This is a genomic window from Bacillus cereus group sp. BfR-BA-01316, assembly GCF_022664195.1.
Taxonomy (GTDB): Bacteria; Bacillota; Bacilli; order Bacillales; family Bacillaceae_G; genus Bacillus_A.
Genome location: NZ_JAKUGX010000012.1, coordinates 1 through 57,671, shown reverse-complemented (window position 1 = coordinate 57,671; position 57,671 = coordinate 1). Strand labels below are relative to the sequence as shown.

Below are 57,671 nucleotides of genomic sequence, written 5' to 3'. Positions count from 1 at the left end.
TCGATGATTGTTACATCTGCACCTAAACCTACTGCAATTTTCGCTGCGTTTGTACCAGCTTGACCACCGCCGATAATTGTTACTTTGCCGCGTTTAACCCCTGGAACACCTGCAAGTAAAATACCTTTTCCACCTTTGTTTTTCTCAAGGAATTGTGCACCGATTTGTGCAGCCATACGACCTGCAACTTCACTCATTGGTGCAAGTAATGGTAAAGAACGATTTTCTAACTGTACTGTTTCGTATGCAATTGATACCACTTTGTTATCAATTAATGCTTTTGTTAATTCTGGCTCTGGAGCTAAGTGTAAATATGTGAATAAAATTAAACCTTCGCGGAAATAACCGTATTCACTTTCAACTGGCTCTTTTACCTTCATAACCATATCCTGATTCCATGCTTCTTCAGCAGTTTCAACAAGTTTCGCACCAGCTTGTACGTATTCTTCATCTGTAAAGCCTGATCCTACACCCGATCCTTTTTGAACAAAAACTTCATGACCATTGTGTACTAAATGTACAGCTCCCGCTGGCGTCATTGCCACACGGTTTTCATTGTTTTTAATTTCTGTTGGAATACCGATACGCATTATTAGTTCCCCCTTGAGTTATGAAATGACCCCTGAATCATTTTTTAAAGCGCTTTCTACACTCTTATATTCTAACATAATATCTCAATATTTGACAAAAAATAATACAAGTTTTCCGATAGATTTAACCTTACATTAAAGGACAGTATTATCCGTACCTCTCAGTATAAAGGATAAACTGTCCAATTATTCGAAACTTCACTTTATTTAATTCTATCGATGTCTATGAATAACATCAACAGCGCCTGTTACTTCAATAATCGTACCAGTAATCATATCAGAATCGTCCTCACATAAAAACGAAATGGTTCTTGCGATATCTTCGCCTGTTCCAGATCTACCAATTGGTGTGTTACTACCTTTCAAATTTCGCGCTTCTTCAATCGTCGCTTCTTTCATTTCACCAATTATATCACCAGGGCAAACCATATTCGCAGTAATACCATATTCCGCCTCTTCGTAAGCTACTGTTTTCGTTAATGAAACAAGCCCTACTTTCGCAGCTGCAAAGGCTGAACGATAAATCCATCCAGGTGCGCTATCTGCCCCTTGAAATCCATAGTTAATAATACGGCCAAATTGCTGGTTTCTCATAATCGGTACGACAAGTTTTAATAAATGAAACACCGCTGTTAAATTACCCTGGATCATTTCATTCCATTCGTCTTCTTCGTAATCGACTAATTTTTTCCTTTCAAATACGTAAGGACCAGCATTATTAATTAAAAAGTCAATTTTGCCAAAACGACTCATCGCTTCTTCTACTATTTTATGTAAATCTTCCTTTTTCGTGACATCAGCTTGCACGAACTGTAGACGTTCTTCCATATTTTTATATGTTTCTTTCATTGTTTCCATAGCATATATATCGCTATGATACGTTACTGTTACTGAATATCCTTTAGCCAATAACTTTTCTGTTACTTTCTTTCCTAAACCTTTCGTACCGGCTGTAATGAGCGCATGTCTCACAAAACTGCCTCCTTTTAAATTGCTATACTTCATATGTAACAAGTTCTCGCTCCAATTACAACTAAAATGAATTGAAACAAAGTTTTCAAAATTCTGTAACGTTTTAGCAGGCACATTACCATAATTTGTTTTATAATTAAGTTGTAAACGGTTATAAAAATGAATTGGGAGGAATCTACTATGAATAATACATATACAAATATTTTAATTGCAGTGGACGGTTCCAAAGAAGCAGAAAAAGCCTTTAGAAAAGCAATTCAAGTCGCAAAACGAAACAATGCAACATTAACAATTGCTCATATCGTTGATGTGAAAGCATATTCCGCAGTAGAGGCTTATAGCCGCGCAATTGCTGAACGTGCAAATTTATTTGCAGAAGACTTATTAGAAGACTACAAAAAGACTGCGATTGAAGCTGGTCTTGAGAAAGTAGAAACTGTATTAGAATTTGGTAATCCAAAATCTAAAATCTCAAAAGAAATTGCCCCAACACATAAAGTGGATTTAATTATGTGCGGTGCGACTGGTTTAAATGCTGTAGAACGTTTCCTAATTGGTAGCGTCTCTGAACATATTATTCGCTATGCGAAATGCGATGTCCTTGTTGTTCGTGGTGATGAGGAGCAAGGTGATCTTTAATTTATAAATCAAACACCAAGTCCACATGGGCTTGGTGTTTTTCATTTCACAAACTTCACTATAAATACAAGACAAGCCACAACAACAACAACAACAACAACAACGGTAATTGCCAACACATAGGGCGGAAGGAATTTCAAGGGCCATAGCGCCATCATTATCGTCGCAACAGTTAAGTATGTTTGCTTTGCATCTTCTGTCATTTTTTTACAAAGTAAGAAAACATACAAATAACCGATTGGCGGCGTAATCTTCCATTCCTTTCTCATTTCCTAACATTACATTAACATACATTTTTTAGAAATAGACGGACAAAATATATGTGTTTAGAAAAGGAGGATGCTACATGGATGATTATGAACGTATTATTTTAGATGTGAACGGTACAGAAATCGAAATGTTAGATACGATTCGCACACATTTTAAAGAGAAACATGGTGTGGAACTAAGTAATGGTGCATTGCTTCGAGATTTAATGGATATTGAATACATTCGAATTACGGAAGATCGACACAAGTATGATTAATCGATGAAACTTTAAGCCTAGACCATATTGTTCTAGGCTTAACTAAATCCATACGAAAAATGTTATAATTAGGAAAAAAGTATAGGGATACCAAAATATGTAATCTGAAAATATCTCAAAACATTTTCACACATTACATGTACAACGAAACCAGTTCCTCCCTAAGCTTCATTCACTTTCACAAGAACAACTATGGTATAGGAAAGAGGACGGAAAATGGTCTATTGGTGAACACTTTTATCACTTATATTTAATTGCAAGGATGCTAAAAGTAGCGATTAAATTCTCTTTCACTCTTATCCCTTATGCCAAGCTAAGAAAAAACACCCCATTTGCAACTGAAATACATGACATTTATGCTGAATATAAAGAAAAACACGGCAGAGGCATGAAAGCCCCTTGGATTTTAATCCCTTCAAAAAAAATCTATTATTCTATGAGTGCAAAAGAATTAGAAGAATTACTTTCACGTGAAACAGATGAAATAAAAAAACTAGTTCAAAATATAGAAGAAAATATCGCAGGACATATCGTATTTTTAGATCCAATTGCTCACTACCCTAACCTTATTCAATCTATCCAACTATTAGCGATTCATGAGAAACATCATTTTATGATTATGAAAAATAATTATGAAATGCTAGATACATACCTAAAAATCTAAATACAAAAAGGTAAGGTACTTTCTAAAAAAAGCACCTTACCTTCTATATCATACATCATTTAACTTCCAACAAACTCTCCAGCTAACCCCTTCGCCTTCTCCAAAGCTTTTCGGATTTGTTCAAACCCTGTTCCACCAGCACTGTTACGACGCTTTACAGCTGCATATGGCGAAAGAACTTCATATAAATCTTCTTCAAATAACGGACTCATTTCTTTATACGTTTCAAGTGGTACATCTAATAAATAGATTCCTTTTTGCGTACAATGAAGAACTAGTTTCCCGACAATTTCATGAGCTTGACGGAACGGCAGTCCCTTGATTGCTAAATAGTCGGCAATTTCTGTTGCGTTAGAGAAGTCTTGCGTCACAGCTTGCCCCATTTTTTCTTTGTTTACGGACATCGTTTCAATCATGCCTGCCATAATATGAAGGCATCCTTCTACTGTTTTCACTGTATCAAACATGCCTTCTTTATCTTCTTGTAAGTCTTTATTGTAAGCAAGCGGCAATCCTTTCATTACTGTAAGTAAGCTAAATAAATTGCCATATACTCTGCCTGTTTTTCCGCGAATGAGCTCAGCCATATCTGGATTTTTCTTTTGCGGCATAATGCTGCTACCTGTCGCGTATTGGTCGCTCATTTCAATAAATTGAAACTCTTGACTACTCCATAAAATAAGTTCTTCACAAAAGCGTGATAGGTGCATCATGAGCATAGATGAGTTACTTAAAAACTCTAATATGAAATCACGATCGCTTACCGCATCTAAACTATTTTCATAGATTCCATTAAATCCGAGAAGCTCCGCACTATATTCTCGGTCAATCGGGAATGTTGTACCAGCTAGTGCTCCTGCTCCTAATGGGGAGATGTTAATACGCTTTAACGAATCTTCATAACGATTCACATCGCGCTCTAACATCCAAAAGTAAGCAAGAATATGATGTGCAAATGATATAGGCTGTGCACGTTGCAAGTGCGTATAGCCGGGCATAATTGTTTCAATGTTATTTTCCGCTTGATGAACAAGAACAGTTTGCAATTGTTTTGTAGCTTTTATAATATCTTCTACTTTTTCTTTTAAATACAAGTGCATATCTGTCGCTACTTGATCGTTACGGCTTCGGCCTGTATGAAGTTTCCCTCCTACTTCACCGATTCTTTCAATTAACATCTTTTCAATATTTAAATGAATATCCTCAGCTTCTACCGAGAAATTCAATTTATTTTCTTTCGCTTCCTCTAATAAATATTGAAGCCCTATCTTTATTTTCTCTGCTTCTTCTTTCGTAACGATGCCTTGCTTTGCTAACATCGTAACGTGTGCAATACTCCCTTTTATATCTTGGCTAACCAATTGCTTATCAAAGGAAATAGAAGCACCGAATTCTTCTACCCATGCTTCCGCTTCTTCTGTAAAACGTCCGCCCCAAAGTTTGCTCACGCTTCCACCTTCTTTTGATTCACTTGGCTGTATACTTTTGTAGGTAAACCGAATAATGAAATGAAACCAACTGCTGCATCATGATTAAATTCATCCTGGGCAGTATACGTTGCAAGTTTTTCATCGTATAAAGAGTACTCAGATTTACGTCCTTCTACAATCGCATGACCTTTAAATAATTTCACACGCACTGTACCTGTTACATTTTTTTGCGTTTCTTGTAAGAAAGCATTGAGTGCTTGTTTTAAAGGTGAGAACCATAAACCGTTATAAATTAATTCTGTTAGTTTTTGCTCAATCATCGGTTTGAAATGAGCGACCTCTTTCACAAGTGTTAAATCTTCAAGTTCTTTATGCGCTGTTATTAATGTCATTGCCGCTGGGCATTCGTACACTTCACGAGATTTAATACCGACAAGGCGATTTTCTACATGATCGATACGTCCAACGCCATGTTTTCCAGCAAGTGCATTTAACGTTTTAATTAATTCTGAAAGTGAATATGCAGTGCCGTTTAAAGTTGTCGGTACTCCTGCTTCAAATCCGATCTCTACAAACTCTGGTTTATTCGGTGTATCTTCTAATGCCAATGTCATCTCGTATGCATCTTCTGGCGGCGCTGCCCATGGATCTTCTAAAATTCCACATTCGTTGCTGCGTCCCCATAAGTTTTGATCGATTGAAAATGGGCTATCTAAATTAATTGGAATCGGTATATCATTTTCTTTTGCATATGCGATTTCTTCTTCACGTGACCATTTCCATTCACGTACAGGCGCAATAACTTCTAAATATGGATTCAACGCTTGAATAGAAACTTCAAAACGAACTTGGTCATTCCCTTTCCCTGTACATCCATGTGCAACTGCACTTGCACCTTCCTGCTCTGCAATTTCTACTAATTTTTTCGCAATAAGCGGACGAGATAATGCAGAGACAAGAGGATATTTCCCTTCGTATAACGTGTGAGCTTGCATCGCTATCAATGCATATTCATTCGCAAATTCTTCTTGAACATCAATCATATATGATTTAATTGCTCCTACTGAAAGTGCTTTTTCTTTTACAAACGCTAAGTCTTTACCTTCCCCTAGATCTAAGCAAAGCGCGATAATATCATAATTTTTCTCTTGTAACCATTTAATTGCAACGGAAGTATCAAGACCTCCGGAATATGCTAATACAACTTTTTTCTTCTCCATTTTGCATCCCCCTAAAGAATAAATATTCATTTTTTCTTATAATAATCCAAACTTTATCACCTTTCATAAAATGAATCAAGGGAAATTCATAAAAATTTTTCAAACAATTCCGTCGAACTTCTTTCTTTTTTTATGTAAAATAGAGGCAGGAAAATGGAGGGGTGTCTATGAAAAAGTATTTTATATACAATGAACATCTAGGAATTGAAGTGCCGAACATACAAGAAAAATGGGAAGACATCTCTGAACACGCGCAGCATTCTATTTTATTAAAATGGGAGCAAGTTCGCGGAAAAATACCTGATCGTATCAAGGAACTTGAGCACCATATTAACGCAAAACAACACCACTTAAATAACGAAGAAGACTTCGAAATTTCTTGCAAGCTAAATTCAGAAATTGCCGATCTTGCTTCAATTATTAACGATCTTTGGCTTTGGTATCGTCTAACCCAAAACGTATCTGAGGGAAAAGCACACCAATGAAAAAAGCATGCCCCTCAATTAATTTGGGTCATGCTTTTTTGCCGTAACAAGCTTTGCAATATATTTCTTGCGCCGTTTTTGCCAAACATACATCAAATGGGCCGACTAACAAATTTCTTTCTTTCTTTCTTTCGGTAACTTCACAAAAGCAACAAGCGCTTCTTCATATTCAATTTTTTTCTGACATACAACACATGTTAATTCTTTTCTTCTAAACATATCCTTAAACATACGCTCCTCACCTTTCATCTATTTATACTAATACACTCTCATAATAATTAAATCTTGTAAAAAAATGACACATTACAAAATAAGCCATTCATATACTATGTACAAAAGGAGGCCTCAAACTTATGCGAGCTTTCATTATTATCGCTTTAACTTTTTTAAGTGTTATTAGTTGGGATGCATTTTTTAAAGATAAAAGTGACGAGAACAATACAATTGAATAAAAACTCTTCTTTTCTTACTTATTGGACAAACTTCTAAAAACTGTCCAGTTCTACGAAATAACTTAGGCTTTTCTACAAAAATATTTAAACATAACAATTTTTGTAGATTCCCTCCGGTTATTGTCGGTTTCCATCCGCATACATTTTTTGAAAGTATGATATAATAATATAAATCTTGAAGGAAGGGATTTTGATATCATGATCGCTCGAAGGAGCATGTGGCATCGTATTGACGAATCATACACGTAGCGTATTTTTCAGCTCAGATACTTTAGTCTAGCGAAAAAAATACGAGAGTGGGGAAATTATGATTGCCCGAAGGATAATTTGGCAAAAAAAAGACTCTTCTTACACATAGCGTTTTGTTTAGGACTTAATTGTTACTAGCTAAACAAAACAAAGAAGAGCAGGATTGCTAAATGAAGAATCCTACTCCACGTTTTGTTTAGTCGCTTTAAGACTTAAACTAAAACGAAGGTAGGGAGAATTGATGGACGAGAGGATTATTCGTTATTTCTTCAGCGACATATAGCGTAGTTAGTTTTTTCGTAAACTAACTGAAAGCTACATGTGAGCTCGTAGTTAGTTTACAACACCAAAAGGACTACTAACTACGGAAAGAAGGAATAACGATGAGGAACATCCAAAGTCGACAAATTATTAAAGAAGTTTTTATGGTTTTAATCGGTTCATTTATTTTAGCAGCAGCGCTATATCACATTCACTTCCAAAACCACTTAACAGAAGGTGGCTTTGTAGGTATTGCACTATTTATCCAAAATTTTTATGATATTTCACCATCTATTTCAACTGTAGTAATGGATATCCCTATTATTTTACTATGCGCTTCATTTTTAGGTAGAAAAATGGTTGGCTATTCATTCTTAGGTTCACTTTCATTCGGAGTATTTTATTCCCTTATGGAAAATTATTCTCCTTTTACGGTAGATTTATCAAATAATTTATTTGTAGCTGCAGTAGTTGGCGGTGCGTTAGCTGGTATTGGACTCGGTTTTATATTGCGATTTGGCGGTGCAACCGGTGGAGACGATATTTTAACAATTATATTAAGTAAACGAACTCGGTTTACAATTGGGCAAATTTTCTTCGTCTTTGACGCGATTGTTCTTGCGCTTTCATTATATTATTTAAATTGGACAGAAATTGCTTTTACTATTCTTTCGATTGCCGTACAGGCAAAAACATTGGATTTAATTTACTATCCAAAAACAGAAAAGAAAGCAGCAAAGCAACCCGTTTCTATTCCAATGTCCAAAAAACATGCGACAAACTAAAAAGCGAAAGGCTTCGGCCTCTCGCTTTTTTTCATGCTCTCTTTTCTTTTTCTAATATGTAGCGTACTTGATAAAACTTATTTGCAAATTCAGTAACATTCCTCGTTAAGCGATAGTTCACTGTAGATCCAATTGCCATTCCAAGTACAGGAATACCTTGGAATAATTTGCGACGAAGAGCATAAATCGAAAATGTCTTCAAAATTTGTTTTAACACAACCTCAGTAGAAGCTGGCTTTAACACCTCTTCGTCTCCTTCATAAAAGAATGAATCTTCTTGCTCAAGTTCTCTCAGTAAATTGTACCATGCATATTGCTGAAGTCTCGCCGGCAATAATGCTGCGTGGAATACCTTTAACGCAAGCATCATTTCATACGGCTTGTTCACATCATGACCAAATGATGTTGCAATAAGTTGTACAGCCTTCACATTTAATGCAATCATAACCGGAAAATCAGCCGTTAATAATAATAGACCGCCAGCACCCGTTGCTCCGCCTTGTACGAATGAATATAGACGATGACGTGCTGTTTGCTGCTCTGCTATGTATGTTAATTGATCAATAGATAACGCCTTCAAATCTTCAAGTTGCTCAATTGATTCATCAAATAATCTCGACGTTCCTAAAATACGATTACGTGCATCTAACTGTGATTGTGAACTTTGAATAAGTGCATGCAAATGAAAGAGCCATCCATCTGCTTTCATAAAAAAGTCTTTTCGTTTTTTCTCAGGTAGTTTTGCAACTGTAGTATGCAACCACTTATCAAACATCTTTTGAAAATCGGTCGCTTCCTGCTCTACTAATTGCCCTTCCCACTCTTTTATATTTTCTAAAATGGCTTGTTCTCGCTTCGATCGCATCGCAACAACCACCTCGTTCGATTTTTTTCTATTGTAACATATTTCCGCTTGTTCTTTGCAAATATGCTTGTATATCTCCTATCACATACCATTTATTCAAAACATAAAATATCGGTGAGAAGAAAGAGGTGAATTACGTGCAGTTATCTAGCATTAAAAAAAATTATAATGCAGTATTCAGCTTAGGACAAAACTGCTGGCCTGCTTGGGCTTTATATCAGTTAGAGTTATCACAATTTTTCGGTGTGGTTAATTTTATGCTAAGCCCATCATTAGAAAAGGTGAACGTATTATTACAAAATCGTTTTCACCGTTTTTTAAATTTCGAAAACTTATCCTTTATCTCATATTGGGATGCTGATACTAAATTAAGATTAAGGGACAACCTTTATGAAATCGACTCCTGCCATGATTTTAAAACCGATGTAAATACACCAACTTCCTGGCCTTCTTATACAGATATTAAGTTAAACTATGAGCACCGAATTAATCGTTTTCTAACTACAATTGAAACAGAACAATCTATATTGTTTATTCGCACTGGAGGAACATATGAAGAGGCACATACACTTCAACTTATTTTATCTCAACTAGTAAAGTATAACTTCTCTGTCCTTTTACTTATCCCTGCCGATGTACCTACTATTATTGAGGAGGACTGGGGGCTACAAAATATTTGCGTTATGAACTGCCCAATTATGGACGTATACCAATATAACGAGAAGTTTTGGAAGGAGGAGCTCTTAGAAGGGGTTACAATTGGTTCGGATGCTTAAATACACGATGATTTTTATCTAGCACTACATTATAATCGTCCTTATACAAAACAAATAAGGAGCGATTATACATATGTACCCACGCGCAAAAGCTTTTGGCATTTCTATACATCACGATCGACTTCTCGTACAAGAATATAATATGGAAGACGAAATCTTTTATCGGCCTCTTGGCGGTTCAATTGAACTTGGTGAGAAATCAACAGATACCGTTATTCGAGAATTTAAAGAAGAACTTCATACAGAAATAGAAGTTACCGGTTATTTAGGATGCTTAGAAAACATTTTTTATTCGGATGAGGAAATTAGTCATGAGATCATTCAACTATATTCTTTGCTCCTATTAGACACATCACTATATGAAATGGAAATACTGAATATAAAAGATGAACAAACAGCGTCATACGCAAAATGGATTCCCCTCACTGCATTCATTCAAAAGGAAAAAATACTATATCCAGATCGAATTTTAAAATATATATAAAAGAAAAAAGACGAAATCCTTTAGGATCTCGTCTTTTTCATGCATATATTAACCAATATCTCCAAGACGTAATACGTCACGAGCAATCATAACTTCTTCGTCAGTTGGAATTACGATAATTTTTACTGGAGAGTGTGGGAAGCTGATAAATGCTTCTTCGCCATGAACGTTGTTACGTTTTGGATCGAAGTATACGCCCATAAACTCAAGGCCTTCTAATACACGCTCACGAATTAGAGCACTGTTTTCTCCAATACCAGCTGTAAAGATGATTGCGTCTACACCTTTCATACGAGCTGCATAAGAACCAATATATTTATGAATACGTCCTACGAATACATCTAGCGCTACTTCTGCACGGTGGTTTCCTTCTTCTTCCGCTTGTTCGATGTCACGTAAGTCACTAGAGAATCCAGAAAGACCTAGCATACCACTTTTCTTGTTTAATACGTTCAGAACTTCTTCTACAGTTTGACCTGTTTTTTCCATGATGTATGGAATTAACGCAGGGTCAATGTTACCAGAACGTGTACCCATTGTTACACCAGCAAGTGGAGTGAAGCCCATAGAAGTATCGATAGACTTACCGCCTTCTACTGCTGCGATACTTGCACCGTTACCTAAGTGACAAGAAAGTAGGCTTAAGCTTTCAATTGGACGACCTAATAATTCAGCCGCACGCTCAGTTACATATTTATGAGAAGTTCCGTGGAAACCGTATTTACGGATGCCAAATTTCTCATAGTACTCATATGGTAAGCTGTATAGGAATGCAGATTCCGGCATTGTTTGGTGGAATGCTGTATCGAATACTGCTACTGCTGGTACGTTTGGTAGTACTTCTTGGAATGCTTTAATACCAACAAGGTTTGCTGGGTTGTGAAGTGGTGCTAAATCGCTTAATTCTTCGATATCAGCTAATACTTCACCATCAATTAAAACAGAATCAGCAAATTTTTCGCCGCCGTGTACAACACGATGACCGATACCGCCAATCTCATCAAGAGATTTTACGATTCCGTTTTCAGTTAATTTCTTAAGAAGCATGTTAACTGCTACTGCGTGATCTGGGATGTTTGTAATTTCTTTTTGTTTTTCGCCATTTACAGTAATAGTGAAGATACTATCTTCTAAACCGATACGTTCTACTAAACCTTTTGTTAATACTGTTTCACTTGGCATTTCAAATAATTGGAACTTTAAGGAAGAGCTTCCTGCGTTAATCGCGATGATTTTTGACATCTAGTCTTTCGCCCCTTTTTCTCTTGGTAGTTGTGTGGATCATTCCACAAACCGCTCGATTTTATCTAATTAAATTCACTCATTATGAAAACGTTTCATCATTAGTAAATTTTATACTCACGATTTTAATTTAAACATCGTCCGACATATATTTCAAGTGAAAAAATTGTAACACCAAGAAAAAAAATATATTACAGATTTCAAAAAAATTCAGTTAAATCGTGTATATATTAAAAAATATTACATATCATATACAACTGTACTACATTAATTACTAACCCTGTTACATATACCTTGCATTACTTATGTGTTGCAAACCACGTATTTAGTTGATCCATAATGTTCTCCATAGCCTTCATGTTGGAGAATTTAGGTAATTCCACTAGTAGTGCCTGTTTCGGCATTATTACATCTTGGCCTTTCTTTTGGAGAACAAATATACTTTTTGCATTTTTCTCGTTTTTAAACATGGAAACAGGTAGCTGTAACAATCCTTGAATAAAGCATGTTTCTTTAATGAATGCATGTAGCTTTGGCGCTTGATCACTTTCAAAAATGAAGTTTGGTACTAAGAAGAATAAATACCCGCCTTCTTTCGTATGTTTCACACTTTGTTCAATAAATAAGTGATGCGCATATGACATTCCTTCATCTGCTTTTAATGTATATTCACTTGCACCGATTTCATTTGGATAGTAACCAATTGGCAAATCTGAAACAACTGCATCTACTGGATCGATATAAAGTGGTGCTAGTCCATCTTGATGGAAGAATTCGATTGCATGCTTTTGTAAATTCGCATTTACTAAAGCAAGTTTAATTAGCACTTCATCCACTTCTACACCAAATCCACTCATTGCTAGTTCTTCTTTGGCGCTATTAAACACTGTAGTCATTAAGTTACCCGTTCCAATTGCAGGGTCTAAAACAGTAATTTCTTTTTGCCCTTGCATAAATTTATGGAATAAGTAGCTCATGAACATCCCAACTGCATCTGGCGTCATTTCATGATTCGCTTGTACGCCTTCTTTCATTCCTTTTAAAATGGCTAGCTGAAATGCTTTACGAATTTCTTCCCCTTTATATGTTTCTTCATTAAACGTACTATATTCACGATTCAACCTTTCAATTGTTGATTCGGATAATTCTTCTTGTAAAATCGCTCCCTCAAACAAGTTATCACCTGTTTCTACAAGCGCCTCTAAATATGTTACATCTAATTCTTTACGTAAAACTACCGTAGAAGAATCAAAAATAGAAAATAATGTTTCTACTGCCTGACTCACGTACATTCCTCCTTCTCTCTTTTACACATAACTTATATCATACCATAATCTAAATTTTTCCCAAAAGAAAAAGCGACCTCTTGCAAAGAGCTCCCCTTCAAGTTGTTTATGATGTAACGTCTTTTCTCATATATTGGTTCAGTTAACAATAAATGAGAAAAGACGACCTCTTCTAAAGTGAAACTTTAATGAGAGGTCGTCTTCTTTTACATTACTTCGCCAATTTTGCTGCTTCTAATGCTGCTTCATAGTTTGGATGGCTTGTACCTTCGCTTACGTATTCTACGTAAACTACTTTGTCATTGCTATCTACTACGAATACTGCACGAGCAAGTAAACGAAGTTCTTTCATTACTAAGCCATAAGCTTCACCGAATGAAAGGTCACGGTGATCAGAAAGTGTCGCAACATTTTCTAAACCATTAGCTGCACACCAGCGTTTTTGAGCGAATGGTAAGTCAGCGCTAATTGTTAATACTTTCGTATTTTCAATACCTGCTGCATCTTCGTTAAAACGACGAGTTTGTGCATCACATACACCTGTGTCGATTGAAGGTACAACACTAATTAATTTCACTTCACCTTTGTATGTTTCTAAACTTACTGGAGATAAGTCATTTGCTAATACTTGGAAGTTAGGCGCTTGATCGCCAACTTTAACTTCTGTTCCAACTAAAGTCATTGGGTTACCTTTAAAAGTTACATTTGCCACTTAAAAATCCTCCCTTATTTAAACAAAATATGTACAATGTAAATGATAGTTTGTCCCTATCGATAATGCAAATAAAATCGCTTTATTTACAAAAAAATAAAGAAGCTAATCCATTGATTAGCTTCTTTACTCGTTAAATTTGAAATTCCGGATCATCTTCTTTTCGTTTATCCATCATTTCTTTCACTTTATCAACAGCTTGTGGCGCTAATTCAATTATTTTGTCAATGACATGTGTTTGTTTATCTAAATGTAAAACTTTCACACCTTCTCCATTTATAACGAGAAAGGCAACCGGGGTAATGGAAACTCCACCACCACTACCTCCTCCAAATGGATGACGACCAGAATGTTCTACTTTTCCAAATTCACTTCCACCAGCAGCAAATCCAAAACTTACTTTCGAAACGGTAAGAATTACACTTCCATCTGCTGCTTTAATCGGGTCACCAACAATTGTATTTACATCAGTCATTTGTTTTAAATGCTGCATTGCTGTTGTCATTAAACCTTGAATTGGATGGTCCATTCTATATCCCCCCTATGCTTGAACAGATTTATCTTCCATACCAGACTTTTGTTTTCTCATAAACATGAGTAGTTTTACCGCTGTTTTCACAGTACGAAATATATGAAAGGAAGCGGTTAGTTCACATCTTGATGCAAATCCCTTCCCTTGAAAAACAGGTGTAATTTCAAATTCTGGTACGTCGACAATATGCATATATTGTCCTACAACTCCAGCAGCCATTCCTTTTGTCCCCCATGCATATCCAGTGACAATTCCAGTACTAGCCGCATCGCCTGCTCCAATTTGTGAATGCCATTTCCAACTATTGATTTTCACTCGTTTGAGAAAATCTTTAACAATAGTATGAACTTCTTGAAGCTTTTTTATCAGTTCTCCAATGCTATCAAGTTGTGCCATAATTTTATTATCTATTCCGCCGTCTTCCTCAGCTTTTTCGACTTTCTGACCTGTCTTTTTCTGCTGTTTTTCAATTCTTTCCAATACATCAAACGTATATCGAATCATCCATATTTTCACTTGAAATAAACATTGCTTTTCCATTTCTGAATATAAAAACGTCACCTTAAGCGATATTTTCGATAATAGTATTAGCAAAATAAAAAGTAGAAGAATTATCATTCCAATTACGAGCCATTTCATTCGTACCATCCTTTCACTCCATACCCATTATCGACAAGTTTATTCATCATTAAACAACCTCTGATAAAATTGAATATAAAAATTTTTCTAAAAATAAAAAAGGGTTTTGACATTTCATATCGAAATATACTATTTGAGCATATCATTCAGAATACACTTTGATGGTATGCAGCACTAAAACTAGAAAATTTAACTGCAGTGGAGGGATACATAATGGCAGATCGTCGCAATTTATTTTTCTTTTATGGTGATGACAAAGTAACGCTCGTTGAAAAAATGAAACCAATATATCGTATTTTAGAGGAGAATGGATTTACCATATTAGATCATCCAAAAAATGCAAACGCTATCGTCAGCGTTGGAGATGATGGAACTTTCTTACAAGCCGTTCGTAAAACTGGTTTTAGAGAAGATTGCTTATACGCAGGCATTTCTACGAAAGATGAAATTTCTTTCTACTGCGATTTCCATATCGACCACATTGATACAGCCCTTCAAGAAATTACAAAAAACGAAATTGAAGTGCGAAAATATCCAACAATTAAAGTAGATGTAGATCACGGTACATCTTTCCATTGTTTAAATGAATTCTCATTACGCTCTAGCATCATTAAAACATTTGTCGTAGATGTACACGTCGACAATTTACATTTTGAAACATTTAGAGGTGATGGGTTAGTTATCTCCACACCTACAGGAAGTACCGCTTACAATAAATCATTACATGGTGCAGTTGTCGATCCACTTATCCCATGTTTCCAAGTAAGCGAACTAGCATCTTTAAATAACAACACATACCGTACACTCGGATCACCGTTCCTTTTAAATCACGAACGTACGTTAACTTTAACACTTAAACCAGATGGAAATGATTATCCTGTTATCGGAATGGATAACGAAGCACTTAGCATTAAGCAAGTGGAAAAAGCCGTTGTTCGTTTAAGTGATAAACAAATTAAAACTGTTAAATTAAAAAACAATTCCTTCTGGGAAAAAGTACAGAGAACGTTTTTATAGTAATAAAATAACCCTCGAATTATGGGATTTCCATAATTCGAGGGTTATTTATTTATCAAATGCCACTTCACGCTGTTTCACAAAATATTTTGGAACAAGGCAACAGTATATGAAATTATATTAACGATTTTTCAAATATATCTATCACAACTCAAAATATATCAACGATTTTACCCAAAATATCGATTTACCAACAAAAAGTGGCTAAATCATCAACCTATCTAAAAAGAGGAAGCATCACCAAAATGTATTTTCGGAGCCGCTTCCTCAAACTTTTAGACGTCTTTTCTATAAACAATCTCCCCATCAATGACGGTCATTTCTGCCTGTACTTCTTTTATTTCTTCCGCCTCAATTTCAAAAACATTACGATCTAATATCGTAAAGTCTGCTTCATATCCTTTTGTAATTTGTCCTCGATTTGCTTCTTTTCCAATTGCATACGCACTTCCTTTTGTAAATAAAGAAACTGCCTCATATACCGTTAATCTTTCTTCTCGCATATAGCATACGCCGTCAATAAAACTTCTACGTGTAACAGCACTATATATGCCTAAAAACGGATTCACTTGTTCAATTGGAGCATCAGATCCTCCGTTACAATGTAATCCTGCATCGAGTAATGTCTTCCAGGCGTATGCATAGCGAAGGCGATGTTTCCCTAGTTTTTCAATAACTGACGGAAAATCCGATGAAACAAAGACGGGCTGAATATCAATAATTGCTTGCAAACTCTTCATTCTTTCAATTAATTCTTCACGGGCAAGCTGGCAATGAATAATGCGGTCACGTAATCCTTCTGCTGGTGGATATAATTCAAGCGCATCAATGACATATTCTAGCGATAAGTCACCGATTGTATGAATGGCAACTGACATATGTAAATCACGTGCTTTCTTCACTAATCCTGCAAGCTCTTCACGTGAGAAAATCGCAACTCCATTCGTTTCCTGCGCATCTTCATACGGCTCACTTAATAAAGCTGTTCTTCCGCCGAAAGAACCGTCAGAAAAAATCTTCATCGCTCCAAATTCAATATAGTGCTCATTTTCATATTCTTTTCGCTCATTCGCTACTTCATGATGAACGAGCAAATGTGCTTTAAATGGCATTTCTTTTATAACGTGTGAAAACGCATTGTACGTTTTTTGAAAGCCGCCATAATAATTTAAATCTTCCGTGTGCCCGCCAACGAGTCCGTATTGCCAGCAATCTTTAATCGCTGTTTGCAGAGCTCTTTGTAAATACGCTTCATCAATGGCAGGCTGAACATGTTTAATCAATTCTTGCCCTTGTTCATATAAGAGTCCTGTTAAGTGATTAGAGGCATCACGACCAATTTTTCCGCCTTTTGGATCTTTCGTCTCTTCCGTTATGTTCGCTTCTTGCAATATGTATGAATTCACCCATGTCACATGACGACAAACGCGCTTTAATAAAATCGGATGTTCTTTAGAGATTTCATCTAAATCCCGTACATGAACTTGTTTTGTATCTGTAAAATTATTTTCATTCCATCCTTCTCCGATAATCCACGTCCCTTGTGGAGCTTCTTCTACTCGCTTCTTAACAAGGGTAAGCACTTCGCTATAAGATGTACAATTTGATAAATCTAGACGAAGCAACCTCTCTCCATACCCAATAAGATGCATATGGCTATCAACGAGACCTGAAATCATTGTTTTTCCTTCTAAGTCATGCAACTTCTCCACAAAATATCGATTTTCTAACTCTTCCTTATTCCCGATATCCACAATTATGCCATTTTCAACGTAAACAGCTTCCACTTTTTCGTTTTCTTCTCGCATTGTATAAATGGTTCCACCATGCCAAATTTCTCCCATATACTCATCCCCTTTTTCCTTTAGTCTACGAAATTAGAACGTATAAAAAAAGCACCATTTCGATTAAAAATGGTGCTTTTCTAAAAATTAATTTTGTTCAGTAGGATTCGTTGTAATTTGCCATTCAATATTAAATTTATCTTTTACTTGTCCGTATGCTGGGCTCCAGAACGTTTCTTGAAGTGGCATGATAACTTCTCCACCTTCTTGTAACTTATCAAATACCTCTTTTGCTTTTTCTGCATTACTAATTCGAATTGCAATCGTTACTTGAGATCCAATCGCATGCCCTTTACCTGGGAATGTATCAGAAATCATAAGTTCTGTATTACCAATTTTTAAATGAGCATGTGCAACGCGCTCTTTCGCTTCAGCTGGAATAGGGTATTCTGGATTTTCAGGCATATCACCAAAAGTTTGCATTACTTCTACTTTCGCATCTAACGCCTCTTTATAAAGCTGTACAGCTTCTTGCCCACTACCATCTAAAACTAAGTACGGATTAATACCTAAAATCATACGGACACCTCTTTTTTTAGTTTATGAAATCGAACTTGTGTTCGTTTTTATAATATCATACGTTTTACATTTCATTCAACTATTTACTTCACTATTTTCAAAATTATTTTGAAGGAAGCTCCATCTCTTGTTTTCTAAGTTCAATACGGCGAATTTTTCCGGAAATCGTTTTTGGTAGTTCATCTACAAATTCAATTTTGCGAGGGTATTTATATGGTGCAGTCAATTCTTTGACGTGTTGTTGGAGCACTGGAATTAATGTTTCTTCGTTCTTGTCTATATTCTCTCTTAATACGATAAATGCCTTCACGACACTTCCGCGAATTTCATCAGGGCTTGCGACAACCGCACATTCTCTTACATATGGATGTTTTACAAGTGCATCTTCTACTTCAAACGGTCCGATTGTATAACCAGAGCTAATAATAATATCATCTCCGCGACCTTCAAACCAGAAATAGCCGTCTTCATCTTTTTTCGCTTTATCACCGGTAATATAATAATCACCGCGGAATTGCATAGCTGTGCGCTCATCGTCTTTATAATATTGTTTAAAGAGTGCTGGTGTTTCAATGTGAACCGCAATATCACCAACCTCTCCTACCTGTACTGGAACTCCTTCCTCATTTACGATATCAACATGGTTTCCTGGCGTCGGTTTTCCCATTGATCCTGGTCTAATGTCCATCCCTTTCATTATACCAACAAGTAACGTGTTTTCCGTTTGCCCATAGCCATCTCTTACTGTAATATCAAAATGCCTTTGGAACGTTCCAATGACTTCCCTGTTTAACGGCTCACCTGCTGATACAGCGCTATGTAACGCTTCTAAATTGTACTCACTTAAGTTGTCTACCTTTGCCATTAATCTATACTCAGTCGGCGTACAACAAAGCACATTCACCTTATTATCATCTAATAAATTTAAATATGTTTTTGGTTCAAACTTACCGTGATATACAAATCCTGTTGCGCCTGAACCGAGAGTCGCTAAAAACGGGCTCCAAATCCACTTTTGCCAACCTGGACTAGCCGTTGCCCATACAACATCATTTTCTTCAATTCCGAGCCAGTTTGGAGCGCTTGTACGTAAATGAGCGTATGCCCATGCATGCGTATGAACAACTCCTTTTGGATTTCCTGTCGTCCCTGACGTATAAGATAAAAAGACCATATCTTCTTTATCTGTCTTCGCCATTTCTAACATATCACTTTCCGTTTCTAATGCTGTTTTTAAATTCGTCCATCCATCTACTGATCGCTCGCTCAGGACGAATTTTTGAAGCGATTCCATCGCCTCTACCTCGTCAAATTGTCCAATATACGGTTCGTAGCTTACGATCGCCTTTACTTCTCCGTGCCCAATACGATACTCAATATCTTTTTTACGCAACATTTCTGAGCTTGGAATAACGACAAATCCTGCTTTAATCGCAGCAATATACGTCATGTAAGCTTCAATTAAGCGCGGCATCATAATAAGAAGCTTGTCCCCTTTTTGTAAGCCACTTTTTATAAAAGCGTTTCCAATTCTATTCGCACCTTGCATTAATTCAAAATATGTAACCTCTCGTCTATTTCCTTTATCATCTTGCCAAATTAAAGCAAGCTTCTCTTTATCCTTCGTATATTTCTCTATTTCCGAAACTAAATTATAAGACGGTGGCGCCAACAATTCCTCTCTCTTCATATAATATCCTCCTTTATTTCTATGCCTCTCTTATATAATAAAGAATTTTCAGTAAATTTTGAACCCTCTTCTTTTGACAAATTTTTTACGCCCATGTCGAAATGAATTTATAACGACGCAAACAACAAAAAGAAAGAGCGGGAGAACCCGCTCTTTCTAAGCCATCGTATATGGGATTATTTTTGGTAACCGCCTAATTGTTGCTCAGCTAGTGAAACTAGACGTTTAGTAATTTCGCCACCAACAGATCCGTTAGCGCGAGATGTTGCATCAGCTCCAAGTTGAACACCAAACTCTTGAGCGATTTCGTATTTCATTTGATCTAATGCTGCTTGAGCACCAGATACTGCTAATTTATTTGTGCTTGCCATGTTGTATCACCTCCTTGTGAGTATAGAGTGTGATAAACAACATGACTTCATGCACATCTGAATGTGGTAATTTATGGGTTTAGAAAAGTTCTTCGAATTTTTCTTCTTCAGCCACTACTTCTACTGTTTGTAATACCATTGTTTCTTTGTTCGCTACAGCCTCTTCAATTAACGGCGCGAAATCGTACTTCGCTTCAAAACGATTTGCTTTCTCACGCTTCGGTTTCGTCGATGGACTTGCTGGTGTAAATACTGTACAGCAGTCTTCATATGGACGAATTGAAATATCATACGTTCCAATTTCTTTTGCAATTTTAATAATTTCTAATTTATCCATCGTAATAAGCGGACGAATAACAGGATAGTTTGTCACTTCGTTAATCGTATGCATACTATCTAACGTTTGGCTCGCTACTTGTCCAAGACTTTCACCAGTCGTAATTGCAAGTGCATTACGCTCCTCTGCAATACGCTCTGTAATACGCATCATCATACGACGCATAACTGTCATAGAATAGCTAGATGGAATTTCTTTATTAATCGTTTTTTGCACTTCAGTAAATGGAACAAGGTGAAGTGTTACACGTTTACAGTATTTCGTTAACTCTTGTGCTAAATCGATTACTTTTTGTTTCGCGCGCTCGCTTGTGAAAGGTGGACTATGGAAGTGAACTGCTTCCACAGATACGCCGCGTTTCATCGTTAAGTAAGTTGCTACCGGGCTATCGATACCTCCAGAAAGAAGTACCATTACTTTTCCGCCAACGCCAACTGGTAAACCGCCAGCTCCCATGTACTCACCACACATAATATAGCTGTAACCACTGCGAATTTCTATACGTACATTCACATCTGGATTATGAACATCTACTGTGATATCCTCTGTATTTTCTAAAATGTGCCCACCGATTTCTGGAAGTAACTCCATCGTCTTCATTGGGAAGCGCTTATCAGAACGGTGCACTGTAATTTTAAATGTTTTTACATCACCTTTTACTTGTAAGAAAGCTGCTAATGCACCTTTTTTAATATCTTCTAATTCTGATGGTACTTTCATTGCTAAGTTAAACTTATGAATACCAAATACATCTTTCAATCTTTCAGAAATTGCTTCATGGTCTTCACCATTTAACTGAATGTACATACGATCATGTGTTGCATCAATTTTAATGTTTGGGAACTTTTTTAATTTGAATTTCACATTATCTTTTAACGTACTTACAAACTTAGAACGGTTCTTTCCTTTTGTCGTCATCTCTCCATAACGAACTAAAATATATTCATATGTCATCATATTTCTTTACCTCATCACTTCATATAATTTTGGCATTGTCTCTTTAACAATACCTTCAAATTGTTTTACTTCTTCCATCGTGTTGTCCGGTGCTAGACTAATGCGAATCGCACTTGTAACTGCGGCGTGCGGTACTCCCATTGACACTAGTACTCGGCTCACTTCATTTGCTTTTGAAGAACAAGCAGACTTCGTCGATACATATACACCATGCTCTTCTAAAGCATGAACGACTACTTCTGGTTTTAAACCGACAAATGATACATTTAAAATGTGCGGTGCCGCATATTCAAGTGACGTATTAATTGTTACAGCTTCCATCTCTTTAAAGAAACGGACCAGCTCTGTTTGTAAATTTTGCAAATGAACTACCTTTTCTTTCACTTGTTCCATCGTCATACGAAGTGCTTTCACCATCGCTACAATACCAGGTAAATTTTCTGTACCTGAACGATACTTGAGCTCTTGTTGACCACCTGATAAGATTGGATCTAATCTTACACCATCACGTACGTAAAGAAGACCTGTCCCCTTTACGCTATGAAATTTATGTCCAGATATTGAACAAAGGTCAATATGAGAAGCGTATAAATCAAGTGGTACTTTTCCTATCCCTTGTACATGGTCCACGTGGAATCTTACTTTCGGATGGTTCGATAATAATGTTCCAATTTCAGCAACGGGCTGAATCGCTCCAGTCTCGTTGTTCACATGAATAATTGACACAAGAATCGTATCTTCACGAAGCGCTCGTTTTACATCTTCTACCGATACAACACCATGCTCATTAACCGGTAAATATGTTACATCAAAACCGAGATCTTCTAATTGTTTATATGCCTCAAACACAGACGCGTGTTCAATATTTGTTGTAATGATATGTTTGCCGCGCGAACGATTCCTCATCGCTATCCCTTTAATCGCAAGGTTATTCCCTTCCGTTCCACCTGATGTGAAAATAATTTCAGAAGGTTTAACGTGAAGAAGCTGTGCTGCAATCGTTCTCGATTGTGTTAATAGACGCTCTGCCTCTCCTCCAAGCGAATGAATAGAAGAAGGATTACCAAAATATTTCCCAGCAACCGTTACGTACGATTGAAGAGCTTCTGGATATGGCTTCGTCGTCGCACTATTATCAAAATAGATCATCGTTCTTCCCCTTTCAGCGCTATCACATCATATAATCATATCACAAATACGTGTAATTACGCTAAGACTACTCAAAGGTTCCGTTTTTGTATAAAAGTGTACATTTCCCCCCGCCATTTGCAGGCATACTGAGTGGTGAAGATTAATAATCAGTGGTGGATGAAACCCCATCACTTATGGTTTCACTTTATTTTGAAACGAACAACCTTACTGTATTCCGCTATTCATTATAGCAACATCGACTTCAAAATTACACAAAAAAACAAACCCTTTATTAAAGGGTTTGCTCATTGTCTACATATTCAGCTATTTTTTGAACAACACCAGGTTCAAGTTGCTCTAATATAGAAGCCGCTTGTTCTAAAGCTGCATCGTATTGATATTCACGGAATAATTTCTCCGCATAATTTAAGCTTTCTGCAAGATTCTCATCATGACTGCGGTATCGGTTACCGTATTGAATTAGTTTTTCAACTAAATACGCTTGTCCAATTAATTCTTCCGTCATTTCAGATACACCATTCACAACTGTGTAGGCTTCTTCTAAACTGCTATTTACAGTATTCATATTTAACGGCTTTACTTCTAATTGCTCATATACAGCTTGCATCGCCATTTGCCCTTTTTGTAAATCTTCCATGATACTCTCTGGAAGACCTGGTAAGTTCGACTTTTGCATAAAACGTTTCGTCTCAAAAATTGTATTTCGCATTTCTTGTAACTTCTCGCGTGCTTCAAATTCTTCTTTGCGCATCGTTTGCAGCATTTCTTTATATTCTGCATGAAGTACTTTTAAAGTTTCACATTGCTCATAAACCTCTTCTAGTTCCTCACGAATAATAGAGAATGCAATATCTTGTTCAGCAACGCGTATTTGCAACACTTCAAAACGTTTCATTAAAATATGCATTTGCTTTTCAATTACTTTTTGTGACTCAATGTCTTTGTCTTGTAATTGATAACTTTGTTTCACAAGTTGTGTTTCTATTTTCGTTTCAATTGTTTCTGTACGAATTTCTTCTAAATCTTCATAAACAGACAGTGTTTTTTGCTCCACATAATGTTTCGCATGCACTTCTTGTTCAAGTTGATCATAAAAACTGTCTAAACGAGTTTTTAAGTTCTCTACTTTTTCTGCTGCTTCCGTTATATGAAGCTCCTGTATATCCATTAAACATGTTTGTAGTTGTGTCGTCATATCGCGGACTTCTTTAGGAATTTCCAAATACTCTAATACATAGCCTTGTCTTATCATATCATCATGGCCTTGTAATAAATCTTCCAGCTGAACTGGTAATGTCGCTTGACACTCTACCAATAAATCTGGAATTTGATGAATAACGATTTCTAAACTTGCTAAACCTTCTTCTAAACTAATAACAATTTCTCTCGCTTTTAAATAATCACCATTATCTGTTGCCTCTTCAAAAGTTTTGAACTTCTCGGATTCAACATCTAACATCTCTTCAATTTTTTGCTCAGCTGCTCCATACATGTGTCGATGAGCAAGAACGCTCTTTTTCATACTACGATATGTATCACGTAACCCTTCAATTTCCGAGCTATTTTTCTCATGGCTTTCTAACAGTTGCTGTAATTCATTTAAAATATTAGTAATACGATTATCAGCGTCATCTAAACCACTTATGGATTCTTTCATCGCATGCTTTGCTTTGCGGAAGGAGAATTGCGAGGCGAATTTTCGCGCTTGCCCTAAATCTTTTTCAGCTTTCGGAAGAGTTGTTGATACAATTTCATCCCACTCTTCACGCCATTTACCAAACAGTTCTTCTGTTTGACCTGTCATATTTAAATCTTTTACCCGCTTTAGTTCATCTGCCACAGGTTTATCTTTTATCTCTTGTTTCCACTGCTCCAGTGCTTCAATATCTTTATATGAACGATTTCTTATCACAAGCTCTATCATGAGCAGCACTAGAATAGAGCTTACTACAATGATAACGATCGTCAGGATAGAATCCATGCAAAAAAGCCTCCTAGTTATATCTCTTTTTTTGTCCGTTCCGTTTATGAAATGGAAGGCATTATGTATAAAAAGGGAATCCCCTATATTTAACAACTAACAATGTTCTAATCATACCATGTAATGACGTGTTTTTGACCTAGTTTTTTTTAAAATTTCATGTTTCTTTAAATGTAAATGTAATCTTTCTTAAAATTCCGCTTATTCTATTCTCCGCCCTCAAATGAATGCAATAAAGAGCTCTCTTTCATATGAGAGACGAAATAAATCTTTCGCATTAGTGGTGGTTCTACAGAAATCGCACGCACGTTACCTTGCATTACGGCTTGCTGTACAGCTGTTTCTGGAAGCAACGTTATACCAAGTCCAGCTCCTACCATCGCAATCATCGGTTCTGCATAAGATGTTTCAACTGCAATTATTGGCTTCGCGCCCATACATTGAAACACATTCATAATCATTTTCCTTACATCGCATATTTCTGGGTATACAATTAGCTTTTCATTTTGCAACTCTTCCATTTTGATTACCCTTTTCGCTCTATACGGATGATCATTCGAAACAGCACAAACGATTTTTTCTTCCCGTATTTCTTTTATATACGTAGCGCCTTCTACTACTGAATCGATGAACATCGCTTCAATTTTTCGCTCTTTAAATAACTCCATCAATACTTTCGTATGCTCAATTTGCCATTCTATTTCATATGTATCCTCTAATAAGTCTTTACACTTTGATATGTAATGAGCCGCTAAACTCGGTAATATCCCTATTGAAATTTTCCGTTTCTCTTGATATTCCTTCATTTCCGTTTTCACTACATTTATTTGCTCCAAAATCGGTAACATTCTTTTTATAAATAACTCTCCAGCTTTTGTTAATTCTACCCCTTGAGCGGAACGTTTTAATAAAGTAACCTCTAAGTCAGCTTCTAATCTTTGAATTTGTTTACTAAGCGCTGGTTGTGAAATATGTAAAAGCTTACTTGCTTTTGATAAACTTCGCGTATGCTTTACTTCAATAAACGATCGTACTGCCTCCAAATCCATCCTACACACCTCTAACAAAAAGTTATAACTGCCATAAAAAATCGATATTTCCTTCTACAAAGAATTACTCTTTATACTTATTTTATCAACTTACTATAACGAAATAGAAAGGGGAATGATACTCTTGGCAAAAAAACAAATGCTACTCGGATCCATTCTATGCTTACTTGCTGTAACGGCTTGGGGATTTATGTTTCCTGTAATGGCAAATGCCTTGCAATTTATCGATCCGTTCTTCTTCACAACTATCCGATACGGATCAGCAGCTATGATTTTCCTTATTCTGCTCTTAATTATCGAAGGGAAAAATTCTCTCCGCTTAGAAAAAAGAACACTTTCTTTATTCTTTTACGGAACAGTCGGTTTCGCTGGGTATGGATTTCTCATTTTCTATGGACAACAACTTGCTGGGCCTTCCGGAGCGATTCATGCGGCTATGATTCAGTCTCTTATGCCACTTATCGCTCTGTTATTACAATGGATAACAAAAAATCGCCGTCCACAATACTACACATTTCTCTGTATGTTCGTTGCATTACTCGGTGTTATGCTTGTCATTTCAAAAGGAAATATTGACTTATTATTTGGAGCTGCAAGTCACGTATCAACGAATATATTTATGTTATGCGGCGTTACTTGCTGGGTAATTTACACGAATGGCGGTGCTAATTTCAAGTCTTGGTCACCACTTAGATACACAACATTAACTTGTTTATTCGGTTCTATTTCACTCGTTATAATCGTTACTGCATTAACAATCACAAATATAATTTCTGTACCGTCACTGCATACAGTTATGAGCGTTCGTTTTGAACTCTTTTATATGTCGATCGTTGCGGGGGTTATCGCTGTATTTTGCTGGAACACGGGAAATCGATATATTTCATCTATTAACGGCATATTATTTATGAATTTAGTTCCTGTACTTGCACTTATCGGTTCTATGTTTCAAGGTTATACTGTCGATAATATAGAAATTGCCGGCGCCTCATTAACAATTATTGCGCTAGTATGCAACAATTTATGGCAAAGAAAACAAGATATAAAAATCCCCACCTCAGTTCGTTAGGTGGGGATTTTTCACATATGAACAGCTCTTGGCAGTTCATAATACATACTCGCTTTATATAATGTTCGTTCCATCCATTGCTCAATTTCCTTCGTATACATTTCTAAGAAAAACGTCTCAGACGGAAATGAGTGTAGCACCTCTGATATATATTGTGGATATAAAAATGGCATATTCATCATGCCTTTTAATTGCGTCATAAACATTGTAAAAGATACCTTTTTAAATTCTTGCTTCATTTGTCCTTGTTTAATGATTTGCTCTATATAATATCTTTCTCTAGAAAAATAAACGGTCATCACTTCACGAATTAATGTCGTATCAAGCGAAAGCTCTCTATAAAAAAAACGTGTCAGTTCTCTATTATCAAATTGATATCGTAAAATCCGGCGCACCATTTGCACCATCACATCTTTAGCCGATAAATATTCTCTCTGTTCAAATGACGTTTCAATTACGTGAATATATCCTTCTAAAAAATCAGTAATAAGCTGTTCTAATAAACCTTGCTTTCCAGCAAAATAATATGAAATATTCGCTACATTCACATCCGCTCGCTTTGCAATGTCTCGCACTGATGTCCCGTCATAACCTTTCGTATTAAACAACGATATTGCCGCATCAATTACCTTTTGTTTCGTCTGCTTCATGCGCTCACTTCCTCTCAATGAACAGCTATAGTTTAAATTTCTTGACTTTTAAGACAAATTCCTTTAATTTTCTATCGACAAAGTCATGTGAAATACATCGTATTTTGCTATCATTTTACATATCTCGATAAAAAGGGAGTTGTTTCCATGTTTACAAAAGAAAGTTATGCAGGATCTCGTGAAGAGCAATATGAGACACTAATTAAACAACTGGATGCATTATTAACTGGCGAACCGAACGTAGTCGCAAACTTATCAAATGCGTCCGCACTATTAAATCAATTTTTAGATCGCGTTAATTGGGTTGGCTTTTATGTAACAGAAGGAAATCAGCTTGTTCTTGGACCATTCCAAGGAATGCCAGCTTGCGTGCGCATTCCGTTCGGACGCGGTGTTTGCGGCGTTGCAGCTGAAACAAAAACAACGCAACTTGTAGCGGACGTGCACCAATTCCCAGGACATATCGCTTGCGATAGTGCCTCTAATTCTGAAATCGTTGTACCTATTATGAAAGAAGGAAATATCATTGGTGTACTCGATATTGATAGCCCTGAAAAAAATCGTTTCGATGAAGTAGATCAGCACTATTTAGAAAAGTTTGTGGAAACACTCCTAAAACATATTTAAAAAAAGAAAAGAGTGAGCTATCGATTAAGTACGTAACGTACGAAACCGATAGCTCACTCTTTTTTATTGATTACTAACAGTTGATATCCTCTTTAGTGCCTGTTCTAAATCAGAAACGATATCTTCCCATGATTCTAAACCGACAGATAGGCGTATTAAATTATCGAAAATACCCATTTCTTTTCTTAGTTCAGCTGGAATAGCTGCATGCGTCATCGTCGCTGGATGCTGAATTAACGTTTCTGTATCACCTAAACTTACAGCAATTGTAATAAAATGGAGGTCATTGATAAACGACTGTGTTTCCTCTTTTCCACCTTTAATTGAAAAAGAAATAACGCCCCCGCCTCGTTTCATTTGCCGGGATGCTAATTCCCCTTCTGGATACCAAACACCTTCTACCGCTTCATGATTTTTCAAAAACGATACAATTTTTTCCGCATTATCACAATGACGATCCATTCTTACTGCTAATGTTTTTAATCCGCGTAACAATAACCACGCGTCAAACGGCGCCATAATACCGCCTATATCTTTTCGCATCGGACGGATTTTGTCAGCTAACGCTTTCGTTTTACAAATTGTTACACCCGCTACAACATCCCCGTGACCACCAATATATTTTGTCGCACTGTGAACGACGGCGTCACAACCGAGCTCAAGAGGTCTTTGTAAATAAGGTGAACAAAACGTATTATCGACAATAACAAGCAAGTCATTTCGCTTCGCTACCCCGATCACCTTTTCTAAATCAATTAATTTCATCGTTGGATTAATCGGTGTTTCAACGAAAATGAGCTTTGTATTTGGACGAATTTTATTTTCAATATCAGTCTCTGTCTCCATATCACAAAACGAGTGAGTAATCATAAATTTTTCTTCTAATATTTCTAAAAAACCGTAAGTACATCCATATAATCCATTTGAACAAATAATATGATCTCCAGCCTTTAGAAAACCGATTAACGTTGCTGAAATGGCTGCCATACCTGAACCGAATGCCAGCGCTTCCTCTCCACCTTCTAAAACAGCCATACGTTCTTCAAATAATTTCACAGTTGGATTCCCAAGCCTTGAATAAATATAAGATGGATCTTCTCCCGCAAAACTCGCTTCTCCTTGCTGTGCTGTCTCAAACGTAAATGTAGAAGTTTGAAATAAAGGTGGTGTTAAACTCCCTTTATTTTCATTTGATTCATATCCGTGATGAATTAATGCTGTCTCCATATGTTTCTTTTTCATAAAAACATCCCCCTTATGTCTTTATTGCCACATATCCACCAGAAAAAATCTGATGAACGTTTTTACCACATTTTATGTAAGCGTTTCACTTCTGTTTCTATTTCTTCTTTTATATTATTTTAAATTCCTTCTTGCTAATTTCCAAAATTTATCTGCATAAAACAAAAAGGGAGTCGCTTGACGAAATCACAGCTAAAAGATATAATAGCGTTTGTGTAAAATAAAAAGGCAGCCTTGTAATGTGAGTTTATCGTTTGTATTTTGTTCCTCTGCGGAGGTGTATCTCGTAACTCCCTGCTGCTGGAGCGAAGGTACATGAAAACAAAATACCCGTAAATATCGATTACGTCTGTTTTTATTTTACGAAAATAAAAACATTTTTAAAGGAGGAGTCAACTATGGCTCGTTATACAGGTCCAGCATGGAAACTGTCTCGTCGTCTTGGAATCTCTCTAAGCGGCACAGGAAAAGAATTAGAAAAACGCCCTTACGCACCAGGTCCTCACGGTCCTAACCAACGTAAGAAACTTTCAGAATACGGTTTACAATTACAAGAGAAACAAAAACTTCGTCACATGTACGGCATGACTGAGCGTCAATTCCGTCGCACATTTGACCAAGCAGGTAAAATGCCTGGTAAGCACGGCGAAAACTTCATGATCCTTCTTGAAGCTCGTCTTGACAACCTAGTTTACCGCATGGGCTTAGCTCGCACTCGTCGTGCAGCTCGCCAATTAGTAAACCACGGTCACATCACGGTTGATGGAGCTCGCGTAGATATCCCATCTTACCGCGTTAAACCTGGTCAAACTATCAGCGTTCGCGAAAAATCTAACAGCCTTGTTGTTGTTAAAGAAGCGATCGAAGTTAACAACTTCGTACCAGAATACTTAACTTTCGATGCTGATAAGTTAGAAGCTACTTACACTCGTCACGCTGAGCGTCCTGAGTTAGCAGCTGAAATCAACGAAGCATTAATCGTAGAGTTCTACTCTCGTTAATCTCGGTACTCTGCAAAGAGTTGTATTAAAAGCCTTAGGAACCTTGTTTATCAAGGGGCCTGGGCTTTTTTTATTTATATAACTGTCGTATGTATAGTAAGATACTTCAAGGAAGTTTTTTCATGAGTTATGGATAATCGTCCTTGCTTCTCTTTTATTCATTTCAACGATTGGATTCTCTTTAATACTAGCTCCGTTTATTGTGCAGAATTTTATAATCCACCTTCATTACATGCTGTTATACTTATTCCCTTAAACATATAATCATTTCGTTTTCAGACTACTCCTTTTTTCATTACTTCCAAATCATATCTCAATAGAAAAAGCTACCAAAGAAACTAAAACGTTCCCTCTGGTAGCCCTTATTTATATATTAAAGTTATTTATTTTCCTCTTTTTGAACATATACATAAGCATCTTTCTGCTCTTTATGTACATCAACCTTAGTATTCTCTGCAAGCTGACCCGCATTTAGCAAAGAAAAAATAATGAGCGCTTCTAGTGACATTTTGTTTTATCACTCCTTTCTATTTGTTATACGTTTATCATACCGCTTACATGTGATTTCCGTATGAACTCGAAAAGGAGATTAAAACAAAAAAGTTGCAGGACTACTAACTGCATTCTATCCCAAAAATAATTTATTAAAGCAAATTATTACGTTATAATAACCAGAAAATGGGAGGGTGCTTCATTTTGACAATAAACCAAATGGTTCAACTAGGCAGTTCGTTTATGCTGTTTATTACTTCAGCTTTGATTAGTTGGTATCAAGGGAGTAATTTAATAGACTATCCCGATGAATGGAAATATAGCGCAAAGTTTACGAATTATTTCAAAGGGACAGTTTTAAATTATGAAGATATTTATCAAATCGATTTCTTTATATATGCAGCAAAGTTTTATCCCGTAGCATTTGTCGTTATGCTAATTAGCTTACTTTATATGTTGGTATTAATTCTTCATATTCTATTTAAAAGAAATCCTGAGGCAATCTAAAGTGAAACTTTAATCAGTGGGGGTTTTGTTCATCCCCCACTGATTATTAGTCTTCACCAATCGGGCGTTTACGGGCAGCCCGACTCCCACCTAACTTCTTTGCTCCAGCTGAATTTTGAGGTGGGAGTCTTACTGCCCGCAAATAGCGGGATAAATTCATACATAAAAACCCCGAATCATAGACTTTTCAGCCTACAATTCGGGGTACAATTTGTTTTAAATTCTTTTCTGATTAGTAACGGATTAAGAAATATTTCTTCTTACCGCGGCGAATGATTGTAAATTTACCTTCGATGCGGTCGTTTTCTGTTACAACGTAGTCTAACGCTTGTGTACGCTCACCGTTTACGTAGATTGCACCGTTTGTTACATCTTCACGTGCTTGACGTTTAGATGGTGAAATTTTGCTTTCTACAAGTAAGTCGATTAATACTGTATCTTCTGCAGTACGTTCTACAGATGGTACGTCTTTGAATCCTTGCTCGATTTCACTTGCAGTAAGTTCAGCTACAGAACCACTGAATAATGCAGCTGAAATTTTAATTGCTTGCTCTAACGCTTCTGCGCCGTGAACAAGTTTTGTCATTTCAGATCCTAATGCTTTTTGTGCTGCACGTTTTTCTGGCGCTTCAGTTACTTGCTTCTCAAGCTCAAGAATTTCTTCATGAGATAAGAATGTGAAGTATTTTAAGTATTTAACTACATCACGGTCATCTGTATTGATCCAGAATTGGTAGAACTCGTAAGGAGTTGTTTTCTCTGGGTCTAACCAAATTGCGCCGCCCTCTGTTTTACCAAACTTCGTACCGTCAGATTTTGTAACAAGCGGAATTGTTAAACCGAATGCTTTCGCATCTTCTTCTGATTTACGGATTAATTCAAGACCAGCTGTAATGTTACCCCATTGGTCACTACCACCGATTTGAAGACGGCAATTGTGCTGTTGGTATAAGTTTAAGAAGTCGTATGATTGTAAAATCATGTAACTGAACTCAGTGAATGAAATACCAGTTTCTAAACGAGATGCTACTGTATCTTTTGCTAACATATAGTTTAAACCGAAGTTTTTACCGATATCGCGTAAGAATGTAATTACATCTAAGTTACCAAGCCAGTCATAGTTGTTAGCCATCGTTGCTGGGTTGTCCACGTTTTCAAACTCTAAGAAGTTTGAAAGTTGGTTTTTAATGCTTTCCGTGTAGTAAGCAACTGTATCTTTCGTATTTAATGTACGCTCTGCTTTTTTACCACTCGGGTCACCGATCATACCCGTACCACCGCCAACAAGTGCGATTGGTTGGTGACCAGCTAATTGGAAACGACGTAACATTAATACTGGTAACATATGACCGATGTGTAAGCTATCTGCTGTCGGATCGAAACCACAGTATAATTTAACGCTTTCTTTTTCTAATAATTGCTCAAGGCCCTCAGCATCTGTTTGCTGATTAATTAGACCGCGAAATTCAAGATCTTGTAAAATACCCATATCCTACATACTCTCCTTTAAGTTAAGTCTAGCGTGAATGTTGAAAACATAAAAAAATCGCCCCTTCAAATAAGGGACGATTTTAATCATCGCGTTACCACCCTAGTTGCAGGCAAAAAAGCCTACCACCTTATTTACATAACGGCTTAGCACCGTCTTTTCCCTTTTGAATACAATTCAATCGAAAAAAGATGCTCTAGGGGCGTAATTCGCGATCATCTATGTGCTGATTTTCACCGACCATCAGCTCTCTAAAACAGGGAAATGATCACTACTTCTCCCTTTCCACGCTCAATTATTCATATACTTTTCTTTATATCATTATTTACTAGTATGTGTCAAATTGAAGAAAACAGGAAATTTAATTCGAATTATAAAAGTCTTTTACATTATAAAAATTATTAAATTCCTCTTTCGTCCCTTTTGTAAATTCCATTCTTCCTGAAGCAGTATCTTCTGGACTAAAATAATACAACATTCCATCTTTTAATTCTAATGTTGTCATTACATTTTTCCCGCGATCAGTCACATAGAAATTCACAGTATCTCTTTTATGATTTACGACATTTCCTTGAATAACTTTTTCTTTTCTCCTTTTATTATAGAAAACCATTTCAATATACTCATCATTTATTTCTCGAATTTGAATATAGTTATGATATTTTTCCGTATACCAATAACCTTTCATCGTATTAAACGGAGATGAATTCATATAAATAAGGACGATACTACTAATGATAATTAAGAAAGCAAGCAAAGCTCTTTTCACTAATTTTTGCTCCCATAACATAGCCATCTTACTCTTTACAGGTAATTTTTCTTTATTGTCTACTTCAGTCACGAAATCATCTTTTCTTACTTTCTCTAAATAATGACCACAACCGTTACAATAATTATCGTAATCTTGAATTTTTCTTCCACAATTAGAACAATGTCTCACTTTTTCCACCTCTATTCCACATTAAACATTAATATATTAACATGAAACACCATAACAAATAGCATAATTTTAGGTCTAACAAAAAAACATACCGTTTTCAAATACGGTATGTTTTTCACTCAAACGAATAATAGTATTGTCAGCAAAGAAAGAACTGGAACACCAACTAATAACGAAACATGAAACACAATCGATAAATCATTTCCAATAGTCGCTTCCACAGGATCTTTCGCCGGAGAGGCAAGGAATCCAAGTAATCGATCAAAGCGACTTACCGTTTTCGGAAAATCCGGTATTTCTACATGATCGCTATCTAAATGCTGCTTTAATTTATACTCTTTCTTAAAGGGATTTCCGCTCAATTTCATCCACCTCCAGCAATTTTTTCAATTTTTTTATACCATTATGAAGTCTCGATTTCACCGTTCCTACAGGAATACCTAAAACCTCTGCAATTTCCTTTTGCGGCATATCATGATAATAAGAAAGAATAAGGACCGCTCTCTGATCCTCAGGAACTTTTAAAACAGCCTCTCTTACGGTAAGTCGATCCTCTTGTGAAAATTCCATCTCTTGAACCGGCACTAAAAATGGTAAAAGAGAGCGCCATTTTTTTCTTCGGTTCAATTTATTAATCATAAGACGATAACCGATTTGAAATAAATATGTTTTAACTTTCCCCTTTTCAATTTCATACATATGTTTCTTACGTTCTAACGTTAAAAACGCGTCCTGTACGAGGTCTATACTCAATTGCTCATCACGGTTAAATCGATATAAAAATGTATATAGCGCTGGCTTGATTAAAACATATAGTTTTTCTCCCGCTTGCTTATCTCCATTTTGATACGCAAGCATGAGCTCTTCCTCAATCCCAATCTGCGCCATGTTTTTTGATCTCCTTTATTCCTTTTAACGTTAATGAAATACGGGAAATTAAATATGCACTTGCGACAATGATCCATGCTTGTGACTGATTCGTAAAAAATTGAACATATGGGTTTTGAATCGTAAATCCACTTAAAACTAAAATATTTAACGCCAGCACACATATGCATGCATACACGGCAAGACAGACCGAAATTGTATCAAATACATTCCAGCAAAAATATATTTTTGTTTTTGTAAAATCAATTTTATTTCCATTTTTTCGTACAATATACTTCTTATCAAACGGAATAATGATTGAAAAAATAACAATCATTATAATCCCAACTGTAATCATTGAAATTTTAAATCCAATTGGCATCGGTAATAGCAAACCACAAGAAAATACGACTATAATTCCAATTAAAGCAAAAGTAAGCATCAATTTATTAGACATATAAAACGCCTCCCTCATCTATTCTTTCATAAATGTATACAGACGAGGAAGGCACTTCGTTCAAATATTATTTTATTTTTTTAATAATTTTTGCAGGATTCCCGCCAACTACTACATTATCCGGCACATCTTTCGTTACAACGGCGCCAGATGCGATAACCGCATTGTCTCCAATTGTTACACCTGGATTAATAATCGCTCTTCCGCCAATCCATACGTTATCGCCAATTGTAACTGGTTTTCCGTATTCTGATCCGCTTATGCGCTCTACTGGATCAAGCGGGTGCGTCGCTGTATAAATGTGAACTCCTGGAGCTAACATACAATTCACTCCGATTTCTACTCGGCATACGTCTAAAATGGTGCAGTCAAAGTTTGCGTAAAAGTTTTCACCAACGTGAATGTTATAACCGTAATCACATCTAAAAGAAGATTCAAGATGAATATTATCTCCTGTCGTTCCGAATAGTTCTTTTACAATTTCGCTACGCTCTTTTAATTTTATTTCTGGAGTGTCATTTAACTTTCTCGTTAAAATGCGCGCTTGCTCTCTGTCTTGTACTAAAACAGGATCAGCTGGTATGTACATTTCCCCTTGTATCATCTTTTCTTTTTCTGTTTTCATTTCCTTCTCCCCTTCCAACACGTATATATAAGTTTATAATAACACAAAAAAGAAAGGTCTGAACGTATCATCGTTCAGACCTTTCCTCTTAATCTTCCATCGTCGATAAATCACCTGTTGGTAAGTTTAATTCCCACGCTTTTAATACGCGGCGCATAATTTTACCACTTCTCGTTTTCGGTAATTTATCTCTAAATTCAATTTGTCTTGGCGCCGCATGAGCTGCTAGGCCTTTCTTTACAAATTGACGAATCTCTTCTTTTAATTCATCAGACGCTTCATATCCTGCACGAAGTGCGATAAATGCTTTAATGATTTCACCGCGTACTGGATCAGGAATGCCAATTACACCAGCTTCTGCTACAGCAGCGTGCTCGATTAGTTTACTTTCTACTTCAAACGGACCAACGCGCTCTCCTGACGTCATAATTACATCATCAATACGTCCTTGGAACCAGAAGTATCCATCTTCGTCCATATAGGCAGAGTCTCCTGATACGTACCAATCTCCCGGCATGAAGTAAGACTCATATTTTTGCGGGTTATTCCAAACTGCACGCATCATAGATGGCCAACCTTTTGCAATTGCTAAGTTCCCCATTGTGTATGGAGGCACTTCATTTCCTTCATTATCAACAATCGCTGCTTTTACACCTGGAATTGGTTTCCCCATTGAACCTGGGCGGATTTCCATACAAGGATAGTTACAAATAACTTGTCCACCTGTTTCTGTCATCCACCACGTATCATGAATACGAAGTCCAAATGCGCTCATACCCCAGCGAATTACTTCTGGATTTAATGGCTCACCAACACTTAATACGTGACGAACTTGTGATAAATCATATTTTTTAATTGCTTCTTGTCCAGCTCCCATTAACATACGGAACGCTGTTGGTGCACTATACCAAACTGTTACACCGTAATCTTGTAACGCTTCATACCACGCTTCCGGACTAAAGCGTCCACCTAAAATAATATTTGATGCCCCCACTAACCACGGTGCGAAAATACCGTAAGCCGTTCCAGTTACCCAGCCAGGATCAGCTGTACACCAATATACATCATCTTCTTTTAAATCTAATACCCATTTCGCTGTTTGATAGTGCTGAACCATTGCGTTTTGCGCATGAAGGACGCCTTTTGGCTTACCAGTAGAACCAGATGTGTAATGAAGAATTAAACCGTCTTCACGGCCTAACCATTCGATATGTAATTCTTTTGAAGCTTGTTCAAATAAAGGATTGAACGCTACAGTTTTACCGCCTTCTTCTGCATTGTCTCCAACAAGAAAGACTGTTTTTAAAGCTGGTAAATCATTTAATGGTATGCGCTCTAACAATTCAGGAGTTGTAATTAACACCTTTGCTTCGCTATCTTCTAAACGATCGCGAACTGCGCCTTCCATAAATGCTTCAAATAATGGTCCAACAATTGCCCCTAATTTCACTGCACCAAGAAGTGCGAAATATAATTCTGGGGAACGCGGCATAAAAATAAAAACGCGATCGCCTTTCTCAACATCGCCATAGTTTTTCAGGACATTTCCTGCTTTATTAGAAAAATCCTTCATTTCCTTAAATGTATATTTCTCTTTTCGCGATCCATCTTGATAATAAAGGGCTACTTTATTTTTACGATCGGATTTCGCATGCTTATCAATTGCTTCATACGCCATATTTACTCGGCCTGTCTCATTCCAAGTAAAATTTTTATTAACCTCTTCCCAGTTAAAATTCGCGTATGCCTCATCATAATTCGGCAAATTATTTTCTCCTTTAATGACAGGAAGCGTTTCCACTTTCATACTTTACATCCCCCTCATATGTATTCTATTATCTATTATAATGATATTATTTAAAATTTTCAGTATATTTGTTGATTTTTAGACAAATTTTTAATGACAAAATTCGATTCACATCGCATATATTATAAAGTACGATATTAATAGATTCCCAAACCCTCAAGGTGGTGAGCAATACATTGATTCATAAAAAAATATATAATGCCAGAAACTTAAAAACAGCGAAAGGCACTTTAATTATTGAAGGTCCTGTCTCTACACATAACTTAGAAATGTATGAATTTCATCCAGACTTAATTGCGTTTCGTCCTGCCGAGCAGCAATATAAAGCAATTGTCGAAATTTCTAAATTACCAGAAGCTCGTCTCATTATTGCTAGACATGACCAAACGATCGTTGGATATGTTACATACTTGTATCCTGATCCGCTCGAACGATGGTCAGAAGGAAAGATTGAAAAATTAATTGAACTCGGGGCGATTGAAGTTGTCCCAGCCTTTCGCGGTTGCTCTGTCGGAAAAAACTTATTAGAAGTTTCAATGATGGACGATCATATGGAAGATTACATTATATTAACGACTGAATATTATTGGCACTGGGATTTAAAACAAACAGGCTTAAATGTTTGGGAATACCGAAAAGTAATGGAAAAAATGATGAATGCTGGTGGTTTACAATGGATGGCTACAGATGATCCTGAAATTTGTTCACATCCTGCCAACTGTTTAATGGTCCGCATCGGTAAACGCGTTGATACGGATTCTATTCAAGCATTTGATCGTCTACGTTTTCACAATCGTTTTATGTATTAATAAAGGGGGCAACTGGAATGATTGTAGAAGAAATTATGAATCAAAATGTAGTAACACTACATCCAAACGATACAATTGAAACAGCAATCCGAACGATACGTACGAAAGGCATTCGGCACATTCCAATTGTCGATCAAAATAATCACGTTGTAGGCATTATTTCTGATCGGGATGTAAGAGATGCAAGTCCGTCTATTTTAGATGAACAAGTTTCACTCGATATGCTGAAGCAACCGCTCGAACTCATAATGAAACACCCTGTTATGACTTGTCACCCTCTCGATTTCGTTGAGGAAATTGCGACTTTATTTTTCGAAAATAAAATAGGCTGTCTTCCTGTTACGAAAGCTGGAAAACTCGTAGGTATCATTTCCGAATCTACAGTACTGCACACGTTAGTAAAATTAACAGGTGCGCATCAACCAAGTTCACAAATTGAAATTCAAGTAAAAAATGAACCTGGTATTCTTGGAAAAGTCGTTGCTATTTTTAGTGATTTACAAATAAATATTGTGAGCGTTCTCGTCTATCCAGCAAAAGATGAGAATGATAAAGTACTCGTTTTCCGCATTCAAACGATGAATCCTCTAAAAGTGATTGATGCACTTGAAGCAGAGGGCTACCGCGTATTATGGCCAAACATAATGGGGATGCAAGCATGAGTAGCGCCTTCATTTATTCGGATGACTTTCGGGGCTATTCTTTTAGCTCTGATCATCCTTTTAACCAACTACGCGTCACACTTACGTATGATTTATTACAAAAGAGTGGTTTTATCTCCCCTTCTCAAGTCATCTCGCCAAGAATGGCTACAGATGAGGAAATTGCATTCATTCATACAGAGGAGTACATAAATGCGGTAAAACTTGCTGGAGAAGGAAAGTTAGAAAAATCAATTGCGATGACATATGGACTCGGAACAGAAGATACACCGATGTTTCCAAATATGCACGAAGCAAGTGCATTACTCGTTGGCGGTACGCTAACAGCTGTCGATGCTGTTCTTTCCGGGAAAGTGAAACATGCACTTAATTTAGGCGGCGGCTTACATCATGGCTTTCGCGGTAAAGCATCTGGCTTTTGTATTTATAACGATAGCTCTATCGCAATGAAATATATTCAGAAGAAATACGGTTTACGCGTTTTATATATTGATACAGATGCTCATCACGGTGACGGGGTACAATGGTCTTTTTACGACGATCCTAACGTGTGCACCATTTCATTACACGAAACTGGACGTTATTTATTTCCTGGAACTGGCGCAGTAAATGAACGTGGACAAGGTAATGGATATAGTTATTCTTTTAACGTTCCACTCGACGCTTTTACAGAAGACGAATCGTTTTTAGATTCATATCGAACAGTTGTAAAAGAGGTTGCAGCATACTTTAAACCGGATATTATTTTAACGCAAAATGGTGCTGATGCACATTATTACGATCCACTTACACACCTTTGCGCAACGATGAATATTTACCGTGAAATACCGAAGCTCGCTCGTGAAATTGCTAATGAATATTGCGACGGTCGCTGGATTGCTGTCGGCGGTGGTGGCTATGATCACTGGCGCGTCGTACCAAGAGCTTGGGCACTCATTTGGCTCGAAATGAACAACATCCAAAACATCTCAGGTTATCTCCCTCCAGAATGGATTGATGCTTGGAAAGGACAAGCAGAAACAGAACTTCCCCTCACATGGGAAGATCCAGACAACATGTATCAACCTATCCCTAGAAAACCAGAAATCGAAGAAAAAAATGCATTAACTGTAGCGAAATCCCTTGAAATTATTCGGAATAATATGAAAAAATCTTTGTATTAAACAGAAAGGAGGCTCGTTTTTGAACGGTCTCCTTTTATTTTAGTTTCGGCTTCTGTCGGGAAATCGATATATTTTGAATTGCTAACAGACTATCCATGGCTCTAATAAGAAAAGGAGTGATATTATGTGGAAACAACAAATCATCAATACAAATCGTGGCACATTCGAACTTTTTGCAAAAGGCAATGGTGAACCGCTTTGTATTACACATCACTATTCGCAATTTAATGAAACTGGCGATTACTTTGCAGATGTTTTCACTTCTACGCATCGTGTATTCCTCATTAATTTACGAGATGCTGGTAACTCTGTAAAAGCCCAGTCAGAAAACGAATTAAGTATGATTGAAACGATTCACGACTTAGAAGCAATTAAAGAGGCTTTGCAATTTTCTACATGGCATTTCGCCGGCCATTCAACAGGCGGTATGCTTGGTCTTTTATACGCGATTACATATCCAAACTCCTTACAATCATTAGTCGTTGTTGGAGCTGCAGCCAGTGACTATACGAAAACACCAAACTGTATTTATCATCCTGAACATCCGCTGTTCCATTATATGCAAGAACTTATCGAGAACTTAAAAAGCCCTCACCTTACAAATGAAGAACGAAAAGAACTATCTACCAAGCGAGCGAAATTATCTTTATATATACCAGAAAACTATGAATCTTACTTTCATAAACCAATTCATAAATCACTGTCTGCCAATCGGATGAATGCTTTCAATAAAGAATACCCACACTTCAATCTAAGAGATTCCCTTTCTTCTATCCAAACAAAGACACTCATTATGTGTGGAAGACACGATGTACAGTGCCCGATTCAATATTCCATTGAGATGCATGAGGGCATACGCAATTCTATATTTGTCCCCTTTGAGTATAGTAATCATTATCCTTTTTTAGAAGAAGCTGCTCAGTTTACTTCTACTACTCAAAAATTTTTGTGGATTTAAAAGAAAATTACGGACTCACAAAGGCATAAGCCCGGAAGGAGAGAACAAGTTTATTAATGTTATTTTACTAAAGGAGGAGAATAGAGTGAGAGAGAAATTATTAAGAGTTGGAACGACTTATATTCCAGTTACCGATGTAGAACTTTCTTCAAACTGGTATGTAAACAAATTGGGAGCAGAGTTGAGCTTTAAAGACGAAGACAAGGCTATTATTAACTTTGCAAACCAAAGCTTTTTTCTGATTAAATCTCAAGATAATCAAAGCTTAAATTTTGTCGATTTTCACGGTGAAGAACGCTTTTCTTTAACATTTGAAGTTAATGGCTTACATGCACTAGAATCAATTCATAGAGATTTTATTAAAAAAGATATTATGATTGGAGAGATTGAAAACAGAGGACATGCTGGGAAAAATTTTATTTTTTACGATTTAGATGGTAATAAATTTGATGTTTGGAGTGAATTGAGTCCTATTTTCAAAGAAAAATACCTACTATCACAATAAAATATATCGATCGTTCTAATATGGAGTTAACTTTTACAATTGGCGAAAATATTGAATAACATAGATAAAAAGAGACGAGGCTTATTCCATTAAAGCCTCGTTAGTGAGTTAATTCTCAGAAGAAATATTTCATACTATAAACAAAGAAAAGATAAAAGGAACAGAGCACTAAACCTAAATCAATTAATATCGACTTTTTATCTCCCTCTTTTAAACTTATCGTAAAACCAGAAATACTTTTAACCATCCAAAATACGACCAAAAATAACCAACCTAAATGGTCATTTGTATAATCTTCATCATAAAACATTTGTATTGCACCTAATATTAATAAAATAAGTACGACATTAGTTCCAACCCTTAGAGCCCTATTTGCTTTATTATTTTTCAATGTATAATCCCCAATTCAACACTCCCTCTTAAACTATCCTGCTTTTTAGCAAAACTATATTAGTTTTGCTTCTCTTTATATTTTAATAAAAATCACCTAATATTACCATTACGTTTTTAACACCTCGAATGACAACCAAAATAAACCTTTACATATAAAAAAACGTATCATTTTCAAATCTATTTTTTGCCATTCTCCCCAGCCTATGCTACAGTTATTTCGTCACATAGCTATACAGCTAGACAACTTATATATTCATAATAAGGTGGGAAAAAAACATGAGAAAACCTCGTATTGGGATGATTGGATTAGGTAGTATTGCACAAAAGGCTTACCTTCCAACACTGACAAAGGAAACCGATTGGACTTTTGTGGGAGCGTTTACACCTAATTCGGAGAAGAGAAAACAAATTTGCCAGCAATATCGTATTCAAGATTTTCATTCTATTGAAACATTAGCTTCGGAATGTGATGCAATCTTCGTTCATAGTTCAACTGCTACACATTATGAAATCGTTTCTGAACTTCTTAAAAAGGGAATCGATGTTTATGTTGATAAGCCGCTAGCTGCTACTACCGAACAAGCAGAGAAGCTAGTTGAAATGAGTGAAAAGTATAATCGAAAGTTAATGGTGGGATTTAATCGTCGCTTCGTTCCTATGTACGTCGCTGCAAAAGAGCAGGCTAATGATACTTCATGGATTCGAATTGAAAAGCACCGCACAAATAAAGTGGGGCCATATACGTACGACTTTACTATGCTAGATGATTACTTACATATTGTAGATACTGCTCGTTGGCTAGCTAATGATGACCTTAACGTCGTTCACAATATGATGCAAATAAATGAAAAGAATGAACTTCTTTACGGACATCATACATATACAACTGCAAATGGACTTTTACTTTCTACGGCGATGCACCGCCATGCAGGTACAAATTTAGAACAAATTGAACTTGTAACGACAGGTAAAATCATTCGCGTAAAAAATATGAACACATTTGAAATTGAAGAGGAAAACTCCGTTTCACAAAGTGGTTCACCATCATGGGAGACAACGTTAAAGCAGCGCGGATTTGAAGATGCTGTTCATCATTTTATCGAATGTGTACAAGGTGATACAAAGCCTATTGTAGATGGATTAGAAGGATTAAAATCTCAACAAATGCTCCAATCTCTACTACAAGCTGTAAACAAAAATTAAAACGGATACATTTTTCAGAATTTACTTTCATTCCCATTTCCTCTTTATTTCTATCATAAATTTCTATAGAATATGTTGATAGGAATTATAAATTTCATAATGAATCGTGGAAAGGATGGGATTGACACATGTGGAACGAGTTTAAAAAATTCGCGTTCAAAGGGAATGTAATTGATTTAGCTGTCGGTGTTGTAATCGGTGCTGCATTCGGTAAAATCGTTAGTTCTTTAGTAAAAGACATCATTACACCATTACTTGGTATGATACTGGGCGGCGTTGACTTTACAGATTTAAAACTTACATTCGGTAAATCATCTATTATGTACGGTAACTTCATCCAAACTATTTTTGATTTCTTAATTATTGCAGCTGCTATCTTTATGTTTGTTAAAGTTTTCAACAAACTAACATCTAAAAGAGAAGAAGAAGAAAAGAAAGAAGAACTTCCAGAACCAACAAAAGAAGAAGAAATTCTTGGCGAAATTCGCGACTTACTAAAACAACAAAACTCTTCTAAAGATAGAGCATAATTGAACGGATAAAAAGGCATGCCCCTCTCGGGACATGCCTTTTTTATATGCTATAACGTTTCCGAATTCATATGAATAAATGCAATAATACCTGCAACCATAAGTACCATAATGCTACCTGCAAATAGTGTAATACCGATAAACATTAAACTCGTACTTAAATCTATCGAAATACTTTCAGTAAAAATTGAAATTACATACGTGATAAGGGCGATTCCTGCAAGAATACTTCCTGGAACAAATCGCTTTAAGCCATTTTGTTTTAACGTCATATATGCAAAAATAGCGGTCATGCAAAGCGTAATTATCCAAAGAACGATCATCTCTTCTCCCCCCTCACAAGCCTTTTCTTTCTATTATACATGACATTGCCCTATAATAGTTAAATTTGCACTTGTGTGACATATAACAAGGGATAACCCCAACCGTAGCGAATGTCTTATGAAGAATCCCAATCACATTATCATTATCAAAGCAACGTATTTACAATACCCGCTTCACTTGTAGCAAGTATTGTTTATAGAGTAAAGCATCAAGCATAAGGAGACCGATCTCATATGTACGCTGTAAAATTATTATTGGAATCTGTTCATTCAGGTGAACTTAATCCTAGTAAAATTGATGAACATTATGAAGAGAATCACGATACACTTTTTGAAGAAAGTATTATTCTCGTTAAGGCGAACAGTTTAGAGGAAGCTCACGAGCTAGGTGAAAAGATAGCTATACAGTCTGAAGATACATACGATAATATGTACGGTGAGCAAGCAACATGGACGTTTCGAAAAGTGTTGCATGTTTTCGAATTAGATGACACACCATTTGAGACAGGAAAAGAATTATATGCACGCTTTTTACATGTTAAGAAAACTGAAAGTGTAAATACAGTAGTTAAACACTATTATCCTGAATATGAATAAGAGCTCACAGCTATCGCTGCGAGCTCTCTTATTCTTACTTCGTTGAATCTCTAAATTGGATACGGTGAGGTAAGATAACTGAGTGATCTTCTACTTTTTCTTTGTTCATATATTTCGTTAGTAGACGCATTGCTACTGCACCGATATCATACATTGGTTGTACAACTGTCGAAAGCTGTGGGCGTACCATTAATGCAAGACGTGTGTTGTCAAAACCAAGCACTTCGATATCAGTTGGTACGTTTAATCCCGCGTCTTGTGCTGCGTGGATTACACCTAGTGCCATTTCATCAGAAGATACGAAGATTGCTGTTGGTTTTTCATTAATGCTCCAAAGTCTTTCAAACGCTTCTATACCTGAATCATATGTGTAATCTCCATCAATTATAAGATTTTCATCATATGAAATACCTGCTTCTTCTAAAGCTTTTTTATAACCTTGTAACTTCTTCGCGCTTCCTGCTTTATCAATGAAAGGACCAGAGACGAAACCGATACGTTTATGTCCTTGCTCAATAAAATGCTTCATTGCATCATAAGCGGCTTGTGTATAATCAATATTTACTGATGACGTTTCATTTTGCTCATCAAATGACGCTGCTAATACAATTGGTACTGGAGATTTTTTAAATTCTTCAACGTGAATATCTGTAATATCTTCACCCATGAAAACAATTCCGTCCACTTGTTTCCCAAGCATCGTATTTAATAAGTGGAACTCTTTCTCTTTGTTCTGGTCAGAGTTACTTAAAATGATGTTATATTTGTACATTGTTGCGATATCTTCAATTCCACGAGCAAGTTCTGCATAAAACGTATTTGAGATATCGGGGATAATAACACCCACTGTAGTTGTCTTCTTACTTGCTAGTCCACGTGCTACCGCGTTTGGGCGGTATCCTAAAAGATCAATTGCTTCTAATACTTTCTTTCTTGTTGTAGGCTTTACGTTTGGGTTACCGTTCACAACACGTGATACGGTAGCCATTGAAACGTTTGCTTCACGCGCTACATCATAGATTGTTACGTTCATCTCTTCGCACACTCCTTCTATTTATGTTATCTATTTTATGTATCGGTTCACTTGAATGAAAAAAAGACATCAACTCTATTTGCAGATGCCAACAATCGTCCCGAGTTCTTCCTTTTACTAATGATACGATAAAAACGCAGGCTCATACAATATTTTCCCGCAAAAGTTTCGAAAAAATTCGCTTCTTTTCTTGTATTTTCGTATTTTTTATGCAAAAAAGGACATTTTTGTAAAAATCTATGCAACAAAGGCTATATAGACTAAAAAACCTATTGTAATTTATCCCCAAACACTTTTACTTCTTTCATAAACTCATTGAATTCCGGGATATCCATTTGCTGCGCTGCATCTGATAAAGCAACAGCAGGATCTGGGTGTACTTCAGCCATAATAGCATCAGCACCAATTGCCATCACCACTTTTGCAGCCGGCAATAGAAGGTCACTTCTCCCTGTAGAATGCGTTACATCGACAACGACAGGTAAATGGGTTGCTTTCTTTAAAATCGGCACAGCGGAAATATGAAGCGTGTTACGCGTCGCTCTTTCATATGTGCGAATACCGCACTCACATAAAATGATATTACCATTCCCCTCTGCCATAATATATTCTGCTGCATTAATAAATTCTTCAATTGTTGCTTATAAACCACGCTTTAATAATATGTTGTAAGGTCGATGTTTCAAATGGACCATTATTATTCTCCGCAATTAAATTCAGCATTTCTCTTTCACGTACAGGATCAAAACGTTTCACACCTTGTACTTCTTTTAAGTTCCCAACCCCTTGTACGAGACGGCCTCTTTCGTTCAATAACTCTAATACTTGTAGATTGATTTGATCGATATTAAAACGTAACCGATCTAATTCTTGCGATGCCATAAGAAAGCCACCTCTTTTAAATTTCTTCATTAACTTTTTTAAGATAACTTATTATAGCTCATACATACGAGGTTACCACACGATATACAACATAGAATAATGTATTAAACAGATAGAAAAAAGACGTGGAAATACCATGACAAGAAAGCAGAAAATCCGTAGTGTAAATTTAAATCACTATATTCCGGAAAATTTATATAATAAAAAAGACAGCTTAAAAACTGTCTTTTTTTATTATAGGAAAGAAACAAACGGTTTATCGCTGTTTTTCTCTTTTATAATAACAGCCTCGATTTTATTCTCGGACTTTATCTGTAATTGAACTTTAGCATCTTTAGGGAATTTCTCTAACATACTTTGAGCAGCCATTTGAGAGAGTGCCATTAATTCTGACTTACCATTATATTTAACGACAATATCCATATTTAATTTATCCATCTTATTTTGCTTATAAGAAATCTTAGCATTAACAGGGATATAATCTCCTGGAGAAAATTCCTTTATTGCTTTAGCAAAATCATTTAACTTTTTATTATCTTCTCCATGTGCTCCCTCAAATTCTTGAGAAGGATACGAATACGATTTTTCATCAATAGCATCCCAATTTCCAAGGTTTGTCTCGTTCTTTTGAACAGAAGCGCTAGAAATATAAGTACCATTCTTTAAAGAACTTGTACTTTCTTGCTTAAATATAGCAAACGTAATTGGAGATTTGTTATATTTATCATTTTTATTAATAGCTTCTATAAGTTGCTTAGCAACTTCAGTACCTTTAGAAATAGCTTCCTCATTAGATACACTTGAAGACATAGATAAACCAATAACAACACCAGATAAGCTTAGTTCATTTGAATTCTGTTTGCCGAAGTAGTCCTGTTCTATAATATTAGTCAAAACTGGTACTTCTTGTTTCGTAACTAATTCATCAATTGTTTTCTCTGGAATATACTGATTTAATTGTAATACGTAATTTTCTGTATCAAATTGTTTTGAAGCAATATTCATTAAGCCACTTTCATATTCTGCTAAATCTAGTTTAGAATTAGTTTTAACATTAACTGTATTAATTACCTTTTGTTCTTTTAAAGGAATAACAGTTCTATAGTAATCCTTAGAAACAGCAGTTCTTGGAATCATACTTTTTTCTTTCGTATCTTTCTGTACAACTTCATCTTTCTTCTCAATAGTATTATTACTGCAAGCCCCCAGTAATAAACTTAAGCTTGCGATGAATAACGCCATTTTCTTCATTGCTTAAAACCCACTTTCAAAAGTCAATTTACTTAGTTTTAATGTATCTATAGTGTACCACTAAATATATTGCAACAAAATAAAAAAGAAGCAAGCCTCTCGCTCACCTCTCTACTTTACATTCTCTTCCAAAGCTTCTTTTTTTATATTCCAATGAGATGTATGCCATACTACCATTCCGTCTTTTATGTATAACACTTGCGGAGATTCATGCTTAATACCGTACTGCTCTGCAACATGGTTCGAAACATCTCTCGCATCTTGTACGTATAAGTAATATGCTGGCACTTCTCTTTCTTCACCGCAATACGCTTGAAACTCTGTATATGCACCGTGACTAATTGGGCATGTCGTACTATGTTTAAAAAGAACATAAGGCTCGTTCTTTTCTACTAACTCTGTAAATTCTTCAATCGTTTCAATTTTTATCATACTCATCATTACTCACCTCTCATGCGAAGTCTAGAGCGCTTCTCTCTCTTTTCAGCCTTCTGCTCAACTTTCTCAAGTTTACGCTCTTCTTTTTCAATCTTTTTCTCTTGTCTCGTAGCACGGTAATGATTGTATACTTCAATTGCTGCGCTGCTCCACTGTACAACTTGTGCTACTTTATCTGCATTATTTTCAATTTCATCCGTAACAGACTCTGAAACATTGCGAAGCTTCGTATTTAAAGAGTGAATCGTCGTTCCGATTCCATCTACACCTTCTACTACTTTATTTAGCGACTGTGACTTCTGTTGAATATCATCAGCTAACGCATTTGTCTTATGTAATAATTGCTCCGTCTCTACGCTTATTCCTTGCATTTGCTTTTCTAAACCTTCTAACGTACTTGCAACATTTTCTAACGTCTTCTGAACCGATAACAACGTTCTGCATACATACACTACTAATACAGCGAAAGCAACCGCAATAATAGCCGCACTTACATATAAAAGAACTTGCATTTCATCACTTCCTTTATCTTTTTCATACTTTCTCTTATTATACAATCATTTTCCGTTTCGTTCTAATCCCTATCTTATCATTAGAATTTTCATACTTATTCGTTAACTGTAACATAAATCATTCAACAAATTCCACTAAGTAGGTTACAATAGGAGAGGATACATAATTAGTAGGGAGGCTTTACATATGAAAGATCCACGTATTGAAAAGTTAGCATACAATTTAATTAACTACTCTATCCGCTTACAAAAAGGTGAGAAAGTATTAATTGAAAACTTTGGCTTACAAAAAGAACTTGTAACAGCACTTGTAAAAGAAGCATATGCAGCTGGTGGTTTCCCATTCGTTTCTTTAAAAGATCATCAAGTAGATCGCTCTTTATTAATGGGTGCTACTGAAGAACATTTCGAACAAATCGCTGCATATGAGGCTAGTGTAATGAAAGATATGGATGCTTACATTGGCCTTCGCTCTGGTGATAACATTAACGAACAAGCCGACGTTCCAAGTGAACGTATGAAAGTTCACGGCCAAACAGTTGGTAAAAAGGTTCATAGAGACATCCGTGTTCCGAAAACACGCTGGGTTGTTCTTCGCTACCCAAATGCTTCTATGGCACAGCTTGCTAAAATGAGCACAGAAGCTTTCGAAGACTTCTACTTCGAGGTATGTAACTTAGATTACGGTAAAATGGATAAGGCAATGGATAGCCTTGTTACATTAATGAATAAAACAGATAAGGTTCGCTTAACTGGTCCTGGAACTGACTTAACATTCTCTATTAAAGACATTCCAGCTATTAAATGCTCAGGTCATTTAAACATTCCAGATGGTGAAGTATACTCTGCACCAGTTCGCGATTCTGTTAACGGTACAGTTTCTTATAACACGCCATCACCTTACAACGGCTATACGTTTGAAAATGTACAACTTAAATTTGAAAATGGCCAAATCGTTGACGCAACTGCAAACGATTCAGAGCGCATTAACAAAATCTTCGATACAGACGAAGGCGCACGCTACGTTGGTGAGTTCGCAATCGGCGTAAATCCATACATCTTACATCCAATGGGAGACATTCTATTCGATGAAAAAATCGATGGCAGCTTCCACTTCACACCTGGACAAGCTTATGACGATGCATGGAACGGCAACAACTCTAACATCCACTGGGATTTAGTATGCATTCAGCGCCCTGAATACGGCGGCGGTGAAATTTACTTCGACGACGTATTAATCCGTAAAGACGGACGATTCGTTGTAACTGAACTAGAAGCTTTAAACCCAGAGAACTTAAAATAATATGAAAAACGCTCGGAATTCTATCCGAGCGCTTTTTCATTAATACTCTAATAATTTTTTAGCCACATCTTCTGGTACTTTAAAACTATTTTTATTTTTTATTTTATTAATTTTCAATTCAACCTCAACATAAGGGACATCTTTATATACTGTCATAGTACCAATTTCATGTAACTCTTTTTTATCTTTACTCGAATCCAATAATTTCGGTGTATCCTCTTGATACATTTTAAACGTTTTCCCTTGCGGAGTATTCACAGGAGTCGATTCCATTTCCCACTTATCCATTTTTATTGATTCAAACAACTTTGTGATTTCTTTCTTATCGGTAATTGTTTTTTTATCACTCGAATCAGTAAGCGATTCAATTTCAATTTTTTGTGCCTTTTCTAAACTAACATCAGACTTCTCTTTCTTCGCACTACATCCTATTAAAAGAATAGATGTGGTTAGCAAAAACAAAAATAACATACAGATTTTTTTCATTTCTAATCCCCCCGCACTATATAGAGCTATTTTTCTCGCTTTTTGTTTGCTGAAAATGAAAATAAAATAAAAGTGCCACTGCGATAGTACCTATTAATATCGGAACATATAAGGGCAAATCCCATTTAATATATACTCTAATGCAACCAACAAGCACAAACAAAATTTCCAAACAAAATAAAGTGAAACTTTAATCAGTGGTTGGTTTTGTTCATCCCCCACTGATTATTAGTTGAACCAATCGGGCGTTTACGGGCAGTTGATCTCCCACCTTACTTCTTTGCTCCAGCCGAATTTTGAGGTAGGAGTCTTACTGCCCGTTAATGCGGGACAAAGGTCTTACATATTTCATTACTTACCTACCATCTCTATTTTTACATATGGATTTTCTTTCTCGATAAGCGCCAAAAGTCCATCCTTATCTTGCGGCATCGTAATCATATGTACTTTATATGCATTCGTTGTAATCTCAAATGATTTTCCAACTTGACGAACAACTCTTATATCTTTTAATACAACGTCGTCATTTAAAATTCCGTATTTTAAAATACCATTTTCTACTTTATGTTTTTTAATGAATATTTCCCAAATGAGAGGGACATTTACAATAAAACATAATCCCATCCCAATTAGAGCTGAAGCCCAATCCCCTTTTCTTGTAAAGAACATAACTATTGGATATACCACCATAAAAGCTAACGTTATACTAACGAAAATTATTCCTAACTTACTTCTCTGAATTGGAAAGTTCATACCACACCCCCCTAATCCAAATTATACCATAATTTCCATTTTAGTTTATAAAAAAAGATCATTTATAAATGACCTTTTTAAATAATATATCTATAAAATTTCTTATCTACCTCTAGCACTGGAAAACTTTTTGGCAACTCTTCTATACTCACGCTTTGAAAACCATTCTTTTCATAGAAACGGTGTGCTGCTAGAAATTTAACTGTTGTTCCTAAATAAATGTCTTCCAAGTTCTTTTCCTTCGCCCACGAAATCGCTTTTTGAAGCAGCATACTTGATACTCCCCATTCTTTCCCCCGAAACTCTTTCTTCACAAACATTTTCCTTAACGCTACTTGATGATTCCCTATATCTAATAAAGCTACAGTTCCAACTACTTTTCCACCGTACGTTGCTACCCAAAAGTTTCCGTGATTCCTTTGATAGAACGTTTCTATTTCAAGTAAGTCAGGCTGCTCTTCTTTCGTAATTGGGACATTGTACTCTTTTCGCTGAATATGAACAATGAGATTTACTACTTCATCTTGGAACTTACTTTCATATGGAATAATACAAATCTTCTCGCTCATCGAATATCCTTCCATTCTGAAGCTAGTAAACTATAAACAGCAATATCCTGAAAATGATCGTACACCCATTCTTCATCTCGTAAAATTCCATCTAACTTAAACCCTAAACGTTCTGGGATTGCACGACTTTTCGCATTTTCGACACCGCAACGAATTTCAATTTTATTCAGCTTTAAATTATCAAATGCATAATGAAGCACAGTCTTCACACTTCGCGTCATAATACCTTTCCCACCAGCATCTTCTGCAAGATAATATCCAAGACTCGTAGCTTTCTTCCCCCAGCTCACCGGATGAATCCCCACCATCCCAACGAGCTTTCCTTTATAACGTATGCCAGCTTCAAATCCATCTCCCTCTGCAAATTTCTTTAACCACATCGGAAAAATATCATCATAAGCAGCAGCTGATTTCGTCCCATCTACCCACGGAAGCCATCTTCTTAAATGATTACGATTTTGATCTATTAATTCATATAGTCCCTCTTTATGATGTTTTTCTAATAGTTGTAATTCGATTTCATCATCTACTCGGAGTGTGAACATGTTTTTTAGCCCCTTTTTTCTTATTATTCTAACATTTTAAACTGAAGAAATGCACCACAATATATCAACGATCTTTAAAATTTATCGAATTACCAACTAAATTCGACACCATCTCACACGCCAGCCACAGCAAAAAAAGACGCACAGCCATAGCTATGCGTCTTTCTTCTTACTTCTCTGCAACTTGAACTTCTTTTACGTAAGCTGCTTCGAATTTTTGGATGTCACCTGCGCCCATGAAAATAAGAACGCCGTTTTTATGTTTCTTTAATACCTCTGTTGTTGTATCTGTAATTAGTTCTGCACCGTCAATACGCTTTTGCAGATCCTCAATTGTTAATTCACCTTTGTTTTCACGTGCTGATCCGAAAATATCACATAAGTATACTTGGTCAGCTTTACTTAGGCTTTCTGCGAACTCATCTAAGAACTTCTCTGTACGTGAGAATGTATGCGGCTGGAATACAGCGACAACTTCACGCTCTGGATGTTTTTGACGAGCTGCTTCAATCGTTGCATTAATTTCTGTCGGATGGTGTGCATAGTCATCAATGATAACTTGTTCTCCCATCGGCTTTTCATTAAAGCGACGTTTAACACCTTCAAATGTCGTTAGTTGATGTTTAACCGCTTCTACATCAACGTTTTCGTAATGGCAAAGCGCAATAACTGCTAATGCATTTAATACGCTGTGATCGCCGTATCCTGTAATTTTGAACGTGTCATAATACGTATTACGAACGAATACATCGAATATAGTACCATCAGTTCTCTTTTGGATGTTACGTGCTTGGAAATCATTATCTTCTCCAAATCCATAGAAAATAACAGGTACTTTCGCTTGAATTTTTTGAAGTTCTTCATCATCACCACATGCAATAATACCTTTTTTCACTTGCAATGCCATCTCTTGGAATGCATTAAATACATCATTGATGTCTGCAAAATAATCTGGATGATCGAAATCGATATTTGTCATAATTGCATAGTCTGGATAGTAAGACAAGAAATGACGACGATACTCACAAGCTTCAAAGACAAAATACTTACTATTTTCTACCCCATGCCCAGTTCCATCTCCAATAAGGTAAGATGTTGGGTGTGCACCTTGCATTACATGGGCTAACAAACCTGTAGTTGATGTTTTTCCATGTGCACCAGTTACTGCAACACTTGTGTACTGATTCATAAGGTCACCTAAGAAGTGATGATAACGATGTACTGGGATATTTAATTCTTTTGCTGCTACGATTTCTTCATGCGTATCAGGAAATGCGTTTCCCGCGATAATCACTTGTCCTTCTTTAATATTATTTTTATCAAAAGGAAGGATGGAAATACCACGCTTTTCCAATGCTGTTTGTGTAAAGAAACGCTTTTCATAATCAGACCCTTGAACAGTATGCTTCATGTCATGAAGAATTTGTGCTAATGAACTCATTCCTGTTCCTTTAATTCCTACAAAATGGTAAACTGTCATCTTAAAGAACCTCCAACATTTCGAACTAATACAACGGCCTATCTATAAGACAGTATATGAATCTTTTCTTATTTTGGTAATCATCATACATTTCTGATGCAGTGAATTTCTTTTTATATTCACTTATCAGTGATAAACTCGTACGTACTTCTTTTATGTCCATAACACATTTATTATAGCAAAAAACAAGCCGCTATACTATGATAACAGAAAAACTGATAGGGTCAATCACCTATCAGTTTTTCTCGCTTTTACATATCTTCTTTTGCTTCTAATTGAACACGCTCTAGACGTGGATTTGGACGGTATTTACGACCAGCTTTCGCTTCTGGTTTTCCATTTAATTCTACGTTATCACCAGTAAAACCAATATTCATTTTTAATAAGCTACTTCCTACTCCGTATATATCAACAGGAACATTTTGAGCTTCAAATTCACGAATACGCTTCTCATCAAACCCACCAGTTACAACGATATCTACATGTTGGAACCCTTCCTCATCAAGAGCCTTACGAAGTGCAAATACAAGTGATGGATTTACACCACGTGGATCGAATGTTCCAAGTACTTCTGGGTGACGAATGAAGTATTGATCAATCATTGTACGAGACGTATCGACACGTACACCTTTTAATGTTGATCCAAATTCACGCGCTACGCGAAGTGCATCTGTAATGACATCATTGTTATAATCAATTAGTACGACTAATTCATCTTCTGGGAATTTTTTATGATATGCTTTTGCTGCTTCAACAACATCACCATTAAACATTTGAATTAAAGCATGAGGCATCGTCCCCATACCACTTCTGCCCCACCATTCATTCATTGCATGCGTCGCTTGCGCGCTCATACCTCCGATGTATGCCGCATAACCGTCACCAGCTTGTTGAGTATAATGATCGTCACGATCTCCCATGAAAATAACCGGTTTTTCTTTATCTACACTACGTGCAGCTTGGACAACGTTATATACGTTTGTCGCAACTGATGTACGACGAGCTAAAATCCCATCAATTACACCTTCTAAAAAGCCGAAGTATTCATAAGGACCATGAATTGTTAAAACTGTTTCAAACGGACTAATATTATCGCCATCCTTTAAGGAATGAATTTCTAATTCCTCAGGATTTTTGGCGAATGTTTGTAGCAATGCGATTACCTCATCTGCTCCGCAAAGAACTGCATGTTCTTTTTGGAAAAACTGCATTGTTACAACACTTTTCGGGCGAAATTCTTCAATGATTTCTCTAGTTTTTAAAAAGTAAACGGCAGAGAACCAGCCTTCTCCAACACGTTCATCAAATTTAAATGTTTTATTTGTTAGTCGATTTATTTCACCTTTTAATTTTAATTCAATTTCTTTCATGTCGCTTTACTCCCTACTTTACTATCCAACATTTTCTCTTAGTATACAGCAAAACCGTTTCCTATACATTCGTTTCCTGCATAGCGGCAAATTCACCCTCGGAAATAAGGACATCTCTCGGTTTCGTTCCTCTTGCTTCAGAAATAATCCCTTGCGATTCCATCTCTTCAATTAGACGTGCCGCGCGATTATAACCAATGCGGAATTTTCTCTGTACAGAAGATGTGGACGCTCCCCCTTGATCTACAACAAATTGACATGCATCAAAAAATAGTTCATCTTCAGACTCACTCTGCTCTGATTTTGCTAATAAATCCTCTTGCTTAAATAAGTAATTTGGCTTCATTTGCTTTTTCACATGATCAACTGTTCTTTCAATCTCATCATCTGATACGTATACACCTTGTACACGAACTGGTTTAGACGTGCCGTTTCCTAAAAATAGCATATCACCACGGCCAAGTAATTTCTCCGCGCCCCCAATATCGATAATCGTACGCGAATCAACTTGAGATGATACCGTAAACGCAATACGCGTTGGAATGTTTGATTTAATTAAACCTGTAATAACGTCTACAGATGGACGCTGCGTCGCAACTAATAAGTGAATACCACAAGCACGAGCTTTTTGTGCAATACGACAAATCGCTTCCTCAACATCACCAGGAGCAACCATCATTAAGTCCGCTAACTCATCAATGACGATTACAATATAAGGTAATGTCTCACCTGGGATTTCTCTCCCACTTACAATCGTATTGTAACGAGTTAAATCACGAGCACCAGCATGAGCAAACAATTCATAACGGCGTTCCATCTCTTCAACCGCCCACTTTAACGCAGCTGTAGCTGCTTTTACGTCAGTAATAACAGGTGCTACAAGATGTGGAACAGAATTGTATGGTGCCAGCTCAACCATCTTCGGATCAATTAGTATCAACTTCACTTCATGCGGCTTCGCTTTATATAAAATGCTCGTTAAAATCGCGTTAATGCACACACTTTTCCCTGAACCAGTTGCACCCGCAATAAGTCCATGTGGCATTTTTCGAATATCCGTTACAATTGGATCACCTGAAATATCAAGCCCCAGCGCAACTGTAAGCGGTGATTCACTCTTTGTAAATACAGGACTTCTTAAAATTTCACGCAGGAATACTGGCTTACTTTCCTTGTTTGGAACTTCAATTCCAATTGCACTCTTCCCTGGAATTGGCGCTTCAATTCGAATATCTTTCGCAGCTAAACTTAACTTAATATCATCACTTAAATTTGTAATTTTATTTACTTTCACACCTGGGTCTGGTTGTACTTCAAAACGAGTTACCGCCGGCCCTTGTGACACATTAATAACATGTGCTCCAACATGGAAATTATTAAATGTCGTATTTAATAATTCTTCCTGTTCTTCTAGCCATTCCGTATTATCTAATGCTGCCTGCTGTGGAATCGACAACAACGTTAATGGCGGAAGTTCATACTTCGGTGGCGTTTGTAGTACGTTGCGCATATCGTTCTCTTTTTGATTTACAACATATGCTCTCTCTTGTACTTGTTCAGCCACCACTACTTGTTGCATTGGTTTTTCTTCCGCTTGGGTTTCTAACACTACTTGCTGCATTGGTTTTTCTTCCACTTGGGTTTCTACCGCTACTTGCTGCATCGGTTTTTCTTCCATTTGGGTTTCTACCACTACTTGCTGCATTGGCTTTTCTTCCGCTTGGGCTTCTACCGCTACTTGCTGCATCGGTTTTTCTTCCATTTGGGTTTCTACCACTACTTGTTGCATTGGTTTTTCTTCCACTTGGGCTTCTACTACCACTTGCTGCATTGGTTTTTCCGTTACTCGTTCACCGACAGTAGATTGCGTTACGTTCGTTCTTACCGCATGTCTTTCCATTAACCTCTTTCTGTCTTGTTTTAACATGACAACGTTAAATGGAACATGACGCTTTTTCTCACGTTTCGGCTCTTCTTTTTGTGCAGCAGGCTGTTCTTCAACAACTTGTTTCTTTTCATCAGCTTCTTCAATTAAAACATTCGCAAAGCTTTGAACATCTTTCTTCGTTTGCTCATCTGCTTCTGAAACTGGTACGAATACTTCACTTTCTTCCATGAACTCAATTGTTTCTTGCTGAGAAATCACTGGTTGCTCTTTAACTGCTATATTTTCTAACGACTCTGTATTCATCGTTTCTTCAATTAATTCTTCTTGCGGTGTTTCCTCTAATGCGAATTCCGTAACTAATTCTACTTCCTTAGATTCCTCTAATTCCACAACTTCTTCTGCTTCCTTAGATTCCTCTACCTCCGCAACCTCTGCTGCTTCCTCAGATTCTTCTAACTCCGCAACTTCTTCTGCTTCCTCAGGTTCTTCTAACTCCGCAACTTCTGCTTCCTCAGATTC

62 protein-coding genes, 4 pseudogenes and 1 other annotated feature (1 of these 67 running past the window's edge) are annotated in these 57,671 nt (G+C 36.5%); of the genes and pseudogenes, 22 read left to right on the top strand and 44 right to left on the bottom strand.

All coding sequences use genetic code 11. The features are described from left to right. Together ald and MR071_RS11920 are read right to left on the bottom strand one after the other, a co-directional pair. Positions 1-590 carry the 5' portion of an alanine dehydrogenase gene (gene ald / locus MR071_RS11925; RefSeq protein ID WP_242236174.1) on the bottom strand. Its footprint begins 544 nt before the window's first position, so the window shows 590 of its 1,134 coding nt (coding positions 1-590); the start codon lies at positions 588-590; its stop codon lies beyond the left edge, outside the window. Positions 591-803: 213 nt separating this feature from the next. Then, positions 804-1,595, bottom strand: coding sequence for an SDR family oxidoreductase (locus MR071_RS11920; RefSeq protein WP_105586880.1), 792 nt, complete (start codon positions 1,593-1,595; stop codon positions 804-806). A gap of 147 nt (positions 1,596-1,742) precedes the next feature. Between MR071_RS11920 and MR071_RS11915 the strand changes: the two genes are divergently transcribed. Next, positions 1,743-2,201: a universal stress protein gene (locus MR071_RS11915; RefSeq protein WP_105586825.1), complete on the top strand. Its 459-nt coding sequence runs from the start codon at positions 1,743-1,745 to the stop codon at positions 2,199-2,201. 41 nt (positions 2,202-2,242) lie between these two features. On the opposite strand, the pseudogene MR071_RS11910 reads toward MR071_RS11915, so the two are convergent. Beyond that, positions 2,243-2,452 (bottom strand): annotated as a pseudogene (locus tag MR071_RS11910) (hypothetical protein); the annotation flags it as partial. A 95-nt stretch (positions 2,453-2,547) separates the two neighbouring features. Between MR071_RS11910 and MR071_RS11905 the strand changes: the two are divergent. Together MR071_RS11905 and MR071_RS11900 are read left to right on the top strand one after the other, a co-directional pair. After that, positions 2,548-2,727, top strand: coding sequence for a ProA domain protein (locus MR071_RS11905; RefSeq protein WP_142395882.1), 180 nt, complete (start codon positions 2,548-2,550; stop codon positions 2,725-2,727). Between the two features lie 112 nt (positions 2,728-2,839). Next, on the top strand, positions 2,840-3,391 hold the full coding sequence (locus MR071_RS11900; protein WP_242236197.1) for a DinB family protein: 552 nt from the start codon (positions 2,840-2,842) through the stop codon (positions 3,389-3,391). Positions 3,392-3,450: 59 nt separating this feature from the next. Here MR071_RS11900 and argH read toward each other — a convergent pair whose 3' ends face one another. Further along, entirely contained in the window at positions 3,451-4,839 is a 1,389-nt protein-coding gene (gene argH, locus MR071_RS11895) for an argininosuccinate lyase (RefSeq protein WP_105586827.1), read from the bottom strand. Further along, positions 4,836-6,041, bottom strand: a complete 1,206-nt coding sequence (locus MR071_RS11890; protein ID WP_105586828.1) for an argininosuccinate synthase — start codon at positions 6,039-6,041, stop codon at positions 4,836-4,838. Before MR071_RS11890 ends, argH begins: the two co-directional genes overlap by 4 nt. A gap of 167 nt (positions 6,042-6,208) precedes the next feature. On the opposite strand from MR071_RS11890, the gene MR071_RS11885 reads away from it, so the two are divergent. Continuing rightward, positions 6,209-6,526: a radical SAM protein gene (locus MR071_RS11885; protein WP_105586829.1), complete on the top strand. Its 318-nt coding sequence runs from the start codon at positions 6,209-6,211 to the stop codon at positions 6,524-6,526. 28 nt (positions 6,527-6,554) lie between these two features. On the opposite strand, the pseudogene MR071_RS11880 reads toward MR071_RS11885, so the two are convergent. Beyond that, a pseudogene (locus tag MR071_RS11880) lies at positions 6,555-6,757 on the bottom strand (hypothetical protein). 853 nt (positions 6,758-7,610) lie between these two features. Between MR071_RS11880 and MR071_RS11875 the strand changes: the two are divergent. Further along, a complete protein-coding gene (locus MR071_RS11875) occupies positions 7,611-8,273 on the top strand; it encodes a YitT family protein (protein WP_002112250.1) in 663 nt (220 codons plus the stop codon). 31 nt (positions 8,274-8,304) lie between these two features. Here MR071_RS11875 and MR071_RS11870 read toward each other — a convergent pair whose 3' ends face one another. Continuing rightward, a complete protein-coding gene (locus MR071_RS11870) occupies positions 8,305-9,138 on the bottom strand; it encodes an EcsC family protein (protein WP_105586831.1) in 834 nt (277 codons plus the stop codon). A gap of 137 nt (positions 9,139-9,275) precedes the next feature. Here MR071_RS11870 and MR071_RS11865 point away from each other — a divergent pair, with 137 nt between their 5' ends. Then, complete coding sequence (locus tag MR071_RS11865; protein WP_105586832.1) at positions 9,276-9,914, top strand: DUF1796 family putative cysteine peptidase; 639 nt, start codon at positions 9,276-9,278, stop codon at positions 9,912-9,914. A 73-nt stretch (positions 9,915-9,987) separates the two neighbouring features. After that, the gene (locus tag MR071_RS11860) at positions 9,988-10,398 is read left to right on the top strand and encodes an NUDIX hydrolase (RefSeq protein ID WP_242236172.1); all 411 of its coding nucleotides are present in this window, start codon (positions 9,988-9,990) and stop codon (positions 10,396-10,398) included. Positions 10,399-10,446: 48 nt separating this feature from the next. Here MR071_RS11860 and ackA read toward each other — a convergent pair whose 3' ends face one another. From ackA to MR071_RS11835, 5 genes are all read right to left on the bottom strand, one after another. Next, on the bottom strand, positions 10,447-11,640 hold the full coding sequence (gene ackA, locus MR071_RS11855) for an acetate kinase (RefSeq protein WP_105586834.1): 1,194 nt from the start codon (positions 11,638-11,640) through the stop codon (positions 10,447-10,449). Positions 11,641-11,939: 299 nt separating this feature from the next. Beyond that, positions 11,940-12,926 (bottom strand): class I SAM-dependent methyltransferase, encoded by a 987-nt coding sequence (locus MR071_RS11850; RefSeq protein WP_142395883.1) that lies wholly within the window; start codon positions 12,924-12,926, stop codon positions 11,940-11,942. Between the two features lie 211 nt (positions 12,927-13,137). Then, the gene (gene tpx, locus MR071_RS11845) at positions 13,138-13,638 is read right to left on the bottom strand and encodes a thiol peroxidase (protein ID WP_105586836.1); all 501 of its coding nucleotides are present in this window, start codon (positions 13,636-13,638) and stop codon (positions 13,138-13,140) included. A gap of 133 nt (positions 13,639-13,771) precedes the next feature. After that, positions 13,772-14,167, bottom strand: coding sequence for a GerW family sporulation protein (gene ytfJ / locus MR071_RS11840; RefSeq protein WP_242236169.1), 396 nt, complete (start codon positions 14,165-14,167; stop codon positions 13,772-13,774). 12 nt (positions 14,168-14,179) lie between these two features. Further along, complete coding sequence (locus tag MR071_RS11835; RefSeq protein WP_105586837.1) at positions 14,180-14,818, bottom strand: DUF2953 domain-containing protein; 639 nt, start codon at positions 14,816-14,818, stop codon at positions 14,180-14,182. Positions 14,819-15,022: 204 nt separating this feature from the next. Here MR071_RS11835 and MR071_RS11830 point away from each other — a divergent pair, with 204 nt between their 5' ends. Beyond that, entirely contained in the window at positions 15,023-15,826 is an 804-nt protein-coding gene (locus MR071_RS11830; protein ID WP_105586838.1) for an NAD kinase, read from the top strand. A gap of 275 nt (positions 15,827-16,101) precedes the next feature. Here the strand turns inward: MR071_RS11830 and MR071_RS11825 are convergent, their stop codons facing one another. The 8 genes from MR071_RS11825 to MR071_RS11790 form a co-directional block, all read right to left on the bottom strand. Further along, entirely contained in the window at positions 16,102-17,670 is a 1,569-nt protein-coding gene (locus MR071_RS11825; protein ID WP_242236167.1) for an amidohydrolase, read from the bottom strand. Positions 17,671-17,757: 87 nt separating this feature from the next. Further along, positions 17,758-18,189 (bottom strand): VOC family protein, encoded by a 432-nt coding sequence (locus MR071_RS11820; protein WP_105586840.1) that lies wholly within the window; start codon positions 18,187-18,189, stop codon positions 17,758-17,760. Positions 18,190-18,292: 103 nt separating this feature from the next. Next, a complete protein-coding gene (gene mbcS, locus MR071_RS11815; RefSeq protein WP_242236165.1) occupies positions 18,293-19,879 on the bottom strand; it encodes an acyl-CoA synthetase MbcS in 1,587 nt (528 codons plus the stop codon). Positions 19,880-20,055: 176 nt separating this feature from the next. After that, on the bottom strand, positions 20,056-20,250 hold the full coding sequence (locus tag MR071_RS11810; RefSeq protein WP_000168891.1) for an alpha/beta-type small acid-soluble spore protein: 195 nt from the start codon (positions 20,248-20,250) through the stop codon (positions 20,056-20,058). A 79-nt stretch (positions 20,251-20,329) separates the two neighbouring features. Then, on the bottom strand, positions 20,330-21,544 hold the full coding sequence (thiI, locus tag MR071_RS11805; protein ID WP_105586842.1) for a tRNA uracil 4-sulfurtransferase ThiI: 1,215 nt from the start codon (positions 21,542-21,544) through the stop codon (positions 20,330-20,332). Between the two features lie 6 nt (positions 21,545-21,550). Continuing rightward, positions 21,551-22,693 (bottom strand): cysteine desulfurase family protein, encoded by a 1,143-nt coding sequence (locus tag MR071_RS11800; RefSeq protein ID WP_105586843.1) that lies wholly within the window; start codon positions 22,691-22,693, stop codon positions 21,551-21,553. Positions 22,694-22,967: 274 nt separating this feature from the next. Beyond that, positions 22,968-24,677 (bottom strand): septation ring formation regulator EzrA, encoded by a 1,710-nt coding sequence (gene ezrA / locus MR071_RS11795; protein WP_105586844.1) that lies wholly within the window; start codon positions 24,675-24,677, stop codon positions 22,968-22,970. Between the two features lie 206 nt (positions 24,678-24,883). After that, on the bottom strand, positions 24,884-25,726 hold the full coding sequence (locus MR071_RS11790; RefSeq protein ID WP_105586845.1) for a LysR family transcriptional regulator: 843 nt from the start codon (positions 25,724-25,726) through the stop codon (positions 24,884-24,886). 124 nt (positions 25,727-25,850) lie between these two features. Between MR071_RS11790 and MR071_RS11785 the strand changes: the two genes are divergently transcribed. Beyond that, positions 25,851-26,795, top strand: coding sequence for a DMT family transporter (locus MR071_RS11785; RefSeq protein WP_105586846.1), 945 nt, complete (start codon positions 25,851-25,853; stop codon positions 26,793-26,795). Positions 26,796-26,806: 11 nt separating this feature from the next. On the opposite strand, the gene refZ is transcribed toward MR071_RS11785, so the two are convergent. Continuing rightward, positions 26,807-27,445 (bottom strand): forespore capture DNA-binding protein RefZ, encoded by a 639-nt coding sequence (refZ, locus tag MR071_RS11780; protein WP_105586847.1) that lies wholly within the window; start codon positions 27,443-27,445, stop codon positions 26,807-26,809. A gap of 147 nt (positions 27,446-27,592) precedes the next feature. Here refZ and MR071_RS11775 point away from each other — a divergent pair, with 147 nt between their 5' ends. After that, entirely contained in the window at positions 27,593-28,072 is a 480-nt protein-coding gene (locus MR071_RS11775; RefSeq protein ID WP_105586848.1) for a GAF domain-containing protein, read from the top strand. 63 nt (positions 28,073-28,135) lie between these two features. Here MR071_RS11775 and megL read toward each other — a convergent pair whose 3' ends face one another. After that, positions 28,136-29,314, bottom strand: a complete 1,179-nt coding sequence (megL, locus tag MR071_RS11770; RefSeq protein WP_105586849.1) for a methionine gamma-lyase — start codon at positions 29,312-29,314, stop codon at positions 28,136-28,138. A 398-nt stretch (positions 29,315-29,712) separates the two neighbouring features. Between megL and rpsD the strand changes: the two genes are divergently transcribed. After that, positions 29,713-30,315 (top strand): 30S ribosomal protein S4, encoded by a 603-nt coding sequence (rpsD, locus tag MR071_RS11765; RefSeq protein WP_105586850.1) that lies wholly within the window; start codon positions 29,713-29,715, stop codon positions 30,313-30,315. Positions 30,316-30,694: 379 nt separating this feature from the next. Here rpsD and MR071_RS11760 read toward each other — a convergent pair whose 3' ends face one another. Continuing rightward, the gene (locus tag MR071_RS11760; protein WP_044737572.1) at positions 30,695-30,823 is read right to left on the bottom strand and encodes a hypothetical protein; all 129 of its coding nucleotides are present in this window, start codon (positions 30,821-30,823) and stop codon (positions 30,695-30,697) included. Positions 30,824-30,993: 170 nt separating this feature from the next. On the opposite strand from MR071_RS11760, the gene MR071_RS11755 reads away from it, so the two are divergent. Further along, positions 30,994-31,314: a YjdJ family protein gene (locus tag MR071_RS11755; RefSeq protein WP_242236163.1), complete on the top strand. Its 321-nt coding sequence runs from the start codon at positions 30,994-30,996 to the stop codon at positions 31,312-31,314. A gap of 232 nt (positions 31,315-31,546) precedes the next feature. On the opposite strand, the gene tyrS is transcribed toward MR071_RS11755, so the two are convergent. The 7 genes from tyrS to acsA all read right to left on the bottom strand — a co-directional run bounded on the left by tyrS (position 31,547) and on the right by acsA (position 37,499). Beyond that, complete coding sequence (gene tyrS, locus MR071_RS11750; RefSeq protein ID WP_016120897.1) at positions 31,547-32,803, bottom strand: tyrosine--tRNA ligase; 1,257 nt, start codon at positions 32,801-32,803, stop codon at positions 31,547-31,549. 69 nt (positions 32,804-32,872) lie between these two features. Next, positions 32,873-33,100: a binding site (T-box leader), on the bottom strand. A 64-nt stretch (positions 33,101-33,164) separates the two neighbouring features. After that, positions 33,165-33,752, bottom strand: coding sequence for a zinc ribbon domain-containing protein (locus MR071_RS11745; RefSeq protein ID WP_242236161.1), 588 nt, complete (start codon positions 33,750-33,752; stop codon positions 33,165-33,167). 110 nt (positions 33,753-33,862) lie between these two features. Continuing rightward, positions 33,863-34,105, bottom strand: coding sequence for a hypothetical protein (locus MR071_RS11740; protein WP_105586853.1), 243 nt, complete (start codon positions 34,103-34,105; stop codon positions 33,863-33,865). Beyond that, on the bottom strand, positions 34,086-34,631 hold the full coding sequence (locus MR071_RS11735; protein WP_105586854.1) for an RNA polymerase sigma factor: 546 nt from the start codon (positions 34,629-34,631) through the stop codon (positions 34,086-34,088). Before MR071_RS11735 ends, MR071_RS11740 begins: the two co-directional genes overlap by 20 nt. Continuing rightward, positions 34,612-35,067: a hypothetical protein gene (locus tag MR071_RS11730; protein WP_105586855.1), complete on the bottom strand. Its 456-nt coding sequence runs from the start codon at positions 35,065-35,067 to the stop codon at positions 34,612-34,614. Before MR071_RS11730 ends, MR071_RS11735 begins: the two co-directional genes overlap by 20 nt. Before the next feature lie 67 nt (positions 35,068-35,134). Beyond that, positions 35,135-35,692, bottom strand: a complete 558-nt coding sequence (locus MR071_RS11725; RefSeq protein WP_105586856.1) for a maltose acetyltransferase domain-containing protein — start codon at positions 35,690-35,692, stop codon at positions 35,135-35,137. Positions 35,693-35,780: 88 nt separating this feature from the next. After that, complete coding sequence (gene acsA, locus MR071_RS11720; protein WP_105586857.1) at positions 35,781-37,499, bottom strand: acetate--CoA ligase; 1,719 nt, start codon at positions 37,497-37,499, stop codon at positions 35,781-35,783. 176 nt (positions 37,500-37,675) lie between these two features. Here acsA and acuA point away from each other — a divergent pair, with 176 nt between their 5' ends. The 5 genes from acuA (at position 37,676) to MR071_RS11695 (ending at position 41,596) form a co-directional block, all read left to right on the top strand. Continuing rightward, complete coding sequence (gene acuA, locus MR071_RS11715; protein WP_105586858.1) at positions 37,676-38,308, top strand: acetoin utilization protein acetyltransferase AcuA; 633 nt, start codon at positions 37,676-37,678, stop codon at positions 38,306-38,308. Positions 38,309-38,325: 17 nt separating this feature from the next. Continuing rightward, complete coding sequence (locus tag MR071_RS11710) at positions 38,326-38,970, top strand: acetoin utilization AcuB family protein (RefSeq protein ID WP_002123078.1); 645 nt, start codon at positions 38,326-38,328, stop codon at positions 38,968-38,970. Then, the gene (gene acuC / locus MR071_RS11705; protein ID WP_242236158.1) at positions 38,967-40,133 is read left to right on the top strand and encodes an acetoin utilization protein AcuC; all 1,167 of its coding nucleotides are present in this window, start codon (positions 38,967-38,969) and stop codon (positions 40,131-40,133) included. Before MR071_RS11710 ends, acuC begins: the two co-directional genes overlap by 4 nt. Before the next feature lie 124 nt (positions 40,134-40,257). Beyond that, on the top strand, positions 40,258-41,091 hold the full coding sequence (locus MR071_RS11700; RefSeq protein ID WP_105586860.1) for an alpha/beta fold hydrolase: 834 nt from the start codon (positions 40,258-40,260) through the stop codon (positions 41,089-41,091). Between the two features lie 85 nt (positions 41,092-41,176). Beyond that, a complete protein-coding gene (locus MR071_RS11695; RefSeq protein WP_105586861.1) occupies positions 41,177-41,596 on the top strand; it encodes a VOC family protein in 420 nt (139 codons plus the stop codon). Positions 41,597-41,711: 115 nt separating this feature from the next. On the opposite strand, the gene MR071_RS11690 is transcribed toward MR071_RS11695, so the two are convergent. Next, positions 41,712-42,002: a hypothetical protein gene (locus MR071_RS11690; protein WP_105586862.1), complete on the bottom strand. Its 291-nt coding sequence runs from the start codon at positions 42,000-42,002 to the stop codon at positions 41,712-41,714. 263 nt (positions 42,003-42,265) lie between these two features. Between MR071_RS11690 and MR071_RS11685 the strand changes: the two genes are divergently transcribed. Next, positions 42,266-43,192, top strand: coding sequence for a Gfo/Idh/MocA family protein (locus MR071_RS11685; RefSeq protein ID WP_105586863.1), 927 nt, complete (start codon positions 42,266-42,268; stop codon positions 43,190-43,192). 128 nt (positions 43,193-43,320) lie between these two features. Then, positions 43,321-43,722, top strand: a complete 402-nt coding sequence (gene mscL, locus MR071_RS11680) for a large-conductance mechanosensitive channel protein MscL (protein WP_105586864.1) — start codon at positions 43,321-43,323, stop codon at positions 43,720-43,722. A 50-nt stretch (positions 43,723-43,772) separates the two neighbouring features. Here mscL and MR071_RS11675 read toward each other — a convergent pair whose 3' ends face one another. After that, positions 43,773-44,045, bottom strand: coding sequence for a DUF3917 domain-containing protein (locus tag MR071_RS11675; RefSeq protein ID WP_002112306.1), 273 nt, complete (start codon positions 44,043-44,045; stop codon positions 43,773-43,775). Between the two features lie 111 nt (positions 44,046-44,156). On the opposite strand from MR071_RS11675, the pseudogene MR071_RS11670 reads away from it, so the two are divergent. Beyond that, positions 44,157-44,264, top strand: a pseudogene (locus tag MR071_RS11670) (DUF3949 domain-containing protein); the annotation flags it as partial. Positions 44,265-44,279: 15 nt separating this feature from the next. Further along, positions 44,280-44,642 carry a DUF4288 domain-containing protein gene (locus tag MR071_RS11665; RefSeq protein WP_105586866.1) on the top strand — a complete coding sequence of 121 codons (363 nt, stop codon included), beginning with the start codon at positions 44,280-44,282 and terminating at the stop codon, positions 44,640-44,642. Between the two features lie 34 nt (positions 44,643-44,676). On the opposite strand, the gene ccpA is transcribed toward MR071_RS11665, so the two are convergent. From ccpA to MR071_RS11635, 5 genes and pseudogenes are all read right to left on the bottom strand, one after another. Continuing rightward, complete coding sequence (gene ccpA, locus MR071_RS11660) at positions 44,677-45,675, bottom strand: catabolite control protein A (RefSeq protein ID WP_105586867.1); 999 nt, start codon at positions 45,673-45,675, stop codon at positions 44,677-44,679. A gap of 269 nt (positions 45,676-45,944) precedes the next feature. After that, positions 45,945-46,557, bottom strand: a pseudogene (locus tag MR071_RS11655) (chorismate mutase). Positions 46,558-46,791: 234 nt separating this feature from the next. Further along, the gene (locus tag MR071_RS11645) at positions 46,792-47,808 is read right to left on the bottom strand and encodes a CamS family sex pheromone protein (protein ID WP_105586868.1); all 1,017 of its coding nucleotides are present in this window, start codon (positions 47,806-47,808) and stop codon (positions 46,792-46,794) included. A 111-nt stretch (positions 47,809-47,919) separates the two neighbouring features. After that, positions 47,920-48,246, bottom strand: coding sequence for a bacillithiol system redox-active protein YtxJ (ytxJ, locus tag MR071_RS11640; protein ID WP_142395885.1), 327 nt, complete (start codon positions 48,244-48,246; stop codon positions 47,920-47,922). A 2-nt stretch (positions 48,247-48,248) separates the two neighbouring features. Next, positions 48,249-48,758: a DUF948 domain-containing protein gene (locus MR071_RS11635; RefSeq protein ID WP_105586870.1), complete on the bottom strand. Its 510-nt coding sequence runs from the start codon at positions 48,756-48,758 to the stop codon at positions 48,249-48,251. Between the two features lie 187 nt (positions 48,759-48,945). Between MR071_RS11635 and MR071_RS11630 the strand changes: the two genes are divergently transcribed. Continuing rightward, on the top strand, positions 48,946-50,061 hold the full coding sequence (locus tag MR071_RS11630) for an aminopeptidase (RefSeq protein ID WP_002034367.1): 1,116 nt from the start codon (positions 48,946-48,948) through the stop codon (positions 50,059-50,061). Positions 50,062-50,100: 39 nt separating this feature from the next. Here MR071_RS11630 and MR071_RS11625 read toward each other — a convergent pair whose 3' ends face one another. From MR071_RS11625 to MR071_RS11595, 7 genes are all read right to left on the bottom strand, one after another. Next, complete coding sequence (locus MR071_RS11625; protein ID WP_105586871.1) at positions 50,101-50,547, bottom strand: hypothetical protein; 447 nt, start codon at positions 50,545-50,547, stop codon at positions 50,101-50,103. A 351-nt stretch (positions 50,548-50,898) separates the two neighbouring features. After that, positions 50,899-51,300, bottom strand: a complete 402-nt coding sequence (locus MR071_RS11620) for a PH domain-containing protein (RefSeq protein ID WP_242236156.1) — start codon at positions 51,298-51,300, stop codon at positions 50,899-50,901. A gap of 77 nt (positions 51,301-51,377) precedes the next feature. Further along, positions 51,378-51,869 (bottom strand): GNAT family N-acetyltransferase, encoded by a 492-nt coding sequence (locus tag MR071_RS11615; protein WP_105586874.1) that lies wholly within the window; start codon positions 51,867-51,869, stop codon positions 51,378-51,380. Then, positions 51,866-52,414 carry a GNAT family N-acetyltransferase gene (locus tag MR071_RS11610; RefSeq protein WP_105586875.1) on the bottom strand — a complete coding sequence of 183 codons (549 nt, stop codon included), beginning with the start codon at positions 52,412-52,414 and terminating at the stop codon, positions 51,866-51,868. The genes MR071_RS11615 and MR071_RS11610 overlap by 4 nt, the downstream gene beginning before the upstream one ends. Before the next feature lie 169 nt (positions 52,415-52,583). After that, the gene (gene murC, locus MR071_RS11605; RefSeq protein WP_105586876.1) at positions 52,584-53,894 is read right to left on the bottom strand and encodes a UDP-N-acetylmuramate--L-alanine ligase; all 1,311 of its coding nucleotides are present in this window, start codon (positions 53,892-53,894) and stop codon (positions 52,584-52,586) included. 251 nt (positions 53,895-54,145) lie between these two features. Beyond that, positions 54,146-55,264 carry a nicotinate phosphoribosyltransferase gene (locus MR071_RS11600; protein ID WP_105586877.1) on the bottom strand — a complete coding sequence of 373 codons (1,119 nt, stop codon included), beginning with the start codon at positions 55,262-55,264 and terminating at the stop codon, positions 54,146-54,148. Positions 55,265-55,325: 61 nt separating this feature from the next. Then, the coding region (locus MR071_RS11595) for a DNA translocase FtsK (protein WP_242236154.1) at positions 55,326-57,671 on the bottom strand (2,346 nt) is incomplete at its 5' end.

Excerpts from the sequence above, each read along its gene's own strand:
- MR071_RS11920 (WP_105586880.1), bottom strand. The coding sequence starts at position 1,595 with ATGAAGTATAGCAATTTAAAAGGAGGCAGTTTTGTGAGACATGCGCTC.
- MR071_RS11915 (WP_105586825.1), top strand. The coding sequence starts at position 1,743 with ATGAATAATACATATACAAATATTTTAATTGCAGTGGACGGTTCCAAA.
- MR071_RS11905 (WP_142395882.1), top strand. The coding sequence starts at position 2,548 with ATGGATGATTATGAACGTATTATTTTAGATGTGAACGGTACAGAAATC.
- MR071_RS11890 (WP_105586828.1), bottom strand. The coding sequence starts at position 6,041 with ATGGAGAAGAAAAAAGTTGTATTAGCATATTCCGGAGGTCTTGATACT.
- MR071_RS11885 (WP_105586829.1), top strand. The coding sequence starts at position 6,209 with ATGAAAAAGTATTTTATATACAATGAACATCTAGGAATTGAAGTGCCG.
- MR071_RS11875 (WP_002112250.1), top strand. The coding sequence starts at position 7,611 with ATGAGGAACATCCAAAGTCGACAAATTATTAAAGAAGTTTTTATGGTT.
- MR071_RS11870 (WP_105586831.1), bottom strand. The coding sequence starts at position 9,138 with ATGCGATCGAAGCGAGAACAAGCCATTTTAGAAAATATAAAAGAGTGG.
- MR071_RS11860 (WP_242236172.1), top strand. The coding sequence starts at position 9,988 with ATGTACCCACGCGCAAAAGCTTTTGGCATTTCTATACATCACGATCGA.
- ackA (WP_105586834.1), bottom strand. The coding sequence starts at position 11,640 with ATGTCAAAAATCATCGCGATTAACGCAGGAAGCTCTTCCTTAAAGTTC.
- ytfJ (WP_242236169.1), bottom strand. The coding sequence starts at position 14,167 with ATGGACCATCCAATTCAAGGTTTAATGACAACAGCAATGCAGCATTTA.
- MR071_RS11835 (WP_105586837.1), bottom strand. The coding sequence starts at position 14,818 with ATGGTACGAATGAAATGGCTCGTAATTGGAATGATAATTCTTCTACTT.
- MR071_RS11830 (WP_105586838.1), top strand. The coding sequence starts at position 15,023 with ATGGCAGATCGTCGCAATTTATTTTTCTTTTATGGTGATGACAAAGTA.
- MR071_RS11825 (WP_242236167.1), bottom strand. The coding sequence starts at position 17,670 with ATGGGAGAAATTTGGCATGGTGGAACCATTTATACAATGCGAGAAGAA.
- MR071_RS11820 (WP_105586840.1), bottom strand. The coding sequence starts at position 18,189 with ATGATTTTAGGTATTAATCCGTACTTAGTTTTAGATGGTAGTGGGCAA.
- mbcS (WP_242236165.1), bottom strand. The coding sequence starts at position 19,879 with ATGAAGAGAGAGGAATTGTTGGCGCCACCGTCTTATAATTTAGTTTCG.
- MR071_RS11810 (WP_000168891.1), bottom strand. The coding sequence starts at position 20,250 with ATGGCAAGCACAAATAAATTAGCAGTATCTGGTGCTCAAGCAGCATTA.
- thiI (WP_105586842.1), bottom strand. The coding sequence starts at position 21,544 with ATGATGACATATGAATATATTTTAGTTCGTTATGGAGAGATGACGACA.
- MR071_RS11800 (WP_105586843.1), bottom strand. The coding sequence starts at position 22,693 with ATGATCTATTTTGATAATAGTGCGACGACGAAGCCATATCCAGAAGCT.
- ezrA (WP_105586844.1), bottom strand. The coding sequence starts at position 24,677 with ATGGATTCTATCCTGACGATCGTTATCATTGTAGTAAGCTCTATTCTA.
- MR071_RS11790 (WP_105586845.1), bottom strand. The coding sequence starts at position 25,726 with ATGGATTTGGAGGCAGTACGATCGTTTATTGAAGTAAAGCATACGCGA.
- refZ (WP_105586847.1), bottom strand. The coding sequence starts at position 27,445 with ATGAAGCAGACGAAACAAAAGGTAATTGATGCGGCAATATCGTTGTTT.
- MR071_RS11775 (WP_105586848.1), top strand. The coding sequence starts at position 27,593 with ATGTTTACAAAAGAAAGTTATGCAGGATCTCGTGAAGAGCAATATGAG.
- megL (WP_105586849.1), bottom strand. The coding sequence starts at position 29,314 with ATGAAAAAGAAACATATGGAGACAGCATTAATTCATCACGGATATGAA.
- rpsD (WP_105586850.1), top strand. The coding sequence starts at position 29,713 with ATGGCTCGTTATACAGGTCCAGCATGGAAACTGTCTCGTCGTCTTGGA.
- MR071_RS11760 (WP_044737572.1), bottom strand. The coding sequence starts at position 30,823 with ATGTCACTAGAAGCGCTCATTATTTTTTCTTTGCTAAATGCGGGTCAG.
- MR071_RS11755 (WP_242236163.1), top strand. The coding sequence starts at position 30,994 with ATGGGAGGGTGCTTCATTTTGACAATAAACCAAATGGTTCAACTAGGC.
- tyrS (WP_016120897.1), bottom strand. The coding sequence starts at position 32,803 with ATGGGTATTTTACAAGATCTTGAATTTCGCGGTCTAATTAATCAGCAA.
- MR071_RS11735 (WP_105586854.1), bottom strand. The coding sequence starts at position 34,631 with ATGGCGCAGATTGGGATTGAGGAAGAGCTCATGCTTGCGTATCAAAAT.
- MR071_RS11730 (WP_105586855.1), bottom strand. The coding sequence starts at position 35,067 with ATGTCTAATAAATTGATGCTTACTTTTGCTTTAATTGGAATTATAGTC.
- MR071_RS11725 (WP_105586856.1), bottom strand. The coding sequence starts at position 35,692 with ATGAAAACAGAAAAAGAAAAGATGATACAAGGGGAAATGTACATACCA.
- acsA (WP_105586857.1), bottom strand. The coding sequence starts at position 37,499 with ATGAAAGTGGAAACGCTTCCTGTCATTAAAGGAGAAAATAATTTGCCG.
- MR071_RS11710 (WP_002123078.1), top strand. The coding sequence starts at position 38,326 with ATGATTGTAGAAGAAATTATGAATCAAAATGTAGTAACACTACATCCA.
- acuC (WP_242236158.1), top strand. The coding sequence starts at position 38,967 with ATGAGTAGCGCCTTCATTTATTCGGATGACTTTCGGGGCTATTCTTTT.
- MR071_RS11700 (WP_105586860.1), top strand. The coding sequence starts at position 40,258 with ATGTGGAAACAACAAATCATCAATACAAATCGTGGCACATTCGAACTT.
- MR071_RS11685 (WP_105586863.1), top strand. The coding sequence starts at position 42,266 with ATGAGAAAACCTCGTATTGGGATGATTGGATTAGGTAGTATTGCACAA.
- mscL (WP_105586864.1), top strand. The coding sequence starts at position 43,321 with ATGTGGAACGAGTTTAAAAAATTCGCGTTCAAAGGGAATGTAATTGAT.
- MR071_RS11675 (WP_002112306.1), bottom strand. The coding sequence starts at position 44,045 with ATGATCGTTCTTTGGATAATTACGCTTTGCATGACCGCTATTTTTGCA.
- MR071_RS11665 (WP_105586866.1), top strand. The coding sequence starts at position 44,280 with ATGTACGCTGTAAAATTATTATTGGAATCTGTTCATTCAGGTGAACTT.
- ccpA (WP_105586867.1), bottom strand. The coding sequence starts at position 45,675 with ATGAACGTAACAATCTATGATGTAGCGCGTGAAGCAAACGTTTCAATG.
- MR071_RS11645 (WP_105586868.1), bottom strand. The coding sequence starts at position 47,808 with ATGAAGAAAATGGCGTTATTCATCGCAAGCTTAAGTTTATTACTGGGG.
- ytxJ (WP_142395885.1), bottom strand. The coding sequence starts at position 48,246 with ATGAGTATGATAAAAATTGAAACGATTGAAGAATTTACAGAGTTAGTA.
- MR071_RS11635 (WP_105586870.1), bottom strand. The coding sequence starts at position 48,758 with ATGCAAGTTCTTTTATATGTAAGTGCGGCTATTATTGCGGTTGCTTTC.
- MR071_RS11630 (WP_002034367.1), top strand. The coding sequence starts at position 48,946 with ATGAAAGATCCACGTATTGAAAAGTTAGCATACAATTTAATTAACTAC.
- MR071_RS11625 (WP_105586871.1), bottom strand. The coding sequence starts at position 50,547 with ATGAAAAAAATCTGTATGTTATTTTTGTTTTTGCTAACCACATCTATT.
- MR071_RS11620 (WP_242236156.1), bottom strand. The coding sequence starts at position 51,300 with ATGAACTTTCCAATTCAGAGAAGTAAGTTAGGAATAATTTTCGTTAGT.
- MR071_RS11615 (WP_105586874.1), bottom strand. The coding sequence starts at position 51,869 with ATGAGCGAGAAGATTTGTATTATTCCATATGAAAGTAAGTTCCAAGAT.
- MR071_RS11610 (WP_105586875.1), bottom strand. The coding sequence starts at position 52,414 with ATGTTCACACTCCGAGTAGATGATGAAATCGAATTACAACTATTAGAA.
- murC (WP_105586876.1), bottom strand. The coding sequence starts at position 53,894 with ATGACAGTTTACCATTTTGTAGGAATTAAAGGAACAGGAATGAGTTCA.
- MR071_RS11600 (WP_105586877.1), bottom strand. The coding sequence starts at position 55,264 with ATGAAAGAAATTGAATTAAAATTAAAAGGTGAAATAAATCGACTAACA.